Consider the following 56,094-nt stretch of genomic DNA (forward strand, 5'->3'; position numbering starts at 1 on the left):
CCGCGCACCGGCCTGCCGCCCCGCATGAACAGCTTTGGCGAATTCGAACGTTCGGTGAATGTGCTGACCGATCTGGGCGTGATCGAAGACAGTTCGAAAATCTGGTGGGATCTGCGCCCCTCGTCGAAATTTCCAACCATCGAATCGCGGATTTGCGACGTGCAGCCGCGCCTGGAACACACATTGACCCTGGCCGCCCTGACCCAGGCGCTGACCCGGATGCTGTGGCGGCTGGCAAAGAAGAACCAGCGGTGGCGCATTTATGACGGGTTTCTGGTGGCCGAAAACCGCTGGCGCGCACAGCGGTACGGCATCCGTCAGGGGCTGATTGACCTGGGCCAGGGGCAAATCAGCCCGATGGGCGACCTGTTGGAGGATATCCTGGAACTGGTGTCAGAAGACGCGCGGTTTTTCGAATCCGTGGCCGAGGTAGAAAATGCCCGCAACATCCTGAAAACCGGGACAAGTTCCACCCGCCAGCGCCGCGCCTACGAAGATGCGATTGCCGCCGAGGACGATCACCAGCATGCGCTGCAGGCCGTTGTGCGCCACCTGATCGAGGAATTCCACGCCGATCTGTGAGAAATGGCAGGGGCAGCGCGCTGCGGCGGTGCTTGCAATATTCGTGCAATAGATGGCAATTAAACATACGTTCAATTACCGGAAACAAGGGGCGATTCGATGGATTTTGCACTGACCGAAGAACAAACCGCCATTTTCGACATGGCCCATGCTTTCGGGCAGGATAACATCGCCCCCCATGCCCGCGACTGGGAAAAACAGGGCACGATCCCCAAGGAATTGTGGCCGCAGATCGCCGAGCTGGGCTTCGGCGGGCTCTATGTGTCCGAAGATACCGGCGGCTCGGGTCTGACACGTCTGGACGCGACACTGGTTTTCGAAGCCCTGTCAATGGCTTGCCCGTCGGTCGCGGCGTTCCTGTCGATCCACAACATGTGCGCCAAGATGATCGACACCTTCGGCAGCGATGAGCTCAAGCAAAGGGTCATGCCGAAGATCCTGAGCATGGAAACCGTCCTTTCCTACTGCCTAACAGAGCCGGGGTCGGGCTCGGACGCCGCCGCGCTCAAGACCCGCGCGACCCGCACCAACGAAGGCTATACGCTCAACGGCACCAAGGCGTTCATCTCGGGCGGCGGCTATTCAGATGCCTATGTGGTCATGGTCCGCACCGGCGAGGATGGTCCCAAGGGGATTTCCACCGTCTATGTCGAGGACGGGACGCCGGGCCTCTCCTTCGGCGGGCTCGAGGACAAGATGGGCTGGCGTTCGCAGCCCACGGCGCAGGTTCAGTTCGACGATTGCAAAATTTCCGCCAACAACCTCGTCGGCCAAGAGGGCCACGGGTTCAAATACGCGATGGCGGGGCTGGATGGCGGGCGGCTGAATATTTCGGCCTGTTCGCTGGGCGCCGCACAGACGGCGCTTGCCATGACGCTGCAATACATGGCCGAGCGCAAGGCGTTCGGCAAATCCATCGACCAGTTCCAGGCGCTGCAATTCCGCCTGGCCGACATGGAGATCGAGCTGCAGGCCGCACGCACCTTCCTGCGCCATGCGGCGTGGAAGCTGGACACCGGCGCGCCCGACGCCACCAAGTTCTGCGCGATGGCCAAACGGTTTGTCACCGAGACCGGTTCGAAAGTGGTCAATCAATGCCTGCAACTGCATGGCGGCTACGGCTACCTGGCCGATTACGGGATCGAGAAACTGGTCCGCGACCTGCGTGTGCACGAAATCCTGGAAGGCACCAACGAGATCATGCGCCTGATCGTCGCCCGCCAGTTGCTGGCCGAGCAATGAGCGATATCGACATTCGCAAATCCGGCCGCGCGGGACGGATCACGCTGACCCGCCCCAAGGCGCTGAACGCCGTCACCTACGAGATGTGCCTGGCGATCGAGGACGCGCTGGATGCCTGGCGCGACGATGACGCGGTGGCGCTGGTCATCATCGACGCCGAGGGTGACAAGGCCTTTTCCGCGGGCGGCGACATCCAGAAGCTTTATGAAACCGGGCGGGCGGGCGATTTCGCCTATGGGCAGAAATTCTGGGCCGACGAATACCGCCTCAATGCCAAGATCCGCGAATATCCCAAGCCCTACGTGGCCTTCATGCAGGGCTTTACCATGGGTGGCGGCGTGGGCATCTCCTGCCACGGCTCGCACCGGATCGTCGGCGAGACCAGCCAGATCGCCATGCCCGAATGCGGCATCGGCCTTGTGCCCGATGTCGGCGGCTCTTTGTTGCTGGCGCGCGCGCCCGGCCGGCTTGGCGAATTTCTCGGCACCACCGGAACCCGCATGGGCGCGGACGGGTCGGTGCTCTGCGGTTTTGCCGATTTCTTTGTGCCGCAACAGGATTGGGCCGATCTTGTTGCCACCCTCGAGGACAGTGGCGATCCGGCGGTAATCGCGGCCGCCAGCCGCCCGCCATCCCCCGGCAAGCTGAACCCGCAAATGGCCCAGGCCGATGCCCATTTCGGCGGCGAAAGTCTGCGCGACATCCTGAACTCGCTGCGCGCCGATGACGGCGAATTTGTCCGCAATGCCCTGAAGATGATGGGGCGCAACTCTCCGTTGTCGATGGCCAGTGCGGTCGAGATGATCCACCGCCTGCGTCGTCCCGGCGCCACGATCCGCGATGCGCTGGAACTGGAATACCGCTTCACCTACCGCGCGATGGAACACGGTGATTTCCTCGAAGGCATCCGCGCCGCGGTGATCGACAAGGATCGCGCGCCTGACTGGCAACATGATCTGGACAATCCCCCCACCATGGCAGCCACCAAGATGCTGATGCCACTGGGTGACAACAAACTGACATTCGACAAGGAAGGATAGGCCATGAAAATCGGATTTATCGGGCTTGGCAACATGGGCGGGCCGATGGCCGCCAACCTGGCAAAGGCAGGCCATGAGGTGACCGGGTTCGACATGGCGGAGGTCGTCATCGACAGCGTTGCCATGGCCACCAGCGCCGAAGAGGCCGCCACCGGGCGCGACGTGGTGATCACCATGCTGCCCAACGGCCAGATCCTGCGTTCCGTCGCAAACCAGGTGATCCCGGTCATGGCGGCCGGCACCGTCCTGCTGGATTGTTCGACCGTCGACGTGGAAAGCGCCCGCGCGGTGGCCGAGCAGGCGCAGGCGGCGGGCCTTTCGGCCTTGGACGCGCCGGTTTCGGGCGGGGTCGGCGGGGCCCAGGGCGGCACGCTGACCTTTATGGTGGGCGGTGACGAAGCCGGCTTTAACACCGCGAAAGAACTCTTTGACGTCATGGGACAAAAGGCGGTTCACTGCGGCCCCTCGGGGAATGGGCAGGCGGCCAAGATCTGCAACAACATGATCCTCGGCGCCACGATGATCGTGACCTGCGAAGCGTTCGCGCTGGCTGACAAGCTGGGGCTGGACCGGCAGGCGATGTTCGACGTGGTCAGCACCTCTTCGGGCTATTCCTGGTCGATGAACGCCTATTGCCCCGCACCGGGCGTTGGCCCGCAAAGCCCGGCCGACAACAACTATCAGCCGGGTTTTGCCGCCGACCTGATGCTCAAGGATCTGCGGCTGGCGGTGCAGGCCGCCGAGGCCGCGGATGCCGACACGCCCCTGGGCAAGGCGGCGCGCGATCTCTATGCGCAGTTCGTGGAAAACGAAGACGGCAAAGGCCGCGATTTCAGCGCCATGCTGCCGCGGTTCGAGAAACGCGGCCATACTGCCGGCTGACAGAGTTGAAAGGCGGCCCTTGACCGCCTTTCATCGGCTTCTCAGGCGGCTTCCACCGCGCGGCGCGCCATCACGCCCACCAGATGCGCCCGGTAATCGCCCGACCCGTGCAGATCGGAAATCATCCCGTCGCCCGAGAGCGACAGCCCCGCAAGCGCCCCGGCCGAAAAATCCGAACTCAGCGCCGCTTCGGCCTCGGACCAGCGGAACACGCCGTCTTCCGACGCGCCGGTAACGGCCACCCGGACGCCATCGCCATATTTGGCCACGAACACGCCCACGAGGGCGAAGCGCGAGGCGGGCTGTTCGAACTTCTTGTAGGCAGCTTTCTCGGGCACCGGAAACTTCACCTCGGTGATGATCTCACCCTCTTCCAGCGCAGTGGCGAAGAGGCCTTCGAAGAAATCATCGGCGGCGATCTCGCGGCTGTTTGTCACCAAGGTGGCCCCCGATGCCAGCGCCGCCGACGGGTAACAGGCGGACGGGTCATTATTGGCGAGGCTGCCGCCGATCGTGCCGCGGTTGCGCACCGCCGGGTCGCCGATATTGGCCGCCAGCCCGGCAAGCGCCGGATAGGCCCCGGCCCCCGCTGCCACCTCGGCATGGGTGGTGGCCCCGCCGATGCACAGCGCGCCCTCACCGTCAGTGCGGATACCCCTGATTTCGTCGATGCCGCTCAGGCTCACCAGCCGCTCGGGCATGGCAAGCCGCTGTTTCAGCGTCGGGATCAGCGTCTGGCCGCCGCCCAGGGCCTGCGCCTCGGTCGAGTCGCTGAGCAGCTTGACCGCATCGGCCAGCCGGGTCGGGCGTTCAATCTCGAATGAATACATGTCTGATCTCCTTACCCTTGCATCGCCTGCCAGACGCGCGAGGGCGACAACGGCATGTCGATATGGGTGATGTTGTGGCCGCCGCTTTGCAGCGCGTCGATGACCGCGTTCACCACTGTCGGCGGAGAGCCGATGGCCCCGGCCTCGCCACAGCCCTTCACACCCAGCGGATTGTGGGTGCACGGGGTCTGGCAGGAATGATCGACCGCGTAGAACGGCACATCATCGGCACGCGGCATGGCGTAATCCATGTAGGACCCGGTCAGCAGCTGGCCGCTTTCATCATAGGTACAGCTTTCCAGCAGCGCCTGCCCGATCCCCTGGCCCAGGCCGCCATGCACCTGGCCGTCGACGATCATCGGATTGATGATATTGCCGAAATCGTCGGCGGCGGCGAACCGTTCGATCGTCACCTTGCCGGTTTCCGGGTCGACCTCCACCTCGCAGGCATAGGCGCCGGACGGATAGGTAAAGTTCGCAGGGTCGTAAAAGGCGGTTTCCTCCAGCCCGGGCTCCACATCCTCGATCGGGTAATTATGCGGCACGTAGGCGGCCAGGGTCACATCGCCCCAGGCCACCGACTTGTCGGTGCCCGCGACGCTGAACTGGCCGTCCTTCAGCTCGATATCGGCGTCGGACGCCTCAAGCATATGGGCCGCGATCTTCTTGGCCTTGGCGATGATCTTTTCCGTGGCCCGCACCATGGCCGACCCGCAGACTGCCAGCGACCGCGATCCGTAAGTGCCCATGCCGAAGGGAATTTTCGAGGTGTCGCCATGAACGATGTCGACCATCGACGGGTCGATGCCCAACATCTCGGCCACCACCTGCGGGAAGGATGTCTCGTGCCCCTGCCCGTGGCTATGCGCGCCCACCATGACCGAGATCGACCCGGTCGCGTTCACCCGCACCGTTGCGGCGTCATAAAGCCCCGCGCGCGCGCCCAAAGCCCCCACGAGCGCCGAGGGGGCAATCCCGCAAGCCTCGATATAGCAGTTCACGCCAAAGCCGCGCAGCTTGCCCCGCGCCTCGCTTTCCTTGCGGCGGGCGGCAAATCCGGCGACATCGGCGATCTCTTCCAGCTTGTCCATGGTCGCCGTGTAATCACCGGTGTCGTATTCCACCGCCACGGGCGTGGCATAGGGAAACTGGGTGATGAAGTTCTGGCGTCGCAGCGCAATCGGGTCGACGCCCAGCTCCCGCGCCGCCTTGTCGATGACCCTTTCGATCTGATAAGTCGCCTCGGGCCGTCCGGCACCGCGATAGGCATCGACCGGCACCGTGTTGGTAAATACCGCCTTGACGTTCACATAGATGTTCGGGGTCTTGTAATTGCCGGCCATCAGCGTGCCATGCAGGTAGGTTGGCACACAGGGCGCAAAGGTCGAAAGATAGGCCCCCATGTTGGCATAGGTTTCGGTACGGATCGCCGTGAAGTTGTTATCCGCATCCAGCGCCAGATCGATCTTGGTCACATGGTCGCGCCCCTGCGCGTCCGAGATGAATGCCTCGGAGCGGCTTGATGTCCATTTGACCGGCCGGTTCAGCGCCTTCGCCGCAAACGTGCAAAAGGCTTCCTCGGCATAGTGATAGATTTTCGAGCCGAAACCGCCGCCCACATCCGGCGCCACGACGCGCAGCTTGTGTTCGGCAATCCCCAGCACGAACGCGCCCATCAGAAGGCGGATCACATGCGGGTTCTGCGACGTGGTGTAAAGAGTGCTTTCGTCATTGGCGCGGTGGTAATCGCCCACCGCCACGCGCGGCTCCATCGGGTTGGCCACAAGGCGCTGGTTGACCAGCTCCAGCGTGGTCACATGGGCGGCATTGGCAATCGCCTCGTCCACGGCAGCCTTGTTGTCCTCGATGAACCCCCAGTCATAGCAGAGGTTGGATGTCAGATCGTCATGCACCTTGGTGGCGCCGTCTTCCAGCGCCGCCTTCATGTCGATCACGGCGGGCAGTTCGTCGATATCGACTTCGATCGCCTCGGCCGCGTCACGGGCCTGTTCCAGCGTTTCTGCCACCACGGCGGCAATCGGATCACCCACATGGCGGACCTTGCCGCGCGCCAGAACCGGATGCGCCGGCTCCTGCATCGGCTCGCCGTGCTTGTCGGTCACCTGCCAGCCGCAGGGCACGCCGCCCACCTCGGCAAAATCCTCGCCGGTGAAAATCCGCACGACACCCGGCATCGCCTCGGCCGCCGCCGTGTCGATGTTGTTCAGCGTCCCATGGGCCACGTCCGAGCGCAGGAAATACACATAGGCCTGGCCGTTCAGGTTGATGTCATCGGTGTAGTTGCCTGACCCTGTCAGAAACCTCACATCCTCGCGGCGCGGTGTCGGTGCGCCAATGCCTCCGTCTGCTGGCATGTTTATTCCTCCCGTATAATGGCGCGTTATTCCGCGGCGATTCCTGAAACGTCATGACCTGCCGCGGCCATGATCGCCTTGACGATGTTATGATACCCCGTGCAGCGGCAGATATTGCCCTCGAGGTAATCCCTGATTTCCGCCTCGCTTGGTTTCGGGTTGTCAGCCAGCAGCGCGGCGGCGCTCATCACCATGCCCGGCGTGCAGAAACCGCATTGCAGCCCGTGGTGATCCTGAAAAGCCTGCTGGATCGTACCAAGAGAGCCGTCATCATTGCCCATGCCTTCGATCGTCGTCACCTCGGCGCCGTCGGCTTCGGCGGCAAACATCGTGCAGGACTTCACCGCCTTGCCGTCCACATGCACGACGCAGGCCCCGCACTGGCTGGTATCGCAGCCCACATGCGTGCCGGTCAGGCCCAGATTTTCCCGCAGGAATTCTACAAGCAATGTGCGACCTTCGATCTCGCCGGACGCAGATTTGCCATTCACGGTCATGCTGACCTGTGACATCGGCACCTCCCAGGTTTGTTGTTGTCTATGGGCAAAAGATAAACATGCCTGCCTTCACATGGGAAGGAAGTTTTCCCGAAACGCGGTCCATTGAGACTAAAGTCGTATTCTGCCCGCATGAGGCGAACGGACCGGCCATTTCGTTCACCTTTTTGGTTGATCGACGATATAGATAATGTTATTCAACCATATGGTTGAACAAGAATCACAGAACCGCCTGACCGAAATCCTGAAGGCCGCCAGCGACCCCACCCGCCGCGCCATCCTGACGCTTCTTGCGCAGCATGGCGCACAGCGGGTGACAAAAATCGCCGGGCATTTCGAGATGAGCCTGAACTCGGTCTCGAAGCACATCAAGGTGCTGGAAAAGGCCGGTCTGGTGATCCGCCGCACCGAATGGCGCGAACATCTGATCGAGGTGCAGATGGACCCGCTGCGGGAAATCGACCGCTGGTTCGATGATCTCCGTTCGATCTGGGCGCAGAGGCTTGAGGCGCTCGATACGCTGCTAACAAAGGAACCTGACAATGACGATGACCGAAAATGACCTTTCGCTGACTGTTTCCCGCACCATCGCCGCGGCGCCCGAACGGGTATTCGACGCGTGGCTCGACCCCGGGATGCTGATGCGGTTCATGCAACCCGGCCCGGGCATGACCACGCCCAGTGCCGCGACAGACCCGCGCGAGGGCGGGCGGTTTGATCTGATCATGAAGAATGGCGATGACGAAATGCCCCATGGCGGCGTCTACAAGGTAATCGACCGGCCCAACCGGCTGGTGTTTTCCTGGGAATCGCCCTTTTCCGTCGAGGGCAGCACCGTGACGCTGGATTTCCGGCCCGAGGGCACCGGCACCCATGTCACCCTGACCCATGTGCGGTTCCCCGATCAGGAAAGCCGCGACAATCACGAAAACGGCTGGACCGCGATCCTGACCCGGCTGGCAGAGGTTTCCTGAGCCCTTGGCGCGGCTGCCGGCACGGCCGGCCCGCGCAATTTCCTTGCCAAATGCGTCGCGCCGCGATTGGGTTTGCCGAGTGACCTTGGAGACCCCAATGACCTTTCACTTCGACACTGCCGAATATGCAGCCCGGCAAGCCCGCGCAACACAGGCGGTGGCCGATGCCGGGCTGGATGCGCTTATCATGTTCGCACCCGAAAGCCATTTCTGGATTTGCGGCTACGACACGTTCGGCTTTGCGATGTTCCAGGCGATGGTTCTAACCGCCGGTGGCGATCTGCACCTGCTGACCCGCCTGCCCGATCTGCGACAGGCGCAACTGACCTCTACCCTTGGTGATGACCAGATCCACATCTGGACCGAGGTAGAAGGCGCCACGCCGGCACAGGATTTGCGCGCGCTGCTTAAAAAGCTTGGCGTCGACAAGGGCCGGCTGGGGTTCGAATCCCGGACCGCGGGGCTGACGGATTTCAACGGCCAGATGCTGCGCGCCGCCCTGCCCGGCCTGATCGACGCATCGGACCTGGTCCGCGGCCTGCGCCGGGTTAAATCCCCGGCCGAGATCGCCATGCACCGGCGCGCGGCCAAGCTGTCGGACGAGGCGATGGATGCCGGGCTTGCCGTGACCCGGGCCGGCGCGTTCGAAGGCGACATCCTGGCTGCGATGCAGGGGGCCGTCTTCAAGGGCGGCGGTGATTACGCGGGCAATGAATTCATCCTTGGCTCCGGTCCCGGCGCGCTCCTGTGCCGCTACTACTCGGGCCGCCGTCACCTGGATGCGCAGGACCAGATGACGTGGGAATGGTCGGGCGCCTACGCGCGTTACCACGCCGCCATGATGCGCACCGTGGTGATCGGCGCCCCGAACAAGTGGCAGCGTCACATGCACGCCGCCGCGGTCGAGGCGATCGAGGCCTGCGAAGAGGCCATCCGCCCCGGCGATCCGATGGGCAATGTCTACGACGCCCATGCGCGCGTGCTAGACAAGCGCGGCCTCGGCCATGCCAAGCTGCAGGCCTGCGGCTATGGCATGGGGGCGGTCTACAACCCGATCTGGGTGGATTTTCCGATGTTCTACCGGGGGAACCCACTGATCATGAAGGAAAATCAAGTATTCTTCCTGCACATGATCCTGATGGACAGCGCGGCCGGTCAGGCCATGTGTCTTGGTCATTCCATACTGGTGACCGGGACCGGCGTCGAACGTCTGTCGCGCCATTCGCTCGACCTGCTCGTGCGCTGAGCGGCTATCTCTACCCTCGGGTCGCCGCGCCGGCCCCGAGGCTCTGGTCATTTCCGGTTCGTTAAGCCAGAAATGCACCACAGCCAGAAAAAGGGATGCCGCCATGTTCCAATCCTTCGACGATACCGCCACGCCCGAGGCCGGCCCCGCGCGGCTGGCAGCATTGCGGGGGGCGCTGCAGGACGAGGGGCTTGCCGGTTTTCTGGTTCCGCGCGCCGATGCCCATCAGGGCGAATACGTGGCCGAACGCGATGCGCGGCTGGCCTGGCTGACCGGCTTTACCGGCTCGGCCGGGTTCTGCATCGCCCTGCAAGAGATCGCGGGTATTTTCGTCGATGGCCGCTACCGCGTGCAGGTCAAGGCGCAGGTCGACACCGATCATTTCACGCCGGTAGACTGGCCCGAGACCAAGCCCGCCGACTGGATCAGAACGCAGCTGCCAGAGGGCGGCGCCGTCGGGTTCGATCCCTGGCTCTATACCGCCGAACAGATCGAGACGCTTGAGCAGGGGCTGAAAGGCAGCGGCATCACCCTGCGTCCAACCGCCAATCTGATCGACGGGATCTGGCCCGACCAGCCCGAGCCGCCGCAAGGGCAGATCTCTTCCTACCCGGTCGAATTCGCTGGCCGCGACCATGAAAGCAAGCGCGCCGAAATGGCCCGAGAGCTGCGCGAGGCGGGGCATCGCGCCGCGATCATCACCCTGCCCGATTCGATCGCGTGGGCGCTGAACATTCGCGGCAGTGACATCCCCCGCAACCCGGTGCCCCATGCCTTTGCCATCCTGCAGGACACAGGACATCTGACACTGTTCGTCGACGCGGCCAAACTGGACGATACCCTGCGCGCCCATCTGGGCGGAGAGGTTCTGACACGGCCCGTCAACGCCTTTGCCCCGGCCCTGCGCAGCCTGACCGGCCCGGTCCGGCTGGACAAGAGCTGGGTGCCGGTCTGGGTGGTGCAGCAACTGGATGAGGCCGGCGTTGCCCGGGCCTGGGGGGACGAACCGCCGATCCTGCCCAAGGCCTGCAAGAACGACGCCGAGATCGCCGCCACCCGCGAGGCGCATCTGCGCGACGGCGCGGCGCTGTGTGAATTCCTGGCTTGGTTCGATGCGCAGGCCCCGGGGACCATTACAGAGATCGACGTTGTCACACGGCTCGAGCAGTGCCGGCGGGCCTCCGGCAAATTGCTGGACATCAGCTTTGACACCATCGCCGGCAGCGGCCCGCACGGCGCACTGGCGCATTACCGGGTCACGCACAAGAGCAACCGGACACTGGAGAACGGCGATCTGCTGGTTCTGGACGGCGGCGGGCAATACCTGGACGGTACCACCGACATCACCCGCACCCTGCCGGTGGGCGATGTCGGCGCAGAGGAAAGTGCGGCGTTTACCCGCGTTCTGCAGGGCATGATCGCCATCAGCCGGCTGCGCTGGCCCGGCGGGCTGGCGGGGCGCGATCTGGACGCGATCGCCCGCTATCCGCTCTGGCTGGCCGATCAGGATTACAACCACGGCACCGGTCACGGCGTCGGCGTACATCTGTGCGTCCACGAAGGCCCGCAGCGCCTGTCGCGGATCAGCCATGTACCGTTCAAACCGGGCATGATCGTGTCGAACGAGCCGGGCTACTATCGCGAAGGCGCTTTCGGCATCCGCATCGAAAACCTGGTAGTGGTGACCGAGGCCGAGCCGCTGCCCGGCGGAGACCAGACCGGAAAACTTTGTTTCGAAACGCTGAACTGGGTGCCGATCGACCGGCGGCTGATCGAAGCGGAAATGCTGACCGCGGCCGAGCGCGGCTGGTTGAACGATTACCACGCGCGCTGCCGGGAAAAGATCGCACCGCGCCTTGGCGAAGATGCGGCAAATTGGCTGATGCGGGCAACTGCCGCTCTGTGACAGATTAGTGTAACAATACGCTGCGATTAATACGACGGCGATACCGGGAGGAGAGGAAGATGACGGATATTCGGATACGCAAGGCCGACGGAACCTGGAGCGTGCGCGCAGGCGGGGCCGTGCTGGCCGAAAGCAGGAATGCGCTCGAACTGAACGAGGGCGACTATCCGGCCGTGATCTATTTTCCCCGCGATGACATCGCCATGGCATTTCTGGAACCGACCGACCACAGCACCCATTGCCCGCACAAGGGCGATGCCAGTTATTTCTCGATCATCACCAAGAGCCAGACACTCGAAAACGCGGCCTGGAGCTATGAGAACCCCAAGGACGACGTGGCCCGCATCAAGGATCACCTGGCGTTTTATGTCGGCGATGCCGTGGCGGTTGAGCAAATCTAGGCCGGGCGGTCCTCTCTAGGGACAAAACCACCATCGCAGGGCAACGGAATTTTCGAAAATTCCGTATCGGAAAATTTCAATTTTCCTTCCCGTTTTCTTCAAAGAAAACGGTGCCTGCAACGGCGATGCCGAGAACTGCAAAGGGCTCCAAGACCCCACTCAGCTATGCTCTTCTTCGGACACCGCCGCCAGCGCGCGGTTATAGGCCTTGAGCGCATCGACATGGAAAAGCGCGCCCAGAAGTTCGGGTGGCTGATCCTCGCCGCCAAGGGTCACGACCGGCAGGAACCGCGTCCCGACGCGGTCGAAAATGGGCATGGCCAGCTCTAGCGTGGCGTTCCCGTCGATATAGATGCCGTTTTCAATGAGCTCCCAGCATTCCGCCTCGTCCGCCGGGTGCTCGTGATCCGCCCCCCGCATCAGCTTGGTCACCCGGAACATCGCCAGCAGATAGGCCTGAGGCCCCGCCGCTAGGCGGACATTGCGCCGGTCAAGCTGGGTCAGGAAGAACGACCGCCGGACCAGCCGCGAGCCCAGGGCGGTGGACATCGACACCGCCACCATCACCGCGATCCCGGTCTGCCAGTCGCCGGTCAGTTCGAACACGATCAGCGTGGTGGAGATCGGCGCGCCCAGCACGGCGGCGGCGACCGCGCCCATCCCCGCCAGCGCATAAAGCGTGACCGACCCCGACACATCCGGCAGCAGCGCCGTGGCGATCAGCCCGAAGGCCAGCCCGGTCAGCGCCCCCACCATCAGCGAGGGTGAAAAGATCCCGCCGCCCATCCGCCCGCCGAAGGTGATCGCAACTGCCACCACCTTGAGCACTGCGAAAACCACCGCCTCGTGCAGCAGCAACTCGCCGCTCAGCGCCGCCGTCGTCGTTTCGTACCCGACCCCGATGATATGCGGGAACCAGATCGCCAGCGCGCCCAGCAACGCCCCGGCGACGGCCGGGCGCAACCAGCGCGGCAGGTTGATGCGGCGCTGGACATGCCCGGCGAAACCCTCGGCCACAAAGATCGCGTGCATCAGCGCCGTGGCGACCAGCCCGCAGATCAGGCCCAGGATCAGAAAGGCGGGCAGTTCGACATAGAATTCCAGCGCCGAGGATTGCAGCAGGTTGAACTCGGTAATATCGCCGAATTCCAGCCGGTTGATCACCGTTCCCGCGACCGAGGCGATGACGATCGGGGCAAAGGCATGGACCGCGAAATGCCGCAGCACGACCTCGAGCGCGAAGAGCGCCCCGGCGATGGGTGCGTTGAACGAGGCCGAGACCGCCGCCGCCACCGCGCAGCCCAGCAGATCGCGCCCGGTGATCCCGTCGGCATTGATCCGGTTGCTGACCCAGCTTGAAATGATGCCGGCCATATGCACCACCGGGCCTTCCCTGCCCGATGATCCGCCAGTGCCCAAGGTGATGAGCGAGGCAAAGACCGAGGCGACCCCCGCGCGCTTTTCCACGCGCCCCTCATGAAGCGCCGCGCCCTCGATCACGTCCGCCACCGACCGCGCCCGCCCATCCGGCGTGAACCTGTGCAGGATCACCCCAACCGCCAACCCGCCGAGGATCGGCACGATCAGTACCCAGTACCATGGCAGCGATGCGGCATGGCTGTGGATCCGTGCCATATCCTCGGTGCCATAGGCCAGATACTGCAGCGCATTGATCCCCTTGCGGAACAGCAGCGCGGCGAACCCCGCCGCGATGCCGATAAGCAGCGCGATGATCCAGAACTGGAACTGGCTGGGGCCACGGGTACGCAGAACATGCCACGCCTTTTGCAACGCGGCGGCCGCGGCGCGGCGCTTTTCCGCCCAGATCGACGCTTCCGGTTCTAACATCCGCCGTTTCTTTCCTGCCGCATCGTCCTTCTTTCCCCCGACCGGCGACTCGCCTAGACTGCGCCGAAACCATCCATGAGGACCACCGATGGGCATCGAGACCGTCACCACCCAGTTGACCACATTTCTAGGACAACGTCTGAGCCGGTCCAAGTCCGATCTGGAATTACACGGGCGGAGTGAAACCCATTTCCCACTCATGCCGCCGGACGCGGTCGCCTATCCGGAAAACGCGCAGGAAGTGGCGGAAATCGTTCGGGTTTGCGGCCAGCACCACGTGCCGGTCATCGGCTGGGGCGTCGGCACCTCGCTCGAAGGTCAGGCCCAGGCACCCTCGGGCGGGGTCTGTGTCGATTTCAGCCGGATGAACCGCATCCTGGAAATCCGCCAGGCGGATATGGATGTGACGGTGCAGCCCGGCGTGACCCGCGAGGCGCTCAACGAAGAGCTGCGCGCCACGGGCCTGTTCTTTCCGGTCGATCCCGGCGCCAATGCGACCCTGGGCGGGATGGCGTCGACCCGCGCCAGCGGCACGACAACGGTGCGCTATGGCGGGATGCGTCAGAACGTGCTGTCGTTAGAGGTCGTCACCCCCGGCGGTGAGATCATCCGCACCGGCAGCCGCGCGCGCAAATCCTCTTCGGGATATGACCTGACCGGGCTTTTCGTCGGCGCCGAGGGCACGCTGGGCCTGATCACCGAACTGACGCTGCGCCTGCAGGGCCAGCCCGAGGCGATGGCCAGCGCCGTCTGCGCCTTTCCCAGCATCAGGAATGCCGTATCGGCGGTGATCGACACGATCCAGATGGGAATCCCGATGGCCCGGATCGAACTGGTCGATGTGGCCACAGTGCAGGCGGTCAACGCCTATTCCGGCAGCGGCCTCGCTGAGGCCCCGCACCTGCTGCTGGAATTTCACGGCTCGGAATCGGGTGTGGCCGAACAATCCGAAAGCTTCGGCGAAATCGCCCGCAGTCACGGCGGCAAGGGTTTCGACTGGGCCACCAAGGCCGAGGACCGCAACGCGCTCTGGGCGATGCGCCACAACGCCTATCACGCGATCAAGGCGACGCGCCCGGGGGCGCAGGTGCTGGTCACCGATGTCTGCGTGCCGATATCAAAGCTGGCGGAAGTCATCGAGGAGACGCGGCTGGACCTGGAAAACGCCGGTATTCACGGCCCGATCGTGGGCCATGTGGGCGACGGCAATTTCCACACCTCGATGATGTTTGACAAAGGTGATGCCGATCAGCTTGCCGCGGTCGAAGCGGCCTCGCACCGGATGGTGGAGCGCGCACTGGCCAATGGCGGCACCGCTACCGGCGAACATGGCATCGGCATCGGCAAGAAACGCTATATGGACCGCGAGCACGGCCACGGCTGGGCGATCATGGGCGCGATCAAACAGGCGCTTGATCCGGATAACACCATGAACCCGGGCAAGCTTGTACCGCCTCGGAACTAGCCGGTCATAACATCAGGTTCAGCGCGTAATACGCTGTTACCCAACGACAATCAGCACTTTTCGTACTTGCCGCCGGTGCAGACGTCATCCGAAATGACATAGCCCACGGGCGCCACGATCTCATCCGGCGTACGCGAACGGGTCACGGTATCCTGTTTCCGGTCGGAAAAGATGCTGTCACCGCCGCCGCCGCCGCCGGGTCCGCCCGCGTTGCCGCCGGCACCACCAGCAGCGCCACCGCCGCCGGCTGACCCACCACCGCCGCCGCCACCGGACGACATCGCCTGCGCCTCATTGACCCAGAGCGAGAAGGTTGCAATTACGAAAAAAGAGAAAAATTTGCGCGCCGCACTGGACGCGGGTCTGCCAAAAGCAGTCATATCAGTAACCCCCACAGATTAACTAGTTACCCTTCCGCACCTACCATAGATTGAGACAATTTCAAGGCAATTTTGAGTCAATTGTGGCGTAATCGAGGCAAAATGTGACAAAATGGTTAACGGAAAAACCCTGCTTTCGCCTGGATTTATCGGTTAATTTACAGCACGTTACCCTGCCAGCAGCGCCTGCGCCGCGCTGCGCGCCTCGGGGGTGATCGTGTCACCCGAGAGCATGCGGGCGATTTCGTCAACCCGGTCCGGTGCGGCCAGTTCGGTGACGGTTGACAGGGTCTGGTCACGGGCGACTCGCTTTTCCACCCGCCAGTGGTGCGATGCCAGCGCGGCGACCTGCGGGGAATGGGTGACCACCAGAACCTGGCCCTGTTCAGCCAGCTGCGCCAGCCGCCGGCCCACCGCATCCGCCGTTGCCCCGCCGACACCGCGGTCAATCTCGTCGAAAATCAGCGTCAGGCCGGCATCCGTGCCGGTCAGGCACACCTTGAGCGCCAGCAGGAACCGGCTGAGCTCGCCACCCGAGGCGATCCGTGCCAGCGGCCCCGACGGTGCGCCGGGATTGGTGGCCACCGTGAACCCCACCTCGTCGCGGCCCAGCGGACCGGGTTCGGTCGGCGTTATGGCGGTTTCAAACACCGCGCGGTCCATCTTGAGCGGCGCCAGCTCTGCCATCACCGCCTTGTCCAGCCGCCCGGCCGCCTTCGCCCGCGCGGCGCTGAGCGATTGCGCCGCCGTGTCATAGGCAGCCTCGGCCTGCGAAAGCGCGCGGCTCAGGTCACGGATGTCCTCGTCTCCCTGATCCAGGGCGGTCAGCTTGTCGCGTAGTCCCGTGGCCAATGCCCCCAGATCGTCCGGTGCAACATCATGCTTGCGCGCCAATGCCCGGATCGCGAACAGGCGTTCCTCGGTCTGTTCCAGTTCCAGCGGGTTGAAGGACAGCGTTTCGAGGCAGCGTGCGACGCCTGAACCGGCCTCGTCCAGTTCGACCAGCGCGCGGCCAAGCGCGGCAATCGGCTCATCCAACTGCCCCTCGGCCTTGTCGGCGGCATCTTCGAGCCAGCGCAGCGCATCCACGGCGCGGCCCTCGGCCCCGTCCGTCCCAAGCGCCTGTGCCGCCCGGGCAATGTCTTCCCGGATACGCTCGGCGCCCTGCATCAGGCGGCGGCGGGCGTCCAACTCGCCATCCTCGCCCGGTTGCGGGTCCAGCGCATCCAGCTCTGCCACCGCGTGGCGCAGAAACTCCTCTTCGGCGCGCACCACGTCCAGTGCCGCCTGCGCCTGGTCAAGTGACTTGCGCGCCTCGGCCATGGCGCGCCAGGCAGCGCGCACCCTGTCTCTGGCGCCCCCAAGCCCGCCAAACTCGTCCAGCAGGGTGCGATGGCCCTTGGGGTTCAGCAGGCCGCGATCATCATGCTGGCCATGCAGTTCCACCAACGTGTCCGACAGCCGGCGCAGAACCTCGCCCGAACAGCGCCGATCATTGACCCAGGCGGTCTTGCGCCCGTCGCTGGTATTGATCCGCCGCAGGATAAGCGCGTCTTCCTCGGGCAATCCGGCCTCTTGCAGGACCGCCCGCGCAGGGTGATCGGCAGACAGGTCAAACACCGCCTGCACTTCGCCCTGCTCGGCCCCGGCGCGGACCAGTTCCGCGCGCCCGCGCCAGCCCAGCACGAATCCCAGGGAATCGAGCAGAATGGATTTACCGGCGCCGGTTTCGCCCGTCAGTACGTTCAGCCCCGGCTGAAACGAGAGTTCCAGCCGGTCGATGATCAGCATGTCGCGGATGTCGAGAGACCTGAGCACCTTGCCCCCCTTAGGCGCGGATCACAGCCACCGCCCCTGGATCATCTGGCGGTAGATCTGGCGCAACCAGCTATCGCCGGCGGCCTCCAGCTCCAGCCCGCGCCCGGTCAGCAGCTTGTAGCTGTCCTCGTACCATTCGGTGGAACGGAAATTGTGACCCAGGATCGCGCCGGCGGTCTGTGCCTCGTTGGTCAGGCCCAGCGACAGATATGCCTCGACCAGACGGTGCAGTGCTTCGGCGGTGTGGGTTGTGGTCTGGAAATCCTCGACCACCACGCGGAACCGGTTGATCGCCGCTCCGAAATGATCGCGCCGCAGGTAATAGCGCCCGATTTCCATTTCCTTGGCGGCCAGGTGGTTGAAGGCCAGGTCGAATTTCAGCACGGCCGAACTGGCATATTCGCTGTCGGGATAGCGTTCGATCACCTCACGCAGCGATTGCAGCGCCTGGAACGTCAGGCCCTGGTCGCGGCCAACCTCGTCAATCTGGTCGTAATAGCTGAGCGCCAGAAGATATTGGGCATAGGCCGCGTCTTCGTCCGACGGGTAGAAATCAATGAACCGCTGCGCCGCCGAACGACTGTTCTCATAATCCTTGTCCTGGTGATAGGAAAAGGCCTGCATGATAACCGCGCGCTTGGCCCATTCGGAATAGGGATAGAGTCGCTCGACCTCGGCAAAGTGCTTGGCGGCAAGATCGGGATCGTTGCGGGCCAGGTCATATTCCGCGCGTTCGAAGATCTGCTTGGCCGTATAGTTTTCAAAGTCGATATCGCCGCGGTCGATCTTGCCCCGGATGCCGCCGCACCCCGTGACGATCAAAGCGATGGCCAACGCACTTACCCATTGTGCCCGAAACTTGCGGACTGTCATTCCTGAACTCACCTCTGTTGCGCCTTGACGGGTCTCTACCCCAATCTTGCCCTCGGTCCTAGCACAGAATTTTACGGGGCAAAACGCCTTTGGCGCAATTACACGTGAGGGTTCAGGCGACGTCGGGAATTTCGCCCCAATGCACACCGGCACCCGGCAGACGGGCGGCCGTATCGGGATCGCATTCCACGATCTCATAGGCGTTCGGATCAGCAAAGAGCGCGCGTAGCAGATCATTGGTCAGGGCGTGACCCGCACGGAAACCATGGTAATGCCCAAGGATCGGCATCCCCGCCAACCCCAGGTCGCCAAGCGCGTCCAGCATCTTGTGCCGCACGGCCTCGTCCCGGTGGCGCAGGCCGCCGGGGCTGAGCACGTTCGCGCCATCGACGACAACGGCGTTTTCCAACGTGCCGCCAAGGGCCAGACCGTTGGCGCGCATGTGATCGACATCGGCCTTGCGGCAGAAGGTCCGGCTGTTCGACAACTCGCGCACGAAGCTGCCATTCGACATGTTCAGGGTCTTTTTCTGTTCGCCGATCGCGGCATCTTCGAATTCGATGTTGAACTCGATCAGCAGCGTCTCATGCGGGCTGAGACGGGCGATCGCCTGTCCCTTGCGCACCTCGACCGGTTTCAGAACCCGAAGCGCGCGCACCGGCGCGTCCTGCCGTTCGATTCCGGTGCCCAGGATACCGCGCACGAACACCGCCGAACTGCCGTCAAGGATTGGCACCTCGGGGCCGTCGATTTCGACCACCGCGTTGTGGATACCGCAGCCGACGAGCGCGGCCATGATGTGCTCAACCGTCGAGACCGAAACACCGTCCTGGTTGACCAGACGGGTACAGAGCGGCGACTGGCGCACATTGTCCCAACGGGCGGGAATCGTGTCGCAGGCATCCGTCACGTCCGTACGACGGAACACCACACCGTGCGATGCCGGTGCGGGAACGACCGTCAGGCGCGTCCGTGCGCCCGAATGCAGGCCTACCCCATCGAAGGAGAGCGGTGATTTAATCGTATTCTGCAAGTCTGTCCTCAAGATCCCCGCGCGGAGAGTGGCCCGCGCTTGGTCACCGGATTTAATGCTGCACCTGCAAATGCTCAACTCAAACTTTGCAACGGTCTGAAACATGCCGTATCGGGGCGATGGCGGTTATTTGCCGACCCTGTTTTTTCCAGATGCAAGCCTTTGAATTCAAACGAAAAGGACCGCCCTTGGGCAGCCCTTTAACGGTTTCTTAAGTGACCGGTATCAGTTGGCCTGACGCCGCAGGAAGGCAGGAATTTCGATCTGCTCTTCTTCTTCATCGTCATATTGTTCGACAGGTGCCCGCTGCGCCTGCGGCGCCTGGACCGAGGGCTGCTGACGCACGGGGCGCGGTGCCTGCGCGGTTTCACCATCGCTCGAATGGCCGGTCATGCGATTGATCAGCGTGTTGATGCCAAAGCGCGGACGCTCGGCACTGGGAGCCGGGGCGCTGCTGCGGCTTTCCTGTGGACGGCCGTAGCCGCCATTCGGCACCTTGGCCACGGCTGCCTGCAGGCGCGCCATCGCGTCGGGTGAAGGTGTCCCGGCGGCACGCGGCGCCACGAACTCTTCCAGGTTGTCCCCGTCATCGCTTGCAGACGGGTCGAATTCCTCGACACGCGGGGTATAGGCGGGCGGCGGCAGGTCATCTTCGATACGCTCGGCGCGCTGCTCGGCCGCCGGTTCGAAAATGTCCTCCATCTGCTCTTCCGCGGCGGCGCGCTGTGCGTCCATCTCGTTGAAAAGCGACGGTTCTTCCTCGGCCCTCGCCATAACGGCCGGCGCCTCTGTGACCGGCTCATCGCGGCGTTCCGCCTCGACCGCGGTCTTGAGCGGCTGCGCCAGCGACCGGCGCGGAACCGGAATATCCGAGACGGTTTCGCTGGCGTCGATGCCGGTGGCCACGACGCTGACGCGCATGGTGCCTTCCATCGCCGTGTCCAGGGTCGAGCCGACGATGATATTGGCGTCGCCATCCACCTCTTCGCGGATCCGGTTGGCGGCTTCGTCCAGCTCGAACAGGGTCAGATCGTGACCGCCGGTGATGTTGATGAGAACACCCTTGGCACCGCGCAGGCTGATCTCGTCCAGCAGCGGGTTGGCAATCGCCTTCTCGGCGGCCTGGATCGCGCGGTCTTCGCCGCTGTCCTCGCCGGTACCCATCATCGCCTTGCCCATCTCGTCCATCACCGCGCGGACATCGGCGAAATCGAGGTTGATGAGGCCCGGGCGGACCATCAGATCGGTCACCCCCTTGACGCCCTGGTACAGCACGTCATCGGCCATCGAGAAGGCCTCGGTAAAGGTGGTTTTCTCATTCGCCAGACGGAACAGGTTCTGGTTCGGAATGATGATCAGCGTGTCGACCATTTTCTGAAGGGCATCAACACCTTCTTCGGCTTGCCTCATGCGCTTGGCGCCCTCGAACTGGAAGGGCTTGGTGACAACGCCGACGGTCAGAACGCCCAGCTCGCGGGCGGCCTGCGCTATGATCGGGGCCGCGCCGGTGCCGGTCCCGCCGCCCATGCCGGCGGTGATGAAGCACATATGCGCGCCGGCCAGATGATCGACGATCTGTTCGATGCTTTCCTCGGCGGCGGCGGCGCCGACGCTGGGGCGGGCACCCGCGCCCAGACCTTCGGTGACTTTCACGCCCAGCTGAACCCGGTTATCCGCGTCGCTCTGGCTGAGCGCCTGCGCGTCGGTATTCGCGACGACGAAATCCACGCCATCGAGCTGCTTCTCGATCATGTTGTTCACGGCGTTGCCACCCGCGCCACCGACGCCGAATACGGTGATCCTGGGTTTCAACTCTTCATGTCCCGGCATTGTCAGGTTCAATGTCATTTTTTTTCCGCCTGCTGTTATGCCTGCCCGCGCAGGCCGATTTTCCGCTTAATGAGGGGTATCATTACCCGTCGTTAACAATTCAGTCACCAAAAAACCACCCTTCAGACACAAAATATGGGTAGTTTCTTGGGTTTTCCCGCGTTATTTCGCCGATTGGGCCAGATTTCGCGGTTCTGGTATTCGCGCATACAACGGCTCCTCACCACTGAAAACACGCATCGCGCGCATTCTCTCAACCAATAGATGCAAGGATGTCTGCTCATCCTCCATGTCGGCCTCTGCGGACCTTGGTAAAAATTGTATCACAACAATTGCTTAGCGTCACGCGATTCGTGAAATTCAGGCGTAAAACTGCGTTTCCGAATCGGAAACGGCTGTTTTGGGCCGCGCAACAGCACACCGCGCTGCCCAAAGGCCGGGCGCACGACGCAATCTGGGCGTGTGCCCACCGTTACCAGTTGTCCTTGAACCACTTGACCGCACGCCGCAACGAGCGCGCAGGGTAGCGGTCCACGGGTATTTCGAAATCCCACCATTCGTCCTGCGGATTGGCGGCGAAAAGGCACATGCCGACGGCACTGGCAAAGCCGGGCCCGGTCGCGGCCTGCGGCAGGCCGTGGACCCGTAGCGGCCGGCCCAGGCGCACCTGCTGGCCCAGGATCCGGCTGGCCAGCCCGTCCAGGCCGGGGATCTGGCTGCCGCCGCCGGTCAGGACGATCTGCTGGCTCGGCAGATGCTCGAACCCCGCCGCGTCCAGCCGTGCGCGCACCTCTTCCAGTATTTCCTCGACGCGCGGGCGCATGATCCCGATCAGCTCGGCCCGGCTTGCGGTGCGCCGGTCATGCTCGTAATCGCCGGTATCGCCGCCGATCTCGATCATCTCGCGGTCATCCATGCCGGTGGCGACGACCCCGCCGTAGAATGTCTTGATCCGCTCCGCCGTGGCGGTCGGCACCTGCAGCCCCATCGAGATGTCACCGGTGACGTGATCCCCGCCGATACGCACGCTGTCGGCATAAATCATGTGCTTCTTCATGAAGATCGACACACCGGCCGATCCCCCACCCAGGTCGACGCAGGCCGCGCCCAGCTCCTGCTCGTCCTCGACCAGCGAGGCGATCCCCGCCACGTAGGCCGAACTGGCCAGACCGGCCAGTTCCAGATCGCAGCGCTTGACGCAATGGGCCAGGTTCTGAACGGCGATTTCATCCACCGTCAGCATGTGCATGTCGGTCGACAGCCGCTGCCCCAATTGGCCGCGCGGATCAATCAGCCCGGATCGGTGATCCAGCGCGAAATTCACCGGCTGGGCATGCAGGACCTCGCGCCCCTCGCCGTAATCCGGCACATCGCAGGCGCTGAGCACGCGGCTGACATCCTGCTCGTCAACGGTTTCCCCATCCAGATCGATCGCCCCGGCCAGGCCATAGGATCGCGGCTGCGCACCGGAGAAGCAGGCAATCACGTGATCGACGCGGATGTTTGCCATCTTCTGTGCCGCCTGCAGCGCCGTGCGAATGGCGCGTTCGGTTTCCTGCATCACTTCGATCTCGCCAAAGCGCACCCCGCGCGATCGCGTCGTGGCCGCCCCGATCACCCGGAACCCCGCCTGCCCCGCCATCGCGCCGATCCCCTCGGCCTCGGCCAGGCGGTCGGTGCCGTCGAAACGCAGCACCAGGCAGGCGATCTTGGAGGTGCCCACATCCAGCACCGCCACCACGCCCCGCTGCATCGCCGCCTTGCGCATGTTGCGCATCGCCCGCTGGGTCTCGTATAGCTCGATCATCCCTTAATCTTCCCCTGCCGAATAATTCGTGACACGCCACCATTCTTCGACGGCGCGCGCGTTCATCCTGATGGTGGGCCGCGCGGCAAGCCGCATATCGACGGCCACCAGATCCCGTTCCAGCATCTCCTGTGCCTCGCCCAGTACGATCACCCGTTCGATCGCGCGCACCGGGTTGCGTTCGGGCAGCAGGATGCGCTGCCCGCGATCCAGCACCAGATCCCAGCGGCGCTCACCCACGCGCACGATGCCGCGAATGCGCCCCTGCAACGGCGCCGCGGCAGCCAGAACGTTCAACGCCTCGGGGATCGCCCTTTCGGCCCCCCTACCGGCGACGACCGGCAGATCGGGGCGGGCAATGCGGCTGTCCAGTTCGGCAATGCGAACACCTTCGACATCGACCACCGCCAGCCCCTTGCGGCTGCGCCAGAGCGCCACGGGCTGCCGTTCGGTCACCTCGGCCACCAGCACCCCGCCGTTGCGGATGCGCACGCTGACATCGGCAATGGCGGGCAGCGCCTTGATCGTCTGGCGGATCTCATCCAGTTCCAGATCAAAGGAACTGACCGGAAACTCGATTGGAAAGATCTCGCGGATTTCGCCCGAGACCGCCTCGCTGGCGCCTTCGACCGCCAGCAGGTTGACCATGAATTCAGGCCGTGTTTCGATCTGGTGGCGCAGCTCGGCATAGGCCAGCACCAGCTGTTCGCGCCGGGCCTCGTCCGACAGGTAGACCGTGGCCAGCCCGAAGGTCAGGCAGAACGGGATGCCAACCCGCAGCACCCGGCGAAACAGCGGCGTCAGCATCAGCCGCTGGTAACGGTAGGACCAGCGCGAGGGCGCGGGATCGTGGCGTGGGCTTACCTGTCGCATGAGGCATCCTCGACCATCCAGCGGCACAGCTCGGGAAAGGACATGCCCACCGCCTGCGCCTGTTCGGGGCTGAGCGACGTGGGCGTCAGCCCGGGCTGGGTGTTGGTTTCCAGCAGGATCAGCCCATCCAGCCCCCGCGCCTCGTCCCAGCGGAAATCGGTGCGGCTGACACCGCGGCAGCCCAGCACCTGATGGGCGCGCAGGGCATATTTCATGCAGGCATCGAAAATCTCTTGCGGGATGTCGGCGGGCACCACATGGCGCGATCCGCCCGCGGCGTACTTGGCGTGATAGTCATACCAGCCATCGGTCAGAATGTCTGTCACGGTCAGGGCGCGGTCCCCCATCACCGTGGTCGTCAACTCGCGGCCCGGGACAAAGGTCTCGACCATGACGGTCTGCGGCATGTCATCGGACAGCTGCGGCGGAGAATTCGCCGCCTCGTTGACGATATAGACACCCACGGACGACCCCTCGTTATGGGGTTTGACGACGTAGGGCGGCGCCATGACGTGGCGCGTGGCGACCTCGACCTTGTCGGCCAGCACACTGTCCGCCACCGGCAGGCCCGCCGCGCGGTAGGCCGCCTTGGTCTTTTCCTTGTCCATCGCCAGAGCCGAGGCCAAAACACCCGAATGCGTATAGGGAATGCGCATCCATTCCAGGATGCCCTGCACGCAACCATCTTCGCCCCAGCGGCCGTGAAGCGCGTTGAAGACCACATCCGGAGAGATTTCGGAAAGCTGTATGGCCAGGTCGCGGCCCGCATCGACCTCGACCACCTCGTACCCTGCTTCCCGCAATGCGGCGACGCATTCGCGCCCTGACGACAGCGACACCTCGCGCTCAGCCGAGGGGCCACCCATGATCACCGCCACATTCGGGGTTGTCCTGCTCGAACGAACCACCTTGCGCCTCAGATTTCCGGGCCTGTTTTCGGCCCTTGTCTTTGTTAACTGCCTACTGACTTATTCCGGGGCCGTTTCGCCGACCCTCATGATTTCCCAATGTAACTCTATTCCACTGGTTTTGAAAACCTTTTTTCGCACTTCCTCGCCCAGTCCTTCCAGGTCCGCCGCCGTCGCATCGCCGGTATTGACGAGGAAGTTGGAATGTTTCGGGCTCATCTGTGCGCCGCCCCGCCTTGCCCCGCGCATCCCGGCATCGTCGATCACCTTCCACGCCTTGAGATCATGCACATCATCCGCCCGCCCGGTCGAGCTGAACCCCGCCGGGTTGCGGAACGTGCTGCCCGCGGTACGGTCCTTGGTGGGCTGGGTTTCGTCGCGTTTTTTCAGCTGTGCATCCATGCGCGCATGAAGCGCCTCGGGATCGGCGGATTCGCCTTCGAACGTGGCGCTGGTGATGACCCATCCCTCGGGCAGGTCGGTCTGGCGGTATTGAAACCTCAGATCGTCAGGGGTCAGGGTCACGGGTTTGCCGTCGCGGGTGATCGCCGTGGCGCTGACGAAATGATCGGCAGTGTAGCTGCCATAACAGCCCGCATTCATCCGCACTGCCCCGCCGATGGCGCCGGGAATGGTGCGCAGGAATGTCAGGTCGATGCCCACATCTGCGGCCTTCCTCGCCACATGTGCATCCAGCGCCGCCGCACCCGCGGTCACGCGGTTGCCATCGGCCTCAATGCTGTTGAATCCGCGCCCCAGCCGGATCACCACCGCCCGCAACCCGCCATCACGCACAATGAGGTTCGAACCGACGCCCATCGGAAAGACCGGAATGGTCGGATCGAGATTGGCTAGGAATTCGGCCAGATCGCCCTCGTCCGCAGGCTGAAACAACCAGTCGGCTGGCCCGCCCACGCGCAGCCAGGTCAGATCATTCAGGGGGCGGTTTTCGGTAAGCTTGCCGCGTGTCTCAGGCATATCGTGGGTCATGACCGGACTTTTGCCCGCAGACGTTGCAGAGGTAAAGCCCCGTCGCTCACCCGGCACCGCCTTAGCCGCGCTCGCGGGTCTGACCCCAGATAGCACCGGCAATCAAACCAAGTTGCGCAGGCATGGCGATGAGAACGGACAAGATCATATATCCCAAGCCGTCCCATCCATGCGCTTGCCGTCCCTGGAATATCGCCCAGATGGCCAGTCCAAACAAGCAGAGCACGGCGATCCAGACAGCACTGTCCTTGTAGTACTTTATGGCAAACCGGGCTGCGATGAGGGACAGGATGAAACAGATGAGCGGCAGGATATATACCATCAACCGCCCGTCACGTCTTCAGGCGCCCGCGCCACTGCGGGTCAGGAGGCCCTTGATCCACCGGCCCAGATAGACCACCGGCCAGCGCAGAACGCTGATACCTGCCACAAGCACAACCACCCCTATGACCGGGCCGTTCTCATAGGTGACATAACCCAGGATCGGCACGCCCACGGCGATCAGGAAATACGCCCGGCGCCAATGATTGTCCCCTGACGGAATCATGGCCAGCACATTGGCAAGCAGCGCCCAGATACAGGCAAGAATCAGCGACACGCTCATTTCGGCACCTCCACCGGCCGGCCCATAGCCCGGCGTGCGAAATAGCGCAATGGTTTCCGGAGCATGGAAATGAAAGCTAACCCTGCGGCGATGGCAGCCCACGGCGACAGGTCACGGCCGATCAGGTAGATCAGCACCGGCGCCGCCATCAGCAGCACGATGCCTGGGGCGTATTGATAACGCATCGGCAGGAACGCCACTGCCGTGGCCGCCAGAACCCAGAGGCAGGAGGCAATCAGAAGCGTCATGCCGCCCCCTTCATCAGCCGCGCCGGCAGCGCGTTGGCCCAGGCGCTGATCGTCCCGGCGCCCAGGCAGACCACCAGGTCGCCCGGCTTGGCCTGCTCGCGCACCAGCCGCTCCAGGTCATCCTCGCTATCGATGCCGCGGGCATGGCGGTGGCCATGGCGGATCAGGCCAGCGACCAGGTCATCGCGGCTGGCGCCTTCGATCGGGTCTTCGCCGGCGGCAAACACCTCTGCGATAGCCACCACATCGGCCTCGTTGAAACAGGCGCAGAAATCCTCGAAATGGTGGCTCAGGCGGGTGTAGCGATGCGGCTGATGCACGGCGATCACCCGCCCCTCGGTCGCCTGCCGGGCGGCCTTGAGCACGGCGGCGATTTCCACCGGATGATGGCCGTAATCGTCGATGATGGTCACGCCACCAACCTCACCCACGCGGGTAAAGCGGCGGTTAACGCCGCCAAAGCCGGCCAGCGCCTCGCGGATCTCATCGCGTTTCATGCCCAGATGACGGGCCACGGCCACCGCGCTCAGCGCGTTCGAGACGTTGTGATCGCCCGGCATCGGCAGGCTGCAGCCTTCGATCAGCATCCCCTCGGCCTGCAAGACGACATCGAAATGCGCGATGCCCTTTTCGTATTTCAGGTTGACCGCCCGCACGTCGGCCTGGGCGTTGAACCCGTAGGTCATGACACGGCGGTCGCTGATCTTGCCCACCAGCGTCTGCACATCCGGGTCATCGGTGCAGCAGACGGCAAGGCCGTAGAACGGGATGTTCGAGACGAAATCGAAGAAACCCTTGTGCAGCGCCTCTTCGGTGCCCCAATGCTCCATATGCTCGGGGTCGATATTGGTGACGATGGCGATGGTGGCAGGCAGCCGGTTGAATGTGCCGTCGCTTTCGTCCGCTTCGACCACCATCCATTCGCCATCCCCCACCCGCGCGTTCGAGCCATAGGCGTGGATGATGCCGCCGTTAATCACCGTCGGGTCGAACCTACCGTGATCCAGCAGCGCCGCCACCATCGTGGTGGTCGTGGTCTTGCCATGGGTACCGGCCACCGCGACATTAGATTTCAGCCGCATCAGTTCCGCCAGCATTTCGGCCCGGCGCACCACCGGCAGGCCGCGCGCCCGCGCGCCGTCCAGTTCTGGATTGCCCGGTTTGATCGCGGAGGAGATCACCACCACCTCGGCATCTTCAAGGTTCTCGGCGCGCTGCCCCTCAAAGATCGTGGCCCCGGCCTCGGCCAGCCGGTCGGTCAGTTTCGAGCGCTTCAGGTCCGAGCCCTGCACCGTGTAGCCGTGATTCAGCAGCACCTCGGCGATGCCCGACATGCCGATACCGCCGATACCCACGAAATGGATCGGCCCCACATCGCCGGGAAGTTTGGTTGCCGCGCTCATGTCTCAGCCCTCATGCCTGCCAGTTCCTCTACCATATCCGCCAATCTATCCGGTGCCTCCGTCATCGCACAGGAAAATGCCGCCCGCGCCATCCGCGAGGCCCCGTCGGGATGTTCGATGACGTTGGAAATCTGTTTTGACAGCGCGTCGACCTGCAGCCTTTTTTCAGGGATCAGAATCGCCGCCCCGGCATCGACCAGCCCACGCGCATTGGCGGTCTGATGATCGCCCGTGGCGGCCGCGAACGGGATCAGAATAGACGGCCGGCCGATGACGCTGATATCGGCCACCGATGATGCGCCCGAGCGGCTGATGACCAGCTGCGCCTCGCTCATCCGGCGGGATATGTCGCGGAAGAACGGCTGCACATCGGCGTCGATATCGTGATCGGCGTAGAACTGCGCCACGCGCAATTCATCCTCGTCCCGCGCCTGATGGCTGACCCGGATGTTGCGCAGAACATCCATCGGCAGTTCGGCGATCGCAGGCGGAACCACATCCGACAGAATGCGCGCGCCCTGGCTGCCGCCGATCACGAGGATCGACATCGGATAGTCGCCGGGGCTGATATAGGGGGAATTTGCGCGCTCCAGCACCGAAGCGCGGACCGGGTTGCCCACATGAAACCCCTCGACACCATCGGGCAGTTGCGTCGGCCAGGTGCCACAGGCGACACGGTCCACCCGGCTGCTGAAAAACGTGTTCACCTTACCCAGCACGCCGTTTTGTTCATGGATCATGCACGGGCGGCGCAGGATGCGGGCCGCGGCCAGGGCCGGAATTGTCGGGTAGCCGCCGAAACCCACCACCGCCGCCGGGCGCTGAGACATCATCTGGACCGTGGCGCGCAGGATGCCGCCGCAGATCAGGAACGGCGCCGCCAGTTTCGACAGGATGCCGCCCCGCGCGAAGGTGGCGCTGGCGATCTGCTCGACCTCGACCGTATGGGGAAAGCCGCCGGTATAGCGGGCACCGCGCGCATCGGTCGAAAGCTTCACCCGCCAGCCACGACGCAGCATCACCTCGGCCAGCGCCTGCGCCGGGAACATGTGGCCACCAGTGCCGCCGGCTGCAATCACCAGCAGCGGCGCGGCGCCGCTCATCCGACCCGCCCCCTGAGGATGTCGCCAATCGCCCCCTGTGGCCGGGTCCGGGTGAAGGCAAAGAGCATCCCCACCGCGATCCCCGTCGCGATCAGCGACGAGCCGCCATAGCTGACAAAGGGCAGCGTCATCCCCTTGGCGGGCAGCAACCGGACCGCCACGCCCATGTTGATCATCGCCTGCACGCCGATGATGGCGATCAGCCCGGTGCCCGCCAGGCGAATGAACGGATCACGCTCGCGCATCAGCCGGGTCAGCGACCGCAGGACGATCACCGCGTAAAGCGCGATGATGCACAGCACCAGGACCAACCCGTATTCCTCGGCGGCGACCGCGATGATGAAATCAGTATGGGCATCGGGCAATGACCATTTCACCTCGCCCTCCCCCACGCCAACGCCGAAAAATCCGCCTTCGCGGATGGCATTGGTGGCAAAACCCAGCTGCGTATTGGGATCGACATCGGCGCTGAGGAAGCCATCGATGCGGCGGGCGAAATGCTCCGAATTGGAATAGGCAAAGCTGCCCGCCAGCACCACCAGCCCGGCCATGACCATCAACAACAGGATCGGCGCGCCGGCCACGAAATACATCACCCCCCAGCCGAACAGCACCAGGCAGGCCTGCCCGAAATCCGGCTGCAGCGCCAACAGCGCGACGATGACGATTGCCAGCAGGAATGACATCCGCATTCCCGGCGGGCCGTTGATCTCTTGGCTGGCCGCCATCATCCAGGCCGCGACCACCACGAAGCCGGGCTTGAGAAACTCGGACGGCTGAAGGCTGGCAAAGCCCAGCGAATACCACCGCACCGCCCCCTTGCCGAAATCCGTCCCGAAAAATGGCAGGAGAAGCAAAGAGATGAACGCCGCAATGAAACCAACCACCGCCAGGCGACGCACCAGCTGCGGGCTCATCATCGACGTCAGCATCATCGTCATCAGCGCGAGGCACCCGAAAAACGCCTGGCGCTGTACGTAGTGGAAAGGCTGGAAACCGTTCTTTTCCGCCAGCGGCGGCGAGGCCGCCAACCCCAGAAGAATGCCGATGCCGAACAGGATCAGAACGCAGGACACCGACCACTTGTCGATTGTCCGCCACCATTTCGGCAGAATGGGCTCTCCGTCCCGCACCGGGACCGCCCCATACACCATCTCTGTCATCAGTACCGCCTAAGAGCCTCAGTTTGCGCCCCGTTTCGGGGTCGTTGCCGTCACCATAGCAGCGCAAGGTCTTTTTGGGAAGTGTTCCAGAACGGTTTTCATGCTGGTTTCCGTCAGGCATGCAAGGGGTTAGAGGCGGCAATTGACCCGTCGGGAAACTTGACGGCGCAGCCGCTCTCGGGCAGGGCTGCAGACATGCAGGTGGAAACGCTGATATTGGGCGCCGGAGCGGCGGGAATGATGTGCGCGGCCCAGGCCGGGCCGGGCGTGCTGATCGTCGATCACGCCAAGGCCCCGGGCGAGAAGATCAGGATTTCCGGCGGCGGGCGATGCAATTTTACCAATCTGCATACCGGGCCCGGCAACTTCATCTCGGCCAACCCGCATTTCTGCAAATCCGCCCTCAGCCGCTATACCCAGTGGGATTTCATCGACCTCGTCGCGCGGCACGGCATCACCTGGCACGAAAAAACCCTGGGCCAGCTGTTCTGCGACGGCAAGTCACCCCAGATCATTGCCATGTTGCAGGCCGAGATGGCGCGTGCCGGCGCCGAGCTTTGGCTGCAAAGCTCGGTCAGAGAGGTCTCGCATGATGGCAGCCGGTTTACCGTCTTGCTGGAGCGCGCGGGCAAGGATGTTGCCGTGACCGCGCGCAACCTGGTCATTGCCACGGGCGGCAAATCCATTCCCAAGATGGGCGCGACCGGGCTGGCCTATGACATCGCGCGCAAGTTCGGCCACGCGGTAACCCTGACCCGCCCCGCGCTGGTGCCGCTGACCTTTTCCGACAATCCCTTTGCCGGCCTGTCGGGCGTGGCCGCGCCCGCGCGGGTATCAAACACACATACCGGGTTCGACGAGGCGGTGCTGTTTACCCATCGGGGCCTGTCCGGCCCGGCGATCCTGCAAATCTCATCCTACTGGCGCGAGGGTCAGGAAATCACGCTCGACCTGCTACCGGACATTCCGCTGTTTGACCTGCTGCGTGACCAGCGCCGGACCGGCGGGCGGCGCAATTTGACGACCGAGCTTGCCCGCCACCTGCCCGCCCGGCTGGTTGACCACCTGGCGCCGCAGCTTGGGGCCGCGGGAAATCTGGCAGATCAGTCGGATGCAAAACTGCGGGCGCTGGTGGACGCGCTGCGCAACATGACGTTGAAACCCGCCGGGTCCGAGGGGTATCGCACCGCCGAAGTCACCCTGGGCGGTATCGACACCGATGGATTGTCGTCAAGAACCATGATGTCGCAAACGGTACCGGGCCTGTATTTCATCGGCGAGGCGGTTGATGTCACCGGCTGGCTGGGCGGTTACAATTTTCAATGGGCCTGGAGCTCGGGATGGGCGGCAGGACAGGCAATCAGGGCGGCCTGAGCGCGCGACCCAGCGTTCAGGACGCGGTGAATTCAAACCCGTCGATATCGCGCAGGAACGCCTCGAAGAAATCGGTGAAGGTTGCCACCAGCGGCGGCAGGGCGTCGTAGGGCGGATAGTAGACGGCCAGCCACAGGGGCGTTACCGTCCAGGCCGGCAATACCTGCTCGACCGTGCCTGCCTTCAGCCCCTCTGCGATGATGAATTCAGGCAATAGCGCCATGCCCGTGCCGGTCTCGGCCAGCGCCAACAGGGCGTCGCCGTTGTTGCAAGTGATCTCGGTTCCCGCCGTCACGGTGCGTTTCAGGGCGTCCTTTTCGAAATACCATGCCTCGGGATCCCCGCTGGTGCTGTAGGACATGCAGAATTTCGGGTCGATGGACTCGGGGCTGGAGGGGCGCTCGATCCGGTCGAATAGCCGCGGCGAGGCAACGACGTAGCGCGGCACCTTGCAGATCTTGCGCCAGATCGTCGATTTATCCGTCGGCGGGGCCGAGATGCGAATGGCCAGGTCGAAATTCTCTTCGACGATGTCGATCAGCCGGTCGGCCAGGTTCAGGCGCAGTTCGATATTCGGGTAGGCAAGCCTGAAGGCATCGGCCAGTTTCGGCATCAGGCGCAGCCCGAAAGACATTGGCGCACTGACCGACAGGCTGCCGCGTTCGGGCTGGGTGGCGCGCTCTAGCTCCTCGGTCACGCGGTCGAAATCCTCGACGATCGGCCGGTAGCGCGCGGCGACCAGCGCGCCGGTCGTGGTCAGGGCGACCTGCCGCGTGGTGCGCACCAGTAGCTGCTGCCCCAGATCGGCCTCCAGCCGCGCGACGATCCGCGTGACAGAGGCCGGTGTCATCCGCAAGTTCCGCGCCGCCTGGGCAAAGCTTTGCTGGGTTGCGACTTCGAGGAAGATGCGAATGGGTTTGAGGTCTTTCATAGGGTGATTATTACATTTGCAACAATAAAATATGCAACAACATTATCATTCCTGATCGTATAGGGTTCACATACATTCATCGCAACAACACTTCTTTCAACAAGAGAACCCAAAATGTCTAACGTAATCAAAGGCCTGCATCACGTTACCTCGATGGCAGCGGATGCGGATGTCAATAACAGCTTCTTTACCGGGACGCTTGGCCTGAGACGGGTCAAGAAAACGGTGAATTTCGACGCGCCCGAGGTCTACCACCTCTATTACGGCGACGAGACCGGCACGCCCGGTTCGGTCATGACCTATTTCCCCTTCGGCCAGATGCCGGCCGGCAAACGCGGCAATGGCGAGGTCGGGATCACCGAATTCGCCGTTCCCCCGGGCACGCTCGGCTTCTGGAAGGAACGCCTGGCGGCGCAGGGTGTCACCGGCCTGGCCGCAAGCGCATTTCTTGGCGAGGCCCGCCTGGAATTTGACGGGCCCGATGGTGACAGTTTTGCCCTGGTCGAGGCCGACCCCGGCGGGCGCGCGCCATGGACCGGCGCGGGCATCGCCGCAGAGACGGGCATTCTGGGCTTTCACGGTGCCCGGATGCGGCTGCGCGATGCCGCGGCGACGGGCGAGCTTCTGACCTTCATGGGCTACCAGAAGGACGAGCGCGACGGCAACATCACCCGCTACCGGATCGAGGGAGGCAACGCGGCCGACACGATCGACCTTGAGGAATTGCCGGGCGCCTCCGCTGCGCGGCAGGGTGCCGGATCGGTGCATCACATCGCCTTTGCGGTTGATGACCGCGCTTCACAGGCCGAGATTCGCAAGACCCTGCTGGATACCGGTTATCAGGTGACCCCGGTCATCGACCGCGATTACTTCTACGCGATCTACTTCCGCACGCCGGGCGGTGTGCTGTTTGAGATCGCCACCAACGAGCCCGGCTTCGACCGCGACGAAGACACCGCGCATCTGGGCGAAGCGCTGAAACTGCCCACGCGCTACGAACCCTACCGCAAGCAGATCGAACAGATCCTGCCCCCGATCGCGGCCTAGGAGACGGGCGATGACGACAGACAGCTACATCCACCTTGCGACCCGGCCCGATGCGGGCGCGCCACTGGTCTTTGCCTTTCACGGCACCGGCGGGGACGAGCGGCAATTCTTCGATCTGGCGCAAAACCTCGTGCCCGGGGCGGGCGTGATCTCGCCCCGCGGGGATGTGTCCGAGATGGGGGCGGCTCGGTTTTTCCGCCGCACCGGCGAAGGGGTCTATGACATGGACGACCTTGCCGCGCGGGTGGCGAAGATGGCCGGTTTTGTCGCCGCCCACAAGGCCCGGAATCCCGGCGCGCCGGTCTATGGCTTCGGCTATTCCAACGGCGCCAACATCCTGGCCGCCGCCGCGATGGCGCGGCCCGACCTGTTCGACCGTATCGGGCTGCTGCATCCGCTGATCCCGTGGTATCCGGCCCCGGTCCCCGGCCTTGCCGGGCGCAAGGTTCTGATCACAGCGGGCCGCCGCGACCCGATCTGCCCGTGGCCCCAAAGCCGGGCGCTGATCGACTGGTTCGGTGCCCAGAACACCGAGGTCACGACCGTCATCCACGAGGGCGGGCATGAATTGCTGCGGCAGGAGATCGACGCGCTGGCCGACCTGTTTGCGCCGGGGCGTCAGCGGCCTGTGAGTGCAAAGGAGACCGCAGCATGACCTGGCAGCCCTATCTCATTTCGCTCGGCGCCGGGCTGGGCATCGGCGTGATCTACGGCCTTATCGCCGTGCGCTCGCCCGCGCCGCCGATCATCGCCCTGCTTGGGCTTCTGGGAATGCTCGCGGGCGAGGCCGCGGTGCAATGGCTGCGCGGTCACGCGCCCCCCGTCGCGCAGGCCCTGCATCTGAAATCCTTCGCCGCGACTGACCGTCATGGCGAGAGCCGCACCGACATGACCTGAACCGATCTGCTTCTTAGCCACCACTCACCAACCGGCCGCCACTCAGGCCAAAATCCAGATGACCCCGATCAAAGGAGAAACCAATGTCCAAACTTGACGTCCTGACCCCGCAAAACAGCCAGTTGATCTTTATCGACCAACAGCCGCAAATGGCCTTTGGCGTGCAATCGATCGACCGGCAAACGCTCAAGAACAACACCGTCGGGCTGGCCAAGGCCGCGCGGATATTCGACATCCCGACCACCATCACCACGGTCGAAACCGACAGTTTCTCGGGCCATACATTCCCCGAATTGCTGGATGTCTTCCCCAACGCACCGCTGCTGGAACGCACATCGATGAATTCCTGGGACGACCAGAAGGTGCGCGACGCGCTCGCCAAGAACGCCGCCGAGGGTCGCAAGAAGATCGTCGTCTCGGGCCTCTGGACCGAAGTCTGCAACCTGACTTTCTCGCTGTCGGCCCTGAACGACACCGATTACGAGATCTACATGGTCGCCGACGCCTCGGGCGGCACCAGCGAGGACGCGCATAAATACGCGATGGACCGGATGGTTCAGGCAGGCGTGATCCCGGTGACCTGGCAGCAGGTGTTGCTGGAATGGCAGCGCGACTGGGCCCGCAAGGACACCTATGACGCAACCATCGCCCTGGTGCAGGAACATTCCGGCGCCTACGGCATGGGTGTCGATTACGCCTACACGATGGTTCACAAGGCACCCGACCGTACCACTCACAACGGACAAAGGCTGGCCCCCGTCCCGGCGAAAATCGCCGCGGAATAACCAGCCGCCTGCCGGGCGCGCCTCTCCCTCCCCCCCTCGAGCGCCCGGCAGGTCCCTTACCCAAAGGACTGACCATGACCACGCATCGCCGCAGCCTGCTCGCCGGCCTCGGAGCCTTTACCGCCCTCGGGGCCACCCGCCCGCACCTCGCCTGGAGCCAGACCATGACCGCACCCGATCTCATCCTGCGCAACGGCCAGATCACCACGCTGGATCCGGCCACACCCGACGCCACCGCCATCGCCATCTCGGACGGGGTGGTCAGCGCCACCGGCAGTGATGCCGAGATCATGCAGCTTGCCGATGACGACACGCAGGTCTTCGACCTGAACAAGCGCCGGGTGATCCCCGGCCTGAATGACAGCCACACGCATGTGATCCGGGGCGGTCTGAGCTACAACATGGAGCTGCGCTGGGAAAACGTTCCTTCGGTCTCGGACGCGCTGGCGATGCTGCGCAGGCAGGCGGCCAACACCCCGGCCCCGCAATGGGTGCGCGTCGTGGGCGGCTGGTCCGAATTCCAGTTCGCCGAACGCAGGATGCCCACGCTGGACGAGATCAACGAGGCCGCCCCCGATACGCCGGTCTTCATCCTGCACCTCTATGCCCGCGCGCTGCTGAACCGCGCGGCGCTGCGGGTGCTGGGCATTGACAAGGATACGCCCAACCCGCCGGGCGGCGAGATCGAACGCGACGCGAACGGCAACCCCACCGGCATGCTGATCGCGCGCCCCTCGGCGCTGATCCTCTATTCGACGCTGGCGCAGGGGCCGAAACTGCCGGTCGACGACCAGATCAACTCGACCCGCCATTTCATGCGCGAACTGAACCGGCTGGGCGTGACATCGGTGATTGACGCCGGTGGCGGCGGTCAGAACTATCCCGAAGATTACGACGTGGTGCAGCAACTGCACGATGCCGATCAGCTGACCCTGCGCATTGCCTACAACCTCTTTGCCCAGAAAGCCGGACAGGAACTCAGCGATTACGAGCGCTGGATCGGCATGACCGAACCGGGCGCCGGCGATGCCATGCTGCGCATGAACGGTGCGGGTGAGAACCTGGCCTGGTCGGCGGCGGATTTCGAGAACTTTCTGGAGCCGCGCCCCGATCCCGCCCCGGTGATGGAAGACGAACTGGAAAAGATCGTCGAGTTGCTGGCCGGCAATGAATGGCCATTCCGCATTCACGCCACCTATGACGAGACGATCGACCGCTTCCTGACCGTGTTCGAGCGGGTGAACGGCAAGACGCCCTTCAAAACCCGGTTCATCATCGATCACGCCGAGACCATCAGCCCCCGCAATATCGAGCGGATCAAGGCGCTTGGCGGCGGCATTGCTACCCAGCACCGGATGGCGTTCCAGGGCGAATATTTCGTCGACCGTTACGGCGCACAGGCCGCCGAGGCCACGCCGCCCGTACGCGAGATGCTGAAAACCGGCCTGCCCGTGGGCGGCGGCACCGACGCGACCCGCGTCGCCAGCTATGACCCGTGGGTCGCGCTGCACTGGCTGAGCACCGGCAAGACGGTTGGCGGGCTGGCGCTTTATGGCGACGACAACCTGCTGACCCGCGAAGAGGCGCTGGCAATCTGGACCACCGGCTCGGCCTGGTTCTCGGGCGAGCAGCAGGTCAAGGGCACGCTGGCGCCGGGCATGTATGCCGACCTGGCGGTGCTGTCGGAGGATCTGATGACAGTCGAGGATGCCAAGATCCGCGGCATCACCTCGGTTCTGACCGTGGTGGGGGGCAAAGTGGTCTTCGGCGATGCGGAATTTGCCGATTTGGACACGTCCCTGCCGCCGGCCAGCCCGGACTGGGCGGTCAACGCAACCTTCGCCAGCCCCGGTGAACGTCAGGCCGCCCTGGCGCCCGCCAAGACCGACATGCGCGCCTGCCACGCGGGATGCGCGAACGGCTGCGGTCTGCACGGGCATGATCACGGCATCGCCTGGGCCAACCCGATCCCGGTCCGCGACAAGGGCGCGTTCTGGGGCGCGCTCGGTTGTTCCTGCTTCGCTGCATGACCCCGTAGAAAACCGAAAGGGCCGTAACCATGGCCGACATCGAAATCACCCGAACCGAGACCGACACCAAGGGCCGCTACGCCGCGCGCCTGGCCGGGATCGCGGGCGAAGGCGAACTGACGCTGTCCAAAGTGTCGGACAGCCTGGTCATCGTCGATCACACCGCCGTTCCCGACACGATGCGCGGCGCGGGTGTGGCCGCGGCGCTGGCAGTGCGGGCCATCGCCGACGCGCGTGCTGCCGGGCAGCGTATCGTGCCGCTCTGCCCGTTTCTGCGGGCCTATGCACAACGTCACCGAGAGGAGACCGCCGATGTCATCCAGTGGTAACCCTGCCGCCGCCGGGCGCGGCGCGTTTGCACCCTTCGCCCACGGGGCGTTCGCGCTCTTGTGGACGGCCACGCTGATCTCGAACACCGGCACCTGGATGCACGAGGTCGGGGCCGGCTGGCTGATGACAACGCTCAACCCGCAGCCGGCGGTGGTGACACTGGTACAGGCCGCAACAACCGCGCCGGTGTTCTGCTTTGCGCTGTTTGCCGGGGCGCTGGCCGACCGACTGGACAAGAAGCGCATGCTGATCGCCATCAACGTGGTCATGACGGCAGTGGTGTCGCTGTTGGCGGTACTGGTCTGGACGGGCCAGATGACTCCGGCGCTCTTGATCCTGTTCACCCTCGCCCTGGGTACCGGCGCCGCGTTCATGGCACCGGCCTGGCAGGCGGTGGTGCCTCAGCTTGTGCCACGCGACACGCTCAAGCCCGCGATTGCGCTGAATTCGATGGGCATCAATATCAGCCGCGCCATCGGCCCGGCACTGGCGGGTGTCCTGATCGCCAGCGTTGGCCTTGCCGCGCCATTCGCGCTGAACGCGGCCAGCCATGTGGTCATCATCCTTGCGCTGCTGGCCTGGCGCCCGGCATCAACGGGGGGCCCTCGCCGCCACCAAGGCAGCATCGCCCGGGATATGGCCACAGGCCTCAGGCATGTGCGCCACAACCCGGCGATGCTGGCCACCGGCCTGCGCGCCGCGGCGTTTTTCCTGTTTGCCTCGGCCTATTGGTCGCTGCTGCCCCTGATCGCCCGCGGGGCCGAAGGCGGCGGCTCTGAGCTCTACGGCGTGCTGATGGCGCTGATCGGCGCAGGGGCGGTCGCCGGGGCCTTGCTGTTGCCGCGCCTGCAGGGGCGCTTCAATTCGGACCAGACGGTGCGCATCGGCACGGTTGGAACGGCGGCATCGCTGTGCATCCTGGCACTGTCCGCGCAATCCTGGGCGCTGATGTGCGCCGCGTTTCTTGGCGGCCTGTCCTGGATCGCCGTCCTGACCTCGTTCAACGTCTCTGCCCAGACCGCGTTGCCCGATTGGGTGCGGGCGCGCGGGCTTGCGGTCTTTCTGATGATCTTCTTCGGATCGATGGCCCTGGGCTCGGTCCTCTGGGGGCAATTGGCGAGTGCCACGTCGATCCCGGTAACGCTGCTGACGGCGGCGGCGGGGTTGATCGCGGGCTTGCTGGCGACGCGAAAATTCACCATCGGACAGGCTGACAAGCTGGATCTGAGCCCCGCTTCGGCCTGGCCCATCGCACCGGCGCTTACCGGGGATCAGGCGCAGGACCGGCCCGCAATGGTCACGGTCGAATACCGCATTGCGCCCGAAAACCGTGCCACCTTCGTCGAACGCGCCCGGGCATTCTCGAAGCAGCGTCTGCGCGATGGCGCGACACGCTGGCATCTCTACCAGAATGTCGAAGACCCCGAGCTCTGGACAGAATCGTTCCATCTGCCAAGCTGGGCGGAACATCTGGAACAGCATGACCGCGTGACCCGGTCGGATATCGACCAGCAGAAAGAGCTGAAGGCGCTGGACATGCGCACCGGCGGACCCGTCGTCCGTCATTATCTTGCCCCGGAGTGACCCCGGAAGACCGATCTGCGCAAACGTGAAAGGAAAAACAGATGAGCTGGAACCCGACCCAAAACCCCGAATGCCCCGACAGTGGCTGCGACGCGCTGGAAACCCTGATCATCCCCCGCGCCCGCGATCTGGGCGGGTTCGAGGTGCGCCGCGCGCTGCCAAGCCCCAAGCGGCAGATGGTCGGCCCGTTCATCTTCTTCGACCAGATGGGCCCGGCCGAATTCATCACCGATGGCGGCATCGACGTGCGCCCGCACCCGCATATCGGGCTGGGCACGGTGACCTATCTCTATCAGGGCGAGTTCGAACACCGCGACAGCCTTGGCACCCACCAGATGATCTATCCCGGCGAGGTCAACTGGATGATCGCCGGCCGTGGCGTCACCCATTCGGAACGCACCAGCGCCGAAACCCGCGCCACCCGTCACAAGCTCTTTGGTATCCAGACCTGGATCGCCCTGCCCGAGGACCACGAGGACATGGCCCCGGATTTCGAGCACCACAAGAAAGCCGCGCTGCCCTTTATCGAGGATAACGGCACGCAGGCGCGGCTGATCCTGGGCACCGCCTACGGTCAGCAAAGCCCGGTAACAATGCCGTCCGAGACCTTCTATCTGGACGTGGTCCTGGCCCCCGGTGCGGCCTTTCCGCTGCCCGACGATCACGAGGATCGCGGCGTCTATGTCACCGAAGGCGCCATCGACGTGGCCGGGGACGTGTTCGAGGCCGGACGGATGATGATCTTTCGTCCCGGTGACCGCATCACCGTGAAAGCGGGCGAACAGGGCGCGCGGCTGATGGCGCTTGGCGGGGCCACGATGAACGAGGGCCGCCATATCTGGTGGAATTTCGTCTCCTCGTCGAAAGACCGTATCGAAGAGGCCAAAGAAGCCTGGAAAGCCGCCGATTGGCAGAACGGCCCGTTCCGCCTGCCGCCGGGCGACGAGAACGAGCATATTCCGATCACCCCGGAACTTGACCGCACCAGCCCCGGCAAGAAATAGACACCGCGGATGATCCCGCGCGCTGCGGGATCACAGCCGCTCCCTGACCCGGGCGATGAAGTCTTCGCCGCGCTTTTCGAAGCTGTCATACTGATCGAAACTGGCCGCTGCCGGGGCCAGAAGCACGGTTTCGCCTTCGCTTGCCTCTTCCATGGCCCGCGTCACCGCACGGTCCATGGTGGTGCAGATCTCGGTCTCGACCCCGTCGAGTTGAAGCGCGAAACCGGCCGCCTCGCGCCCGATCACATAGGCCTTGACCACGTGCTCCAGGCCCGGTTTCAACCCCGCCAGGCCGCCGTCCTTTTCCAGACCGCCGCAGATCCAGCGGATTTTCCCGAAGGCTTTCAGCGCCTGAAGCGCGCTGTCCACATTGGTGGCCTTGCTGTCATTGACATAGGTGACGCCACCGGCCTCGGCGATGATCTGGCTGCGGTGCGGCAGCCCGTCAAAGCTGTGGAACCCGGCCTCGATCACCCTTGGCGACAGGCCCAGCGTGCGGCAGGCGGCATAGGCCGCGCAGGCATTCTGGTGGTTATGCGCGCCGGGCAATCCCTTGATCTGGCGCAGGTCGATCGACCCGGCCTGACGGCCCTTGCGGTATTCGCTGAGAAACCCCTTGCGGGCAAAGACCGACCAGCCCGGCCCGGACAGTTTCCGATCGACCGAGACCCGGATCACCCTGTCATCCGCCGGCCCTTCTGCCAGCTGCCCGGCCAGAAACGCCCCTTCGGCCTCGTCGACGCCGATCACGGCGCGGTCCGGCCCGCCCTCGGAGAACAGCCGCCGCTTAGCCGCGAAATACCCGCCCGGCCCGCCGTGACGGTCCAGGTGGTCGGGACTGAGATTGGTGAACACCGCCACGTCCGGGGTCAGGGCGCGGGCCAGCTCAGTCTGGTAGCTGCTGAGTTCCAGCACCACCACGCCGCCATCCCCGGGCGGGTCGATATCCAAAACGCCGCGCCCGATATTGCCCGCCAGCTGCGCGGGTTTTCCGGCCTCGCTCAGCACATGATGTATCAGCGCCGAGGTGGTGGATTTGCCATTGCTGCCGGTCACAGCGATGACCTTGGGCGGCTGGTCCATCCGGTGCCAGTCGCCATTGCCCAGGGACCGGAAAAACAGCCCGATATCATTGTCCACCGGCACACCGGCCGCCATCGCGGCGGCCACGATCCGGTTGGGCGCGGGATAGAGATGCGGGATACCGGGGCTGACGATCAGGCTGGCGACCTCGGCAAAGGCCCCGTCGCGCGACAGATCCCTGATGTCGAAACCTTCGGCTTCGGCCTTCTCGCGCGCTTCGGGGTTGTCGTCCCAGGCCAGCACGGTTGCGCCGCCCGCCTGCAATGCCCGCGCCGCGCTCAGGCCCGAACGGCCAAGCCCCAGAACGGCCACCACCTTACCTTCAAACCCTCTGACAGGTATCACTGCCTCATCCCCTGCTGTCTGCTGCCGCGCGGTCGCCTCTCAGCGCCCGGCAAGCTCCGTCAAAACCACCATTGCGCGCGGCGCGTCGGCGGCGGGCACAAAGGCATGATCGTGATGGTACGCCGCCACCATGTTGCATGCGATGCCGTGCTCTGCCAAGGCCCCGGCCACCGCGGCCGTCAACCCGACGCCATCAAGCGCGGAATAGACGTTGAGCGTGATGCGCTGCATCGGCAGGCCGCTTTCGACGCGGTGATGCTTCGCGGCCGCCTCGGGCAGGATCAGCGACAGCCCTTCCGCCTCGGCAAAGCTGGCGATGGCCGATCCACGAAGGGCCTCTGCCGCGGCGGCATCGGCAAAGGTGCAGAAATGATAGATCACCGGGTCCAGCACCGGCGACATGCCGGCGATCATCGCCTCGGTGTCGCGCACGCGGGTGCCCGGCGCGGCCATCAGCGCACCTTCAGCGTCGCCAGGCCGATCAACGCCAGGATCAGCGCGATGATCCAGAACCGGATCACGATCTGCGGCTCGGCCCAGCCTTTTTTCTCGTAGTGATGATGAATCGGCGCCATCAGGAAAACGCGCTTGCCGGTGCGTTTGAAGTAGAGCACCTGAATGATGACGCTCAGCGCCTCGACCACGAAAAGCCCGCCAACGATGCCCAGCACGATCTCGTGCTTGGAGACCACGGCGATGGCCCCCAATGCGCCGCCCAGGGCCAGGGATCCGGTATCGCCCATGAACACGGCCGCCGGCGGCGCGTTATACCACAGAAAGCCCAGCCCCCCGCCGCAGAGACCCGCGACAAAGACCAGGATTTCACCCGTGCCCGGCACGTAATGCACGTCCAGATATTCGGTGAAATCGACCCGCCCGACGGCGTAGGCAATGATGCCCAGGGCCCCCGCCGCGATCATCACCGGCATGATCGCCAGCCCGTCAAGCCCGTCGGTCAGGTTCACCGAATTGGCCGCGCCCACGATCACGAACATCGCGAAGGGAATGAAGAAGATGCCAAGATTGAGAAGCGCGTCCTTGAACACCGGAAAGGCCAGCTTGTATTGCAGCGCCTCGGGATGCGCCAGGGTGGCCCAGTAGGCCGCCGACCCCGCGATCAGGAACCCGATGGCCAGCCGCAGTTTTCCCGGCACGCCCGAGGAGGTCTGTTTCGAAACCTTCGCGTGATCGTCCAGGTAGCCGACCGCGCCGAAGGACACGGTCACGAACAACACCAGCCAGACGAACGTATTGTCCAACCGCGCCCATAACAGCGTTGAGGTCAGCAGCGCGCCCACGATCAGCAACCCGCCCATCGTCGGCGTGCCGGCCTTGACGAAATGCCCCTCGGGGCCGTCGTCGCGAATGGGTTGGCCCTTGCCCTGCTTGCGGCGCAGCACGTTGATAAGCGGCTTGCCGAACAGGAAACCGAACACGAGCGCCGTCATGAAGGCACCGCCCGAGCGGAACGTGATATAGCGAAAGAGGTTGAAGACATCCCCGCCATCGGACCACAAGGTCAACCAATAGAGCATTACGCCTCCCTTCTTTCGGCGTCCATCACCCGGCCTGCCTTGCGCAGCGCCTCCACCACCAGGCTGACCCGGCTGCCCTTGGACCCCTTGACCAGCACAACGTCGCCCGCATCAATGATGCGGTGCGCCTGTTCCGCCAATTCCCGGGCGGAGTCAACCTGCCGTCCGCGCTTTGGCGGCGGCAACGCGTCCCAAAGGTGACGCATCCGGGGGCCGACGCAATGAATCACGTGCAGGCTGGCGATAAACGGCAGTTCGGCAATCTTGGTATGCAGGGCTGTTTCCTCGGGCCCCAGTTCCAGCATGTCCCCCAGGATGGCAACCCGGCGCCCGCGTGAAACGCGCCCCACCCCATCGCGCGGCGTCGCCGAGGCCAGCACCTCGAGCGCGGCTTTCATCGAGGTGGGATTGGCGTTGAAAGCGTCATCTATCAGATCAAAGCTGAGGTCCTCGTCGGCGGCGTCAAGGATCACCACCTCGCGCGTGCCGCGGCCGGCCGGGGGCACCCAGTTGCCGATATCCATCGCCGCCACACCGCCATCCGCGCCAAGCGCGTCGACCGCCGCCAGCACGGCCAGCCCGTTCATCGCGAAATGCCGCCCGGCGCTGTTGATCTTGAAGATGACGCGCTCATCCCCGATCCGCGCCTGAACCACGGTCCGGTCATCGCTGAGGGTGACACAATCCAGCCGGTAGTCCTGGCTGGCCTCGCCGAAGGTCAGGATCTGCGCGCCGACGCGCCGGGCCTTGTCCATCAGGACCGGCGTTGTCGGCAGGTCGACATTCACAATCGCCGTGCCCCCCGGTTCCAGCCCGTCGAAGATCGCGGCCTTTTCCCGCGCAATCCCCTCGATATTCTCGAACGCCTCCAGATGGGCCGCCGCAACGGTGGTGATCATCGCCACATGCGGGCGCGCCATGCGGGCCAGGGGCGCGATCTCTCCGGGATGGTTCATGCCGATCTCGATCACCGCGTATTCGGTGTCGGCGGGCATCCGCGCCAGTGTCAGCGGCACCCCCCAGTGATTGTTGTAGCTGGCCTCGGCCACGTGGGTCCTACCCTGACCGTGCAGCACGTCGCGCAGCATTTCCTTGGTCGAGGTCTTGCCGACCGAACCGGTCACCGCCACCACGCGGGCCTGCGTGCGGGCGCGGGCAGCCACGCCCAGTTTTTCCAGCGCCGGAAGCACATCATCCACGATCAGCAGCGGCGCATCCTCGGCCACGCCCTCGGGGATGCGGCTGACCATCGCCGCCGCCGCGCCCTTCTCCAGTGCCTGTGCCACGAACTCGTGACCATCGCGCACATCCCTGAGCGCCACGAACAGATCACCTGGCCGGATCGTGCGGGTGTCGATGGAAACGCCACTGGCCTGCCACGCGCCCTGCGCCTGCCCCCCGGTGGCCGCGGCGGCATCGCCAGCCGCCCAAAGGCTCATGCGAGGCCCCCGTCCAGCGCGGCCACAGCCACGCTGGCCTGTTCGCTGTCATCGAATGGCAGCACATCGTCGCCCACGATCTGACCGGTCTCGTGCCCTTTGCCGGAAATCAGCAGCGCATCACCGGGACCAAGCGCATCGACACCGCGCAGGATCGCCTCGGCCCGGTCGCCCACATTCGCGGCCTCCGGACAGCCCTGCATGACCGCCTCGCGGATGCTGGCCGGATCTTCGGAGCGCGGATTGTCATCGGTCACGATCACCACATCGGCATTATCCGCCGCCGCCTGCCCCATCAGCGGGCGCTTGCCCGGGTCGCGGTCGCCGCCCGCGCCGACAATGGCGATCAGCCGGCCCATCACATGCGGGCGCAGCGCCCTGAGCGCGGTGGCCACCGCATCGGGGGTGTGTGCATAGTCGACAAAGACCGCCGCGCCGTTTTCGCGCGTCGCCGCCAGCTGCATCCGGCCGCGCACGGTTTTCATCTGCGGCAGCGTTTCGAACACGCGGTCCGGGTCGGCCCCCGCCCCGATACAAAGCCCGGCCGCCAGCAGCAGGTTTTCGCCCTGGAAACCGCCGATCAGGTCAAGCTTGAGCTGATGCACCTCGCCCAGCCAGGAGAACCGCAGCCGCTGGCCGGTCGCCTCGAAACGCTGGCCCAGCAGGTGCAGGTCTGCACCGTCGCTGCGCCCGACGGTGATGATGTTCTGACCGCGCGCCCGCGCAATTGCCAGCACATCGGTGCCGCGCGTGTCGTCGATATTGATGACAGCGGTGCCATCCTCGGGCAGGACGCGGGCAAAGAGCCCGGCCTTGGCGGCAAAATATTCTTCGAAATCCGCGTGGTAATCCAGGTGATCCTGGGTGAAGTTGGTGAAACCCGCCACGCTCAGCCGGACACCGTCCAGCCGCCTCTGTGCCAGCCCGTGGCTTGACGCCTCCATCGCGGCATGGGTGACGCCTGCCGCCTCGGCCTCGGCCAGAACGCGGTGCAGGGTGATCGGCTCGGGCGTGGTATGGATCAGCGGCGCGGTATAGGCACCTTCGACCCCGGTGGTGCCCAGATTGATCGCCTCGAAACCCAGCTCCACCCATATCTGACGCGCGAAACTGGCCACCGATGTCTTGCCGTTGGTGCCGGTGACGGCGGCCATCACCTCGGGCTGGGCGCCGGACCACAGCGCCGCCGCATAGGCCAGCGTCTGGCGCGGATCCTCGGCGACGATCAGCGCCACGTCCCGCTCGGCCAGTTCCTCATGCGCGATGCGCGCGCCCATCGTATCGGTCAGCACCGCCGCCGCGCCCATGCGCAGGGCATATTGAATGAACTCGCCACCATGCACCCGCGTGCCGGGCAAGGCGGCAAACAGGTATCCGTCCCTCACCTCGCGGCTGTCGACGGCAAGTCCGGTGATTTCAGCCTTGCGCCCACCTTGGGCCGTCAGGCCCAGTTCGTCGAGTGATTTGATCTGCCCCGCCACCGTTGCCCCCTTATCTCCGGGTCAATTGGATGTAAGGGTTATACCGCTTAACTCGGAAGGTTCAATCTCTGGCCGCAGGCCCAGCAGCGGCGCAACGCGCCGGATGATCTCGGCAGCGACCGGAACCGCCGTCCATCCGGCGGTGCGGCGGGGTTTCTTGCCCGAGGTCTCGACCGGCTCGTCCAGCGTCACCACCAGGACATATTGCGGGTCATTTGCCGGAAAGAAACTGGCGAAGGTAGCGATCACCTTGTCCTTGTAATAGCCGCCACCGCGCTCCTTGGGTTTGTCGGCGGTGCCGGTCTTGCCCGCAACTGCATAGCCCTTGACCTCGGCAAAGCTGGCCGTGCCCTCGGTCACAACCTCGCGCAGCATCTTGCGCGCCGCCGCCGCCGAACGTTCCGACATCACCCGCGGCCCCAACTGCCCGCGCGGCTGTTTCAGCAGCGTCGGCGTGACCAGTGTGCCGCCATTGGCGATCGTCGCGTATCCGGCGGCAAGGTGCAGCGGGCTGGACGACAGGCCGTGGCCGTAGGAAATCGTCATCGTCGAAATCTCCGACCATTTCCGCGGCAAGAGCGGCTTGCCCCCTTTGGCCTCGACAATCTCGAGCGGCGTCGGTTCGAAGAACCCGAGGCTGCGCAGGAACTCCTGCTGGCGCTCGGCACCGATCATCTGGGCGATGCGCGCCGTCCCGATATTCGAGGATTTGACGATCACGCCGCTGACGCTCAGCTCTTTGCCGAAATCGTGAAAGTCGCGGATCCTGTGCTTGCCCCAGCGCAGCGGCCCCTTGATGTCGATGATGGTCGAGGGATTGACCAGCCCCAGCTCCATCGCCTGTACAACCGCGAAGATCTTGAAGGTGCTGCCCAGCTCATAGACACCCTGTACCGCCCGGTTGAAAAGCGGGCTGTCCGACGGGCTGCCCTCGACCGGCGGGCGCGGGCGGTTGTTGGGGTCGAAATCCGGCAGCGAGGCCAGCGCGATCACTTCGCCGGTCCTGATGTCCATCAGCACGGCGGCGGCGCCCTTGGCATTCATCAGCCGCATGCCCCCATAGAGCACCCGCTCGGTGACCGACTGGATCGTCAGGTCCAGCGACAGCTGCAGCGGTTCATGCCCGCGGGCGGGGTCGCGCAGCCGTTTGTCGAACTGCTTTTCCACACCCGCAACCCCGATCACCTCGGCCGCATGGACACCTTCGCGGCCAAAGCTGGCCCCGCCCAGCACATGCGCCGCCAGGCTGCCATTGGGATACAGCCGCATTTCTCGCGGGCCGAACATCAGGCCAGGCTCGCCCAGCTCGTGCACGGCCTGCATCTGTTCAGGGCTGATTTTCTTCTTGATCCACAGGAACTTGCGCTTGCCGGTAAAATCTTTGAACAGCCTCTCCTCCGCCAGGTCGGGAAAGATCTCCGCCAGCCGTTCCGCGGCCCTTCGCGGCTCGATCATCTGCTGGGGTTGCGCATAAAGGCTGTGGGTTTCGAAATTCGTCGCCAGGATGCGGCCCTTGCGGTCAACGATGTCGGCGCGCTCGGCGATGATGCCGGCGCCGGCGATGGAACTGCGCGGCTCGGTCGGCTCGGAGCTGGCCAACACCCCCATGCGCCCGCCGATGACGACAAAGGCGCAAAAGAACATCACCCCCATGACCAGCAGGCGCCCTTCGGCACGGGTGCGGGCGCGGTCGCGCATCTCCTCGTGACGCAGGCGGATATTCTCGCGTTCGATGGCATCCGGGTTTTCGCCCTTGCTGCGGGCGTCCAGGATACGGGCCAGGGGACGAAGCGGGGTACGGATCATTCGGCCAGCTCCAGGTTGATGACATCTACGGGGTCGGTAATCGGCAGCAACTCTTCAGGCGGATAGGCGACCTGGTCGATCTTGCCGAACTGGTAGGGCTGCAAGGGCAAGAGGCCCAGCCTGTCAAAGTTGATCTCCGCCAGGTCGCGCAGGCGATCGGGGCGGTTCAGATAGGCCCATTCGGCGTTCAACACCCTGAGCCGCTGGCGCGCCTTCGAGATATCGCGCTGCAGCTTCTCGGCCTTGCTCAGCGCTTCCTGCGTCTCGTAATTCTCGTGATAGGCCCAGAAGGCCAGACCGATCACACTCAAGGCGGTCATGACATAGAAAAGGCTGCGCATCAGATTTCCCCTTTCAATACTGGCATCCCGATGGCCTTGCGGTCGGTCTTGCCGGGCGCGGCGTCGGTGCGGACGGCCACGCGCAGCTTGGCGCTGCGCGCGCGCGGGTTATCGGCCAGTTCGCGATCATCCGGGCCGATTGCCTTGCGATTCCTGAGTGTGAATTGCGGCGCCTCTTTCTGCGTCTCTGGCGCGTGACGGCTGCCGCGCCCGCTGCCGCCGGAACGCGCCTGCAGGAAACGTTTGACCATGCGATCCTCGATCGAGTGAAACGTGACCACGGCAAGCTGCCCGCCTGGTTTCAGCGCCCGTTCCGCCGCTTCCAGCCCGCCCAGCAATTCGCCATACTCCTCGTTCACCGCGATGCGGATCGCCTGGAAAGAACGGGTTGCGGGATGGGCCTGGCCCGGCTTGGCGCGGGGCAGGCATCTCTCGATGATTTCCGCCAGCTGCAGCGTGGTGGTTATCCGCGCCACTGCCCGGGCCTTCACGATGGCGCGGGCGATGCGGCGGCTGGCGCGCTCTTCGCCGTACAGAAAGAGGATATCGGCCAGCGTCGCCTCAGATGCCTCATTGACCAGATCTGCGGCGGTGGTCCCCTGCTGGCTCATCCGCATGTCCAGCGGGCCGTCCTTCATGAAGGAAAATCCGCGTTCTGCCCGGTCAAGCTGCATCGAGCTGACGCCCAGATCCAACACCACGCCATCCAGATCGCTGGCATGGTCATCCAGCCGGGAAAACACGCCCTGCACCAGCGTCAGCCGATCGCCGTACTCCGCGGCCCACGCCGCCGCCAGCTCCAGCGCCAGCGGGTCCCGGTCCACGCCGATCACCCGGTCCGCGCCCGCCTCCAGCAGCGCGCGCGCATATCCGCCGGCGCCAAACGTCCCGTCCAGCCATGTACCCTCAATCGGTGTGCAGGCTTCGATCAGGGGCCCTATCAGGACCGGGACATGGGGGGTAACGGCGGCAGCACTCCCCATGCCTCAACCCTCGTCCGGCGGGCTGATCAGAGAAAGCGGATCGTAGTCGTCCGGCATTTCCTCAAGCCATGCGTTGGTCTCGGCGGCCTCGACCTCGTCATAGGTGGCCTTGTTCCAGATCTCGAAATAATCGCCCATGGCCACCATCGTCGCCTCCCCCTCAAGACCGATCTGCTGGCGCAGATGCTGGGGCAGGACGATGCGGCCGTCCTTTTCAATCTCGGTGTCCCAGGATTTCCCAAGGATCAGGCGGCTGGCGCGCTTGCGCTCGACCGAGCCGCGCGGGAGCTTGCGGATACCGGCCTCGATCTCGGCCATCGCGTCAATGGTATAGGCGTGCAGGCACCCCTTCAGATGGGGACCGTGAAGCACCACCAGACGCGGCAGCGGGTTTTCGGGACACCGCGGATCACCATCGGCCAGCACAGCGCGAAAATCAGCAGGGATCGACATCCGACCCTTGCTGTCAACCTTCGGGTTGAACTCGCCTCTGAAGCTGAGAACCACTGTCCCGTCCGCCTCTCTTCACCCCCAATGAACCTCTTAAAAACGAAACGGCGGATTGAGCTGCTGCCACTGCCCAATCCGCCGCCCTCGTCCCGCTCTTGCGGGGTATGTCCAGCTGCGCGCGCCACCTGGGGGGATGTCTGCTCGCCCGCGCGCCGGATCCTTCGTTGCGATGAAAGCGGGGCCTGTATGAAACCTGACTTGGGAGTTTTGGTTCGGGGTTCTTTGTTGCCCCTATGTCTTCCCGTCCTCATCGTGGTTATAGGGATGCCATGGGAATTCACGGAAATCAATAAAAACTTGCACCCTTTCGGCACATCATCTTGTTTTTCACCCACCTCAAAAACAAGATGATGTGGTTGCAGCAGGCAAGATGACGCGCTATATGGTGTAATTTTGGCATTTAACCACAATATATGGACATTCACTCGACGCCCAACCATGCGGAAATAAATTCCCGCGAATTCCCATAAATTTCTGACAGCCGGGCAAATCTTACTCACACCTCCCAGAAAAAAGATCGGATTTCAGGCCAATTCCCGTGGATGGGATCCGAATCTGCACGGTGATTCGCGTGCCCCGCGGGTCCTGGCGCAGGCAGGCACATCGCTTTCCCACGAATTCCCAGACCCGGCCAGGGGCCGGTCGTTCTTCTGCGGAGAAAGCTTCTTGGCACGGACCTATGGCACCACGATCTGTTTCAACCGTTGCGCGATGCGGCCGTGGCATGCACGAACACCACCGCAACAAGCCGGTGCCGCCCGTTCACGGCATCTGCCGCAAACTGCGGGGCATCAATTCTTCGTTGTCCAAGGTGACACCACGCGCGCGCGGCCAATGGCTACGGGCGTTTCAAGCGCCGGGTGCCGCGAGCCGCCCGGCGGTCAATAAAATCCGGGTGTCCGGGATCAGCTACCGAGCGTTCCCAGCAAAATGCCGACCGTCGATATCGTGACCATCGCGGCGCCGGCGACCAACCCCAGGCGAAGCAGGGAACTTTTTCTTTTCCCGGTGGCTTGGGCCTTGGCAATCGCCTGCATCTCGATCTCGTCCATGGGACGGGCGACGGCGAGGTAATCCAGGAAACCCCCGATGTCGAAACCGTTCCAGTTGGCCTCGGTCAGCCCCTCGGCCGTGGCGACATTTTCCGCCAGCTTGCGGACGCAGGCATTGCGGGCTTCTTCATCGTGGCCGGGGTAACGGCCGTCGGGGGCGCCGCTGTCATAGACATTGAGGCCGAAACCGGAGGCCAGAAAGAGGTTCCTGACCTGTTCGTCGGCACCGGACAGGGCATCCACCAGCGCGGGATCGCGGAAAAGCGCTTTTTGCTCGGTACCGATCGCGCCCAAGCCGATATCGTTCAGCATTCCCTGGAATTCCTGGCGCACCTCGTCGGGCATAGTCGAAAACATGTCGAAATCGTACTTGAAACCCATCTGCGCCTCCTGAAATCAATCAGGAAAGAGGATCGTCATTCGATTTGTTCTAAGTAGGGCACAAAGCGGGCGAAACTTTATCATTAGCACCGAAAAAACACCCGGCGCCGGGCCGGGTGTCTTCACGATTCAGGCTTGTTTTATTGGCTCAGGCGTTCACATCCACGACAACGCGGCCCTTGACCTGGCCCTTCAGGATATCCGCGCCCAGCCCCGGCAGGTCCGACAGGACCGCGGGATGGATCATCGCCTCAAGCTTGTCCATCGGCAGGTCCTTGGCGATCCTCTCCCAGGCGCGCAGGCGGTTGTCATAGGGCTGCATCACGCTGTCGATACCCAACAGGTTCACGCCGCGCAGCAAGAAGGGTATGACCGTCGCCGGCAGCCCCGCACCGCCAGCAAGCCCCACCGCGGCGACCGAGGCGCCGTATTTCATCTGCCCCAGAACCCGCGCCAGCATTGCGCCACCCACGGCATCGACACAGCCGGCCCAGGTTTCGGATTCCAGCGGGCGCTTGGTCGTCTCATTGATCTCTTCGCGGGCGACGATCTGCGTGGCCCCCAGCGATTTGAGATACTCCGCTGTTTCAGGTCGCCCGGTGACGCCTGCCACCTCATGTCCCAGATTGGCCAGAATCGCCGTGGCCACGCTGCCGACCCCGCCTGCGGCGCCGGTTACCAGGACCGGTCCGTGCCCGGTTTCCAGCCCGTGATCCTCCAGCGCCATGACCGCCAGCATCGCGGTGAACCCGGCGGTGCCCACGGCCATCGCCTGACGGGTGTTCAGCCCTGCGGGCAGCGGCACCAGCCAGTCGGCACGTACATTCGCCCGCTGGGAATAGCCGCCCCAATGCGCCTCGCCCACGCGCCAGCCGGTCAGCACCACCTTGTCGCCGGGTTTGTAGCGATCATCCGACGATGCCTCGACCGTACCGGCAAAATCGATCCCCGGCACATGCGGATATTTCCGCACCAGCCCGCCGCCCGGCCCGATGCACAGCCCGTCCTTGTAGTTCACGGTGGAAAATTCGACCGCAACGGTGACCTCGCCCTCGGGCAGATCATCCATGCCCAGTTCGGTCACGGCTGCGCTTGTCTTGCCGCTTTCCTCATCCTTTTCAACAACCAGTGCCTTGAACATCCTGTTTCCTCTCATCTTTTCAGCCCGCGCCCGACCACCGGTACGCCGGGGAATGTCCGTGTTTCGTCAGTTCCAGAAGCCGTCGCGCACGCGCGCCTGTCGCGCGCCCTGCGGTGTCTCGACTTCCAACTCGCTGCCCGCGCCCCAATGGCCCGCGTCCACCATGCCGATGGCGACATTGGTGGCAAAATCCGGCGACCACGCGGCAGATGTCACCTGCCCCACCGCCGCGCCGCCCGCGCGCAGTGGCCACGCCCTGTCACAGCCCGGCACCTCGCCGCCATCGATTTCGATCGCGCGGATCATTCGCTTGCTTCCGGCCTCGATTTCCTCGCGCAGGGCGCGCCCGCCAAAACAGCTGCCCAGCTGGCTGGCGCTGACATATTTGCCCAGCCCGCATTCCAGCGGAGAATTCGCGCTGGTCATGTCGTTGCCGTAGGACAAGAGCCCGCCCTCGATACGCTCCATCAGGTTTGGCCCCCCTGCCCGCACATCCAGCGGCTTGCCCGCTTCGAACAGGGTGTTCCACAACGGCATCCCGCGCTCGGAACCCTCAACGTAGATCTCGAACCCGCCCTGTTTGGAATAGCCCGACCGCGCAATCAGGAAATCAAAGCCGTCAAAGGCGAACCGGTCACAGCCAAAGAATTTCAGGTCGCGAACACGGTCGCCGAAAACCTGCGCCATTAGGTCGTCGGCCCTGGGCCCCTGAACGCCCAGCGGCGACACGTCCGGTTCCGTCACCTGGACATTGAAATCATTGCAGCCCGCAATGGCATTGACCCACATCAGCAGATCGCTGTCGGCGATCGAAATCCAGAAGGTATCCGGGCCGGCCTGTATCAGCACCGGGTCGTTCAGCATCCCGCCGCCCTGGTCGGTGACGGGGATATAGAGGCACCGGTTCGGCGCCAGCTTCGACAAGTCGCGCGGGGTCAGCAACTGGATCAGCCTCAGCGCATCGGGCCCCTTGACCTGCACCTGCCTTTCGCAGGACACGTCCCAGACCTGCACCGCCTGCTTCAGGTGGTGATAATCCTCGACCGGGCTGGCAAAGACGGTGGGCAGCAGCATCCGGTTGTAGACGGTATAGGCCTTGACCCCGGCGGCTTCGACACCGTCGGAAAACGGCGTCCGGCGCACCCGGCGCGACGGTGACAGTTGCGCCATCTTAGTTCGGCCCTTTCCAGTCGATCGGGCAGATCTCGGCCGATTTGCCGCCAAAATCCCAGACCCGGCCATAGTCACGCACCCGCGATTTCAGCCCCTTGGCGGCGATGATATCCGGCCCCATCCAGTATTTCGAATTGGTGATCATCACCGGGTGATCGGGGCTCAGCCCGTCAATCATCTCGATCTCGCCAGCGATCTTGCGGCCGATGTAGATGCCCCGTTTGGTGCCTTCGCGAACGATCTCGACCTTCTCGCGCTCGGCCCCGAGCACTTCGCTGACCAGCATGGTGAAGAGGCCCGTCGTGCCCCCCGCCTGCCCCGAGAAGATCTGCAACAGCCCGTCATGGGCGGCGTCACTGGCGCGCTCATCGACATAGAGCGCCACCTTCCAGTTGCCTTCGCCCATCCGGCCCGGAATATCGGCCAGGATCCCCACGTTCAGCCCGCTCAGATCCTCGCCCGCGTAATGGCCTTCGTCGATCGCAACGGCCATCCAGGCATGGCAATACCCTTCGGTCGGAGGGTAGGCACCAAGGCTGACCACGCAGGGACAGAACACGGTGCATGAACAGTTGAGAAAAAGCTCTCCCTTGATCGCCCATTCGGCCGGGGCGGGTTTTTCGGCCTCGGATTTTGTTTTCGTCGCCATTGTCTATCCTCCGTTTGCATGCGGCAGGGCCAGAACGGCCAGCCCACCGAATATCAGCGCCGCGCCCATCGGTCGGGTCACGTGATGACCAATCTGCGGCAGTTTCTCCAGAACCATGAACAGCGTCGCCAGCCCCATCCACAAGAGGCTCATCACCCCGCCGACAAAGCCCAGCGCCATGAACCCCCAGCAGCAGCCGACGCAAAAGGCGCCCAGGCCCAGACCCATTCGCAACCCGCCGGCAAATCCGGCGCGCCAATGCCCTAGAAAATACATCATCGGGCTGTGGCAGACGCCGTGGCAGACCTCCTTGGCGCGGGTGAACTGGAACAGGCCCACCGCCACCAGCAACAGGCCGGCAAAAACCTGCGACCTGGCAATGCCAAGCATGTCGACGACCCCGCCGAAAAGCAACGCAAGCTGCACCGCCGTGATCAGCGCCGCAAAGGCGACCCAGGTGGCAAAATAGCCCAGCAGGACACCCAGCCAGCCCGCGCGGCTGCCATTGGCGCTGGTCATCAAATCCTCATAGCTGCGCAGCGTGGGCACCAATGTCGGCAGCATCATCGCCGCCATCATGATCGCCCACATGGCAAAAAGCGGCCCGAAATGCGCCATCGGCATGTACATGTCCATGCGCGGGTCCATCCGGCGCATCGCCTCGCCCGCCGCGCCGGGCCGTCCGATCAGGTCCAGATCCATGTCCATCGCCATGGTGTACATCACCCACCACGCCGCCAGGATGGCGACGAAGAAGCCCAGCCACATCAGGCTGCGCAACGGGGTCTTCAGGATGCTGTGCACCGGGTCTCTTCCTCCGACTCAGGACTTGCTTTTAAAATGTCAGACATTTAAATGTATGACAAATGAAAATTAACCCAGAGAACAAGACCGACCTGTCGGCGCAGATTGCGCAGGCGATCCGCGATGCGATCGTCAACGGGGACATGATCGTCGACCAACGCCTGCCCTCCGAGGCAGAGTTGGCTGATCAATTCAACGTCTCGCGCCCGACCGTGCGCGAGGCACTCAAGCGGCTTGCAGCGCAGTCGCTGATCCGCACCCAGCGCGGGGCGTTCGGCGGCGCCTTCGTGAACCGTCTGAGCTATGAAGAGGCCTATGGCCAGCAGATCACGACATCGACCCTGCTGCTGAGCATGAACGCGGTCAGCTTCGACGTGGCCTGCGAGGCGCGCTATGCGCTGGAACGCGCCTGTGCCCCGTTGGCCGCCGAACGCCGCAGCCCCGATCACCTTGCCACCATGCGGGCCGAGATCCACCGCCAGGGCCAGCCGGGACTGAGCGACGAATCGTTCTGCGCCTCGGACGTGACCTTTCACCGGGCGCTGGTCGATGCGGCGGGCAACCCGGTCCTGTCCTATCAGCTGGCCGGGGCGGTCGAGGCGATGCAGCCGCTGATGAACATGATCACCTTCACCGCCCGCTCCCGAGAAGAGATCCTGCGCCTCCATACCCGGATTGCCGATGCGATCGAGACAACCAACGCCCCCGCCGCCGAAACCGCCCTTCACGAGCTTGAGGCCTATACCCTGATGCTCGGCCGCGACGTGATGGCGGCCCGGAGGATCAAGAAGTCGGGTTAAGGCAAGTGCCCGCTTTGCGGGACAGACCCGCCTTTTGCTGGCACGGCTATTGCTGACGCAGAAAACGTTCGCATCAGCAGCGGTGGATTTTCGGCGACGTAGCGGATTTCACTGAACCGGTCGTTCACCCCTGTTGATCTGCGGGAAATTGAACCGACCCTGTGCCGCATCCGGTTTCTTCGGTATCGATGCGGGACCTTCTTACCGTCCGCGGCGGCTGGATAGTATTCTGTCACCTCGCCTGTCGCTGAACCTGTATTCGGGAACG

General features: G+C 64.1%; 54 protein-coding genes (1 of these 54 running past the window's edge). 20 read left to right on the plus strand and 34 right to left on the minus strand.

All coding sequences use genetic code 11. The features are described from left to right. The 4 genes from AAFO92_RS09520 to mmsB all read left to right on the plus strand — a co-directional run. Nucleotides 1–582, plus strand: the 3' portion of a protein-coding gene (locus tag AAFO92_RS09520; RefSeq protein WP_347534499.1) for a carboxylate-amine ligase. 549 nt of this gene lie to the left of the window's left edge; only the last 582 of its 1,131 coding nucleotides appear in the window; the start codon falls outside the window, past its left edge; the stop codon is at nucleotides 580–582. 99 nt (nucleotides 583–681) lie between these two features. Next, a complete protein-coding gene (locus tag AAFO92_RS09525) occupies nucleotides 682–1,824 on the plus strand; it encodes an acyl-CoA dehydrogenase family protein (protein ID WP_347534500.1) in 1,143 nt (380 codons plus the stop codon). Beyond that, entirely contained in the window at nucleotides 1,821–2,864 is a 1,044-nt protein-coding gene (locus tag AAFO92_RS09530) for an enoyl-CoA hydratase/isomerase family protein (RefSeq protein WP_347534501.1), read from the plus strand. The genes AAFO92_RS09525 and AAFO92_RS09530 overlap by 4 nt, the downstream gene beginning before the upstream one ends. Nucleotides 2,865–2,867: 3 nt before the next feature. Continuing rightward, on the plus strand, nucleotides 2,868–3,746 hold the full coding sequence (gene mmsB / locus AAFO92_RS09535) for a 3-hydroxyisobutyrate dehydrogenase (RefSeq protein ID WP_347534502.1): 879 nt from the start codon (nucleotides 2,868–2,870) through the stop codon (nucleotides 3,744–3,746). A 41-nt stretch (nucleotides 3,747–3,787) separates the two neighbouring features. On the opposite strand, the gene AAFO92_RS09540 is transcribed toward mmsB, so the two are convergent. Genes AAFO92_RS09540 through AAFO92_RS09550 form a run of 3 tightly spaced genes read right to left on the minus strand, consistent with a single transcriptional unit; the run spans nucleotide 3,788 to nucleotide 7,463 of the window. Further along, entirely contained in the window at nucleotides 3,788–4,576 is a 789-nt protein-coding gene (locus AAFO92_RS09540) for a xanthine dehydrogenase family protein subunit M (protein WP_347534503.1), read from the minus strand. An 11-nt stretch (nucleotides 4,577–4,587) separates the two neighbouring features. Then, nucleotides 4,588–6,951, minus strand: coding sequence for a xanthine dehydrogenase family protein molybdopterin-binding subunit (locus AAFO92_RS09545; RefSeq protein WP_347534504.1), 2,364 nt, complete (start codon nucleotides 6,949–6,951; stop codon nucleotides 4,588–4,590). 26 nt (nucleotides 6,952–6,977) lie between these two features. Further along, nucleotides 6,978–7,463, minus strand: a complete 486-nt coding sequence (locus AAFO92_RS09550; RefSeq protein WP_347534505.1) for a (2Fe-2S)-binding protein — start codon at nucleotides 7,461–7,463, stop codon at nucleotides 6,978–6,980. Between the two features lie 190 nt (nucleotides 7,464–7,653). On the opposite strand from AAFO92_RS09550, the gene AAFO92_RS09555 reads away from it, so the two are divergent. The 5 genes from AAFO92_RS09555 to AAFO92_RS09575 all read left to right on the plus strand — a co-directional run bounded on the left by AAFO92_RS09555 (nucleotide 7,654) and on the right by AAFO92_RS09575 (nucleotide 11,975). Next, entirely contained in the window at nucleotides 7,654–8,010 is a 357-nt protein-coding gene (locus AAFO92_RS09555; RefSeq protein WP_347534506.1) for a metalloregulator ArsR/SmtB family transcription factor, read from the plus strand. Continuing rightward, nucleotides 7,991–8,422, plus strand: coding sequence for an SRPBCC domain-containing protein (locus AAFO92_RS09560; RefSeq protein WP_347534507.1), 432 nt, complete (start codon nucleotides 7,991–7,993; stop codon nucleotides 8,420–8,422). The genes AAFO92_RS09555 and AAFO92_RS09560 overlap by 20 nt, the downstream gene beginning before the upstream one ends. 97 nt (nucleotides 8,423–8,519) lie before the next feature. Continuing rightward, complete coding sequence (locus AAFO92_RS09565) at nucleotides 8,520–9,668, plus strand: Xaa-Pro peptidase family protein (protein ID WP_347534508.1); 1,149 nt, start codon at nucleotides 8,520–8,522, stop codon at nucleotides 9,666–9,668. Nucleotides 9,669–9,771: 103 nt separating this feature from the next. After that, on the plus strand, nucleotides 9,772–11,574 hold the full coding sequence (locus AAFO92_RS09570) for an aminopeptidase P family protein (protein ID WP_347534509.1): 1,803 nt from the start codon (nucleotides 9,772–9,774) through the stop codon (nucleotides 11,572–11,574). A gap of 59 nt (nucleotides 11,575–11,633) precedes the next feature. Next, nucleotides 11,634–11,975 carry a DUF427 domain-containing protein gene (locus tag AAFO92_RS09575; RefSeq protein ID WP_347534510.1) on the plus strand — a complete coding sequence of 114 codons (342 nt, stop codon included), beginning with the start codon at nucleotides 11,634–11,636 and terminating at the stop codon, nucleotides 11,973–11,975. A gap of 159 nt (nucleotides 11,976–12,134) precedes the next feature. On the opposite strand, the gene AAFO92_RS09580 is transcribed toward AAFO92_RS09575, so the two are convergent. Next, a complete protein-coding gene (locus tag AAFO92_RS09580) occupies nucleotides 12,135–13,823 on the minus strand; it encodes a chloride channel protein (protein WP_347534511.1) in 1,689 nt (562 codons plus the stop codon). 88 nt (nucleotides 13,824–13,911) lie between these two features. Here AAFO92_RS09580 and AAFO92_RS09585 point away from each other — a divergent pair, with 88 nt between their 5' ends. After that, complete coding sequence (locus AAFO92_RS09585; protein ID WP_347534512.1) at nucleotides 13,912–15,288, plus strand: FAD-linked oxidase C-terminal domain-containing protein; 1,377 nt, start codon at nucleotides 13,912–13,914, stop codon at nucleotides 15,286–15,288. A 50-nt stretch (nucleotides 15,289–15,338) separates the two neighbouring features. Here AAFO92_RS09585 and AAFO92_RS09590 read toward each other — a convergent pair whose 3' ends face one another. The 15 genes from AAFO92_RS09590 to ftsW form a co-directional block, all read right to left on the minus strand. Continuing rightward, nucleotides 15,339–15,569, minus strand: coding sequence for a hypothetical protein (locus AAFO92_RS09590; RefSeq protein WP_347534513.1), 231 nt, complete (start codon nucleotides 15,567–15,569; stop codon nucleotides 15,339–15,341). 267 nt (nucleotides 15,570–15,836) lie between these two features. Then, nucleotides 15,837–17,486: a DNA repair protein RecN gene (gene recN, locus AAFO92_RS09595; protein ID WP_347534514.1), complete on the minus strand. Its 1,650-nt coding sequence runs from the start codon at nucleotides 17,484–17,486 to the stop codon at nucleotides 15,837–15,839. 21 nt (nucleotides 17,487–17,507) lie between these two features. Further along, the gene (locus AAFO92_RS09600) at nucleotides 17,508–18,359 is read right to left on the minus strand and encodes an outer membrane protein assembly factor BamD (protein ID WP_347534515.1); all 852 of its coding nucleotides are present in this window, start codon (nucleotides 18,357–18,359) and stop codon (nucleotides 17,508–17,510) included. A gap of 112 nt (nucleotides 18,360–18,471) precedes the next feature. Next, nucleotides 18,472–19,392, minus strand: a complete 921-nt coding sequence (gene lpxC / locus AAFO92_RS09605) for a UDP-3-O-acyl-N-acetylglucosamine deacetylase (protein WP_347534516.1) — start codon at nucleotides 19,390–19,392, stop codon at nucleotides 18,472–18,474. Between the two features lie 225 nt (nucleotides 19,393–19,617). After that, complete coding sequence (gene ftsZ / locus AAFO92_RS09610) at nucleotides 19,618–21,240, minus strand: cell division protein FtsZ (RefSeq protein WP_347534517.1); 1,623 nt, start codon at nucleotides 21,238–21,240, stop codon at nucleotides 19,618–19,620. A 454-nt stretch (nucleotides 21,241–21,694) separates the two neighbouring features. Next, the gene (ftsA, locus tag AAFO92_RS09615) at nucleotides 21,695–23,029 is read right to left on the minus strand and encodes a cell division protein FtsA (protein WP_347534518.1); all 1,335 of its coding nucleotides are present in this window, start codon (nucleotides 23,027–23,029) and stop codon (nucleotides 21,695–21,697) included. Nucleotides 23,030–23,032: 3 nt separating this feature from the next. Beyond that, nucleotides 23,033–23,902 carry a cell division protein FtsQ/DivIB gene (locus AAFO92_RS09620; protein ID WP_347534519.1) on the minus strand — a complete coding sequence of 290 codons (870 nt, stop codon included), beginning with the start codon at nucleotides 23,900–23,902 and terminating at the stop codon, nucleotides 23,033–23,035. After that, a complete protein-coding gene (locus AAFO92_RS09625; RefSeq protein ID WP_347534940.1) occupies nucleotides 23,890–24,768 on the minus strand; it encodes a D-alanine--D-alanine ligase in 879 nt (292 codons plus the stop codon). Before AAFO92_RS09625 ends, AAFO92_RS09620 begins: the two co-directional genes overlap by 13 nt. Before the next feature lie 102 nt (nucleotides 24,769–24,870). Continuing rightward, nucleotides 24,871–25,800, minus strand: coding sequence for a UDP-N-acetylmuramate dehydrogenase (gene murB, locus AAFO92_RS09630; protein WP_347534520.1), 930 nt, complete (start codon nucleotides 25,798–25,800; stop codon nucleotides 24,871–24,873). Nucleotides 25,801–25,861: 61 nt separating this feature from the next. Beyond that, entirely contained in the window at nucleotides 25,862–26,122 is a 261-nt protein-coding gene (locus AAFO92_RS09635) for a hypothetical protein (protein WP_347534521.1), read from the minus strand. 18 nt (nucleotides 26,123–26,140) lie between these two features. Continuing rightward, nucleotides 26,141–26,404: a DUF2484 family protein gene (locus tag AAFO92_RS09640; protein ID WP_347534522.1), complete on the minus strand. Its 264-nt coding sequence runs from the start codon at nucleotides 26,402–26,404 to the stop codon at nucleotides 26,141–26,143. After that, on the minus strand, nucleotides 26,401–26,652 hold the full coding sequence (locus AAFO92_RS09645) for a DUF2484 family protein (RefSeq protein ID WP_347534523.1): 252 nt from the start codon (nucleotides 26,650–26,652) through the stop codon (nucleotides 26,401–26,403). The genes AAFO92_RS09640 and AAFO92_RS09645 overlap by 4 nt, the downstream gene beginning before the upstream one ends. After that, nucleotides 26,649–28,055 carry a UDP-N-acetylmuramate--L-alanine ligase gene (gene murC, locus AAFO92_RS09650; RefSeq protein ID WP_347534524.1) on the minus strand — a complete coding sequence of 469 codons (1,407 nt, stop codon included), beginning with the start codon at nucleotides 28,053–28,055 and terminating at the stop codon, nucleotides 26,649–26,651. The genes AAFO92_RS09645 and murC overlap by 4 nt, the downstream gene beginning before the upstream one ends. Next, nucleotides 28,052–29,158 (minus strand): UDP-N-acetylglucosamine--N-acetylmuramyl-(pentapeptide) pyrophosphoryl-undecaprenol N-acetylglucosamine transferase, encoded by a 1,107-nt coding sequence (locus AAFO92_RS09655; RefSeq protein WP_347534525.1) that lies wholly within the window; start codon nucleotides 29,156–29,158, stop codon nucleotides 28,052–28,054. The genes murC and AAFO92_RS09655 overlap by 4 nt, the downstream gene beginning before the upstream one ends. Further along, nucleotides 29,155–30,321 (minus strand): putative lipid II flippase FtsW, encoded by a 1,167-nt coding sequence (gene ftsW, locus AAFO92_RS09660; protein WP_347534526.1) that lies wholly within the window; start codon nucleotides 30,319–30,321, stop codon nucleotides 29,155–29,157. Before ftsW ends, AAFO92_RS09655 begins: the two co-directional genes overlap by 4 nt. A gap of 195 nt (nucleotides 30,322–30,516) precedes the next feature. Here ftsW and AAFO92_RS09665 point away from each other — a divergent pair, with 195 nt between their 5' ends. After that, the gene (locus AAFO92_RS09665) at nucleotides 30,517–31,695 is read left to right on the plus strand and encodes an NAD(P)/FAD-dependent oxidoreductase (RefSeq protein ID WP_347534527.1); all 1,179 of its coding nucleotides are present in this window, start codon (nucleotides 30,517–30,519) and stop codon (nucleotides 31,693–31,695) included. Between the two features lie 16 nt (nucleotides 31,696–31,711). Here AAFO92_RS09665 and AAFO92_RS09670 read toward each other — a convergent pair whose 3' ends face one another. Continuing rightward, a complete protein-coding gene (locus AAFO92_RS09670; protein WP_347534528.1) occupies nucleotides 31,712–32,626 on the minus strand; it encodes a LysR substrate-binding domain-containing protein in 915 nt (304 codons plus the stop codon). A 114-nt stretch (nucleotides 32,627–32,740) separates the two neighbouring features. On the opposite strand from AAFO92_RS09670, the gene AAFO92_RS09675 reads away from it, so the two are divergent. From AAFO92_RS09675 to AAFO92_RS09710, 8 genes are all read left to right on the plus strand, one after another. Further along, complete coding sequence (locus AAFO92_RS09675) at nucleotides 32,741–33,673, plus strand: ring-cleaving dioxygenase (RefSeq protein ID WP_347534529.1); 933 nt, start codon at nucleotides 32,741–32,743, stop codon at nucleotides 33,671–33,673. Nucleotides 33,674–33,683: 10 nt separating this feature from the next. After that, nucleotides 33,684–34,328: an alpha/beta hydrolase gene (locus AAFO92_RS09680; protein ID WP_347534530.1), complete on the plus strand. Its 645-nt coding sequence runs from the start codon at nucleotides 33,684–33,686 to the stop codon at nucleotides 34,326–34,328. Next, nucleotides 34,325–34,570 carry a DUF1427 family protein gene (locus AAFO92_RS09685; protein WP_347534531.1) on the plus strand — a complete coding sequence of 82 codons (246 nt, stop codon included), beginning with the start codon at nucleotides 34,325–34,327 and terminating at the stop codon, nucleotides 34,568–34,570. Before AAFO92_RS09680 ends, AAFO92_RS09685 begins: the two co-directional genes overlap by 4 nt. A gap of 83 nt (nucleotides 34,571–34,653) precedes the next feature. Then, nucleotides 34,654–35,355, plus strand: coding sequence for a hydrolase (locus AAFO92_RS09690; RefSeq protein WP_347534532.1), 702 nt, complete (start codon nucleotides 34,654–34,656; stop codon nucleotides 35,353–35,355). A 74-nt stretch (nucleotides 35,356–35,429) separates the two neighbouring features. Continuing rightward, the gene (locus tag AAFO92_RS09695; protein ID WP_347534533.1) at nucleotides 35,430–37,385 is read left to right on the plus strand and encodes an amidohydrolase; all 1,956 of its coding nucleotides are present in this window, start codon (nucleotides 35,430–35,432) and stop codon (nucleotides 37,383–37,385) included. Between the two features lie 29 nt (nucleotides 37,386–37,414). Beyond that, a complete protein-coding gene (locus AAFO92_RS09700; protein ID WP_347534534.1) occupies nucleotides 37,415–37,714 on the plus strand; it encodes an N-acetyltransferase in 300 nt (99 codons plus the stop codon). Further along, nucleotides 37,698–39,299, plus strand: a complete 1,602-nt coding sequence (locus AAFO92_RS09705) for an MFS transporter (RefSeq protein ID WP_347534535.1) — start codon at nucleotides 37,698–37,700, stop codon at nucleotides 39,297–39,299. The genes AAFO92_RS09700 and AAFO92_RS09705 overlap by 17 nt, the downstream gene beginning before the upstream one ends. A 41-nt stretch (nucleotides 39,300–39,340) precedes the next feature. Next, nucleotides 39,341–40,303, plus strand: coding sequence for a pirin family protein (locus AAFO92_RS09710; RefSeq protein ID WP_347534536.1), 963 nt, complete (start codon nucleotides 39,341–39,343; stop codon nucleotides 40,301–40,303). 30 nt (nucleotides 40,304–40,333) lie between these two features. On the opposite strand, the gene murD is transcribed toward AAFO92_RS09710, so the two are convergent. From murD to AAFO92_RS09780, 14 genes are all read right to left on the minus strand, one after another. Beyond that, the gene (murD, locus tag AAFO92_RS09715; RefSeq protein ID WP_347534537.1) at nucleotides 40,334–41,731 is read right to left on the minus strand and encodes a UDP-N-acetylmuramoyl-L-alanine--D-glutamate ligase; all 1,398 of its coding nucleotides are present in this window, start codon (nucleotides 41,729–41,731) and stop codon (nucleotides 40,334–40,336) included. Nucleotides 41,732–41,770: 39 nt separating this feature from the next. Continuing rightward, nucleotides 41,771–42,184 (minus strand): ACT domain-containing protein, encoded by a 414-nt coding sequence (locus AAFO92_RS09720; protein ID WP_347534538.1) that lies wholly within the window; start codon nucleotides 42,182–42,184, stop codon nucleotides 41,771–41,773. Continuing rightward, nucleotides 42,184–43,266 (minus strand): phospho-N-acetylmuramoyl-pentapeptide-transferase, encoded by a 1,083-nt coding sequence (mraY, locus tag AAFO92_RS09725; protein WP_347534539.1) that lies wholly within the window; start codon nucleotides 43,264–43,266, stop codon nucleotides 42,184–42,186. Before mraY ends, AAFO92_RS09720 begins: the two co-directional genes overlap by 1 nt. Further along, a complete protein-coding gene (gene murF / locus AAFO92_RS09730; protein ID WP_347534540.1) occupies nucleotides 43,266–44,705 on the minus strand; it encodes a UDP-N-acetylmuramoyl-tripeptide--D-alanyl-D-alanine ligase in 1,440 nt (479 codons plus the stop codon). Before murF ends, mraY begins: the two co-directional genes overlap by 1 nt. Beyond that, entirely contained in the window at nucleotides 44,702–46,186 is a 1,485-nt protein-coding gene (locus AAFO92_RS09735; protein ID WP_347534541.1) for a UDP-N-acetylmuramoyl-L-alanyl-D-glutamate--2,6-diaminopimelate ligase, read from the minus strand. The genes murF and AAFO92_RS09735 overlap by 4 nt, the downstream gene beginning before the upstream one ends. Nucleotides 46,187–46,207: 21 nt before the next feature. Then, entirely contained in the window at nucleotides 46,208–47,992 is a 1,785-nt protein-coding gene (locus tag AAFO92_RS09740) for a penicillin-binding protein 2 (protein WP_347534542.1), read from the minus strand. Then, nucleotides 47,989–48,333, minus strand: a complete 345-nt coding sequence (locus AAFO92_RS09745; RefSeq protein ID WP_347534543.1) for a cell division protein FtsL — start codon at nucleotides 48,331–48,333, stop codon at nucleotides 47,989–47,991. The genes AAFO92_RS09740 and AAFO92_RS09745 overlap by 4 nt, the downstream gene beginning before the upstream one ends. After that, nucleotides 48,333–49,316, minus strand: coding sequence for a 16S rRNA (cytosine(1402)-N(4))-methyltransferase RsmH (gene rsmH, locus AAFO92_RS09750; protein WP_347534544.1), 984 nt, complete (start codon nucleotides 49,314–49,316; stop codon nucleotides 48,333–48,335). Before rsmH ends, AAFO92_RS09745 begins: the two co-directional genes overlap by 1 nt. 3 nt (nucleotides 49,317–49,319) lie before the next feature. After that, nucleotides 49,320–49,769, minus strand: coding sequence for a division/cell wall cluster transcriptional repressor MraZ (locus tag AAFO92_RS09755; protein ID WP_347534545.1), 450 nt, complete (start codon nucleotides 49,767–49,769; stop codon nucleotides 49,320–49,322). Nucleotides 49,770–50,731: 962 nt separating this feature from the next. Next, nucleotides 50,732–51,259: a hypothetical protein gene (locus AAFO92_RS09760; protein ID WP_347534546.1), complete on the minus strand. Its 528-nt coding sequence runs from the start codon at nucleotides 51,257–51,259 to the stop codon at nucleotides 50,732–50,734. 148 nt (nucleotides 51,260–51,407) lie between these two features. Next, nucleotides 51,408–52,400, minus strand: a complete 993-nt coding sequence (gene acuI, locus AAFO92_RS09765; RefSeq protein WP_347534547.1) for an acryloyl-CoA reductase — start codon at nucleotides 52,398–52,400, stop codon at nucleotides 51,408–51,410. A 66-nt stretch (nucleotides 52,401–52,466) separates the two neighbouring features. Further along, nucleotides 52,467–53,570 carry a dimethylsulfoniopropionate demethylase gene (locus tag AAFO92_RS09770; RefSeq protein ID WP_347534548.1) on the minus strand — a complete coding sequence of 368 codons (1,104 nt, stop codon included), beginning with the start codon at nucleotides 53,568–53,570 and terminating at the stop codon, nucleotides 52,467–52,469. A gap of 1 nt (nucleotide 53,571) precedes the next feature. Continuing rightward, a complete protein-coding gene (locus tag AAFO92_RS09775) occupies nucleotides 53,572–54,222 on the minus strand; it encodes a DUF1326 domain-containing protein (RefSeq protein ID WP_347534549.1) in 651 nt (216 codons plus the stop codon). Nucleotides 54,223–54,225: 3 nt separating this feature from the next. Next, the gene (locus AAFO92_RS09780) at nucleotides 54,226–54,990 is read right to left on the minus strand and encodes a DUF2182 domain-containing protein (protein ID WP_347534942.1); all 765 of its coding nucleotides are present in this window, start codon (nucleotides 54,988–54,990) and stop codon (nucleotides 54,226–54,228) included. A 98-nt stretch (nucleotides 54,991–55,088) separates the two neighbouring features. On the opposite strand from AAFO92_RS09780, the gene AAFO92_RS09785 reads away from it, so the two are divergent. Next, a complete protein-coding gene (locus AAFO92_RS09785; protein WP_347534550.1) occupies nucleotides 55,089–55,826 on the plus strand; it encodes a FadR/GntR family transcriptional regulator in 738 nt (245 codons plus the stop codon). The last annotated feature ends 268 nt before the right edge of the window (nucleotides 55,827–56,094 follow it).

The sequence above is a fragment of the Roseovarius sp. CAU 1744 genome (assembly GCF_039839345.1).
GTDB lineage: Bacteria > Pseudomonadota > Alphaproteobacteria > Rhodobacterales > Rhodobacteraceae > Roseovarius.

What these genes read in the sequence shown, in the direction of transcription:
- AAFO92_RS09525 (WP_347534500.1), top strand. Translation starts at nt 682, where the DNA reads ATGGATTTTGCACTGACCGAAGAACAAACCGCCATTTTCGACATGGCC.
- AAFO92_RS09530 (WP_347534501.1), top strand. Translation starts at nt 1,821, where the DNA reads ATGAGCGATATCGACATTCGCAAATCCGGCCGCGCGGGACGGATCACG.
- mmsB (WP_347534502.1), top strand. Translation starts at nt 2,868, where the DNA reads ATGAAAATCGGATTTATCGGGCTTGGCAACATGGGCGGGCCGATGGCC.
- AAFO92_RS09540 (WP_347534503.1), bottom strand. Translation starts at nt 4,576, where the DNA reads ATGTATTCATTCGAGATTGAACGCCCGACCCGGCTGGCCGATGCGGTC.
- AAFO92_RS09545 (WP_347534504.1), bottom strand. Translation starts at nt 6,951, where the DNA reads ATGCCAGCAGACGGAGGCATTGGCGCACCGACACCGCGCCGCGAGGAT.
- AAFO92_RS09550 (WP_347534505.1), bottom strand. Translation starts at nt 7,463, where the DNA reads ATGTCACAGGTCAGCATGACCGTGAATGGCAAATCTGCGTCCGGCGAG.
- AAFO92_RS09555 (WP_347534506.1), top strand. Translation starts at nt 7,654, where the DNA reads ATGGTTGAACAAGAATCACAGAACCGCCTGACCGAAATCCTGAAGGCC.
- AAFO92_RS09560 (WP_347534507.1), top strand. Translation starts at nt 7,991, where the DNA reads ATGACGATGACCGAAAATGACCTTTCGCTGACTGTTTCCCGCACCATC.
- AAFO92_RS09565 (WP_347534508.1), top strand. Translation starts at nt 8,520, where the DNA reads ATGACCTTTCACTTCGACACTGCCGAATATGCAGCCCGGCAAGCCCGC.
- AAFO92_RS09570 (WP_347534509.1), top strand. Translation starts at nt 9,772, where the DNA reads ATGTTCCAATCCTTCGACGATACCGCCACGCCCGAGGCCGGCCCCGCG.
- AAFO92_RS09575 (WP_347534510.1), top strand. Translation starts at nt 11,634, where the DNA reads ATGACGGATATTCGGATACGCAAGGCCGACGGAACCTGGAGCGTGCGC.
- AAFO92_RS09580 (WP_347534511.1), bottom strand. Translation starts at nt 13,823, where the DNA reads ATGTTAGAACCGGAAGCGTCGATCTGGGCGGAAAAGCGCCGCGCCGCG.
- AAFO92_RS09585 (WP_347534512.1), top strand. Translation starts at nt 13,912, where the DNA reads ATGGGCATCGAGACCGTCACCACCCAGTTGACCACATTTCTAGGACAA.
- AAFO92_RS09590 (WP_347534513.1), bottom strand. Translation starts at nt 15,569, where the DNA reads ATGTCGTCCGGTGGCGGCGGCGGTGGTGGGTCAGCCGGCGGCGGTGGC.
- AAFO92_RS09600 (WP_347534515.1), bottom strand. Translation starts at nt 18,359, where the DNA reads ATGACAGTCCGCAAGTTTCGGGCACAATGGGTAAGTGCGTTGGCCATC.
- ftsZ (WP_347534517.1), bottom strand. Translation starts at nt 21,240, where the DNA reads ATGACATTGAACCTGACAATGCCGGGACATGAAGAGTTGAAACCCAGG.
- ftsA (WP_347534518.1), bottom strand. Translation starts at nt 23,029, where the DNA reads ATGATCGAGCTATACGAGACCCAGCGGGCGATGCGCAACATGCGCAAG.
- AAFO92_RS09620 (WP_347534519.1), bottom strand. Translation starts at nt 23,902, where the DNA reads ATGCGACAGGTAAGCCCACGCCACGATCCCGCGCCCTCGCGCTGGTCC.
- AAFO92_RS09625 (WP_347534940.1), bottom strand. Translation starts at nt 24,768, where the DNA reads ATGGGTGGCCCCTCGGCTGAGCGCGAGGTGTCGCTGTCGTCAGGGCGC.
- murB (WP_347534520.1), bottom strand. Translation starts at nt 25,800, where the DNA reads ATGACCCACGATATGCCTGAGACACGCGGCAAGCTTACCGAAAACCGC.
- AAFO92_RS09635 (WP_347534521.1), bottom strand. Translation starts at nt 26,122, where the DNA reads ATGGTATATATCCTGCCGCTCATCTGTTTCATCCTGTCCCTCATCGCA.
- AAFO92_RS09640 (WP_347534522.1), bottom strand. Translation starts at nt 26,404, where the DNA reads ATGAGCGTGTCGCTGATTCTTGCCTGTATCTGGGCGCTGCTTGCCAAT.
- AAFO92_RS09645 (WP_347534523.1), bottom strand. Translation starts at nt 26,652, where the DNA reads ATGACGCTTCTGATTGCCTCCTGCCTCTGGGTTCTGGCGGCCACGGCA.
- murC (WP_347534524.1), bottom strand. Translation starts at nt 28,055, where the DNA reads ATGAGCGCGGCAACCAAACTTCCCGGCGATGTGGGGCCGATCCATTTC.
- AAFO92_RS09655 (WP_347534525.1), bottom strand. Translation starts at nt 29,158, where the DNA reads ATGAGCGGCGCCGCGCCGCTGCTGGTGATTGCAGCCGGCGGCACTGGT.
- ftsW (WP_347534526.1), bottom strand. Translation starts at nt 30,321, where the DNA reads ATGACAGAGATGGTGTATGGGGCGGTCCCGGTGCGGGACGGAGAGCCC.
- AAFO92_RS09665 (WP_347534527.1), top strand. Translation starts at nt 30,517, where the DNA reads ATGCAGGTGGAAACGCTGATATTGGGCGCCGGAGCGGCGGGAATGATG.
- AAFO92_RS09670 (WP_347534528.1), bottom strand. Translation starts at nt 32,626, where the DNA reads ATGAAAGACCTCAAACCCATTCGCATCTTCCTCGAAGTCGCAACCCAG.
- AAFO92_RS09675 (WP_347534529.1), top strand. Translation starts at nt 32,741, where the DNA reads ATGTCTAACGTAATCAAAGGCCTGCATCACGTTACCTCGATGGCAGCG.
- AAFO92_RS09680 (WP_347534530.1), top strand. Translation starts at nt 33,684, where the DNA reads ATGACGACAGACAGCTACATCCACCTTGCGACCCGGCCCGATGCGGGC.
- AAFO92_RS09685 (WP_347534531.1), top strand. Translation starts at nt 34,325, where the DNA reads ATGACCTGGCAGCCCTATCTCATTTCGCTCGGCGCCGGGCTGGGCATC.
- AAFO92_RS09690 (WP_347534532.1), top strand. Translation starts at nt 34,654, where the DNA reads ATGTCCAAACTTGACGTCCTGACCCCGCAAAACAGCCAGTTGATCTTT.
- AAFO92_RS09695 (WP_347534533.1), top strand. Translation starts at nt 35,430, where the DNA reads ATGACCACGCATCGCCGCAGCCTGCTCGCCGGCCTCGGAGCCTTTACC.
- AAFO92_RS09700 (WP_347534534.1), top strand. Translation starts at nt 37,415, where the DNA reads ATGGCCGACATCGAAATCACCCGAACCGAGACCGACACCAAGGGCCGC.
- AAFO92_RS09705 (WP_347534535.1), top strand. Translation starts at nt 37,698, where the DNA reads ATGTCATCCAGTGGTAACCCTGCCGCCGCCGGGCGCGGCGCGTTTGCA.
- AAFO92_RS09710 (WP_347534536.1), top strand. Translation starts at nt 39,341, where the DNA reads ATGAGCTGGAACCCGACCCAAAACCCCGAATGCCCCGACAGTGGCTGC.
- AAFO92_RS09720 (WP_347534538.1), bottom strand. Translation starts at nt 42,184, where the DNA reads ATGGCCGCGCCGGGCACCCGCGTGCGCGACACCGAGGCGATGATCGCC.
- mraY (WP_347534539.1), bottom strand. Translation starts at nt 43,266, where the DNA reads ATGCTCTATTGGTTGACCTTGTGGTCCGATGGCGGGGATGTCTTCAAC.
- murF (WP_347534540.1), bottom strand. Translation starts at nt 44,705, where the DNA reads ATGAGCCTTTGGGCGGCTGGCGATGCCGCCGCGGCCACCGGGGGGCAG.
- AAFO92_RS09740 (WP_347534542.1), bottom strand. Translation starts at nt 47,992, where the DNA reads ATGATCCGTACCCCGCTTCGTCCCCTGGCCCGTATCCTGGACGCCCGC.
- AAFO92_RS09745 (WP_347534543.1), bottom strand. Translation starts at nt 48,333, where the DNA reads ATGCGCAGCCTTTTCTATGTCATGACCGCCTTGAGTGTGATCGGTCTG.
- rsmH (WP_347534544.1), bottom strand. Translation starts at nt 49,316, where the DNA reads ATGGGGAGTGCTGCCGCCGTTACCCCCCATGTCCCGGTCCTGATAGGG.
- AAFO92_RS09755 (WP_347534545.1), bottom strand. Translation starts at nt 49,769, where the DNA reads ATGTCGATCCCTGCTGATTTTCGCGCTGTGCTGGCCGATGGTGATCCG.
- AAFO92_RS09760 (WP_347534546.1), bottom strand. Translation starts at nt 51,259, where the DNA reads ATGGGTTTCAAGTACGATTTCGACATGTTTTCGACTATGCCCGACGAG.
- acuI (WP_347534547.1), bottom strand. Translation starts at nt 52,400, where the DNA reads ATGTTCAAGGCACTGGTTGTTGAAAAGGATGAGGAAAGCGGCAAGACA.
- AAFO92_RS09770 (WP_347534548.1), bottom strand. Translation starts at nt 53,570, where the DNA reads ATGGCGCAACTGTCACCGTCGCGCCGGGTGCGCCGGACGCCGTTTTCC.
- AAFO92_RS09775 (WP_347534549.1), bottom strand. Translation starts at nt 54,222, where the DNA reads ATGGCGACGAAAACAAAATCCGAGGCCGAAAAACCCGCCCCGGCCGAA.
- AAFO92_RS09780 (WP_347534942.1), bottom strand. Translation starts at nt 54,990, where the DNA reads ATGTGGCTGGGCTTCTTCGTCGCCATCCTGGCGGCGTGGTGGGTGATG.
- AAFO92_RS09785 (WP_347534550.1), top strand. Translation starts at nt 55,089, where the DNA reads ATGAAAATTAACCCAGAGAACAAGACCGACCTGTCGGCGCAGATTGCG.